General features: G+C 71.2%; 47 protein-coding genes (1 of these 47 running past the window's edge). 16 read left to right on the top strand and 31 right to left on the bottom strand.

Features of this window, described 5'->3' with window-relative positions; all coding sequences use genetic code 11:
• Both MBA17_RS38135 and MBA17_RS38140 read right to left on the bottom strand, forming a co-directional pair.
• A protein-coding gene (locus MBA17_RS38135; protein ID WP_238502477.1) for an aminobutyraldehyde dehydrogenase crosses the window boundary here: on the bottom strand, positions 1 to 966 show its 5' portion. Its footprint begins 441 nt before the window's first position; 966 of the gene's 1,407 nt are visible here — the first part of the coding sequence; the start codon lies at positions 964 to 966; the stop codon falls past the left edge of the window.
• Complete coding sequence (locus MBA17_RS38140) at positions 959 to 2,242, bottom strand: glycosyltransferase (protein WP_238502478.1); 1,284 nt, start codon at positions 2,240 to 2,242, stop codon at positions 959 to 961. The genes MBA17_RS38135 and MBA17_RS38140 overlap by 8 nt, the downstream gene beginning before the upstream one ends.
• A 146-nt stretch (positions 2,243 to 2,388) precedes the next feature.
• Here MBA17_RS38140 and MBA17_RS38145 point away from each other — a divergent pair, with 146 nt between their 5' ends.
• A complete protein-coding gene (locus MBA17_RS38145) occupies positions 2,389 to 2,997 on the top strand; it encodes a TetR/AcrR family transcriptional regulator (RefSeq protein WP_238502479.1) in 609 nt (202 codons plus the stop codon).
• Here MBA17_RS38145 and MBA17_RS38150 read toward each other — a convergent pair.
• From MBA17_RS38150 to MBA17_RS38165, 4 genes are read right to left on the bottom strand one after another with little or no spacing between them, the layout of a single operon-like run.
• A complete protein-coding gene (locus MBA17_RS38150) occupies positions 2,991 to 4,022 on the bottom strand; it encodes an ABC transporter ATP-binding protein (RefSeq protein ID WP_238502480.1) in 1,032 nt (343 codons plus the stop codon). The genes MBA17_RS38145 and MBA17_RS38150 overlap by 7 nt on opposite strands.
• Positions 4,019 to 4,792 carry an ABC transporter permease gene (locus MBA17_RS38155; RefSeq protein WP_238502481.1) on the bottom strand — a complete coding sequence of 258 codons (774 nt, stop codon included), beginning with the start codon at positions 4,790 to 4,792 and terminating at the stop codon, positions 4,019 to 4,021. The genes MBA17_RS38150 and MBA17_RS38155 overlap by 4 nt, the downstream gene beginning before the upstream one ends.
• Positions 4,785 to 5,657: an ABC transporter permease gene (locus MBA17_RS38160; protein WP_238502482.1), complete on the bottom strand. Its 873-nt coding sequence runs from the start codon at positions 5,655 to 5,657 to the stop codon at positions 4,785 to 4,787. Before MBA17_RS38160 ends, MBA17_RS38155 begins: the two co-directional genes overlap by 8 nt.
• Positions 5,658 to 5,667: 10 nt before the next feature.
• Complete coding sequence (locus MBA17_RS38165; protein ID WP_238502484.1) at positions 5,668 to 6,789, bottom strand: polyamine ABC transporter substrate-binding protein; 1,122 nt, start codon at positions 6,787 to 6,789, stop codon at positions 5,668 to 5,670.
• A gap of 145 nt (positions 6,790 to 6,934) precedes the next feature.
• On the opposite strand from MBA17_RS38165, the gene MBA17_RS38170 reads away from it, so the two are divergent.
• Positions 6,935 to 8,068 (top strand): hypothetical protein, encoded by a 1,134-nt coding sequence (locus MBA17_RS38170; protein WP_238502486.1) that lies wholly within the window; start codon positions 6,935 to 6,937, stop codon positions 8,066 to 8,068.
• On the top strand, positions 8,065 to 9,018 hold the full coding sequence (locus MBA17_RS38175) for an SIS domain-containing protein (protein WP_238502488.1): 954 nt from the start codon (positions 8,065 to 8,067) through the stop codon (positions 9,016 to 9,018). The genes MBA17_RS38170 and MBA17_RS38175 overlap by 4 nt, the downstream gene beginning before the upstream one ends.
• Positions 9,019 to 9,079: 61 nt before the next feature.
• On the opposite strand, the gene MBA17_RS38180 is transcribed toward MBA17_RS38175, so the two are convergent.
• Positions 9,080 to 9,631, bottom strand: a complete 552-nt coding sequence (locus MBA17_RS38180; RefSeq protein WP_238502545.1) for a GTP-binding protein — start codon at positions 9,629 to 9,631, stop codon at positions 9,080 to 9,082.
• 169 nt (positions 9,632 to 9,800) lie between these two features.
• A complete protein-coding gene (locus tag MBA17_RS38185; protein ID WP_238502490.1) occupies positions 9,801 to 12,566 on the bottom strand; it encodes a sensor histidine kinase in 2,766 nt (921 codons plus the stop codon).
• A 441-nt stretch (positions 12,567 to 13,007) separates the two neighbouring features.
• On the opposite strand from MBA17_RS38185, the gene MBA17_RS38190 reads away from it, so the two are divergent.
• Complete coding sequence (locus MBA17_RS38190; protein ID WP_238502491.1) at positions 13,008 to 13,946, top strand: ABC transporter substrate-binding protein; 939 nt, start codon at positions 13,008 to 13,010, stop codon at positions 13,944 to 13,946.
• Positions 13,947 to 14,018: 72 nt separating this feature from the next.
• Here MBA17_RS38190 and MBA17_RS38195 read toward each other — a convergent pair whose 3' ends face one another.
• From MBA17_RS38195 to MBA17_RS38205, 3 genes are read right to left on the bottom strand one after another with little or no spacing between them, the layout of a single operon-like run.
• Positions 14,019 to 14,543 (bottom strand): hypothetical protein, encoded by a 525-nt coding sequence (locus tag MBA17_RS38195; RefSeq protein ID WP_238502493.1) that lies wholly within the window; start codon positions 14,541 to 14,543, stop codon positions 14,019 to 14,021.
• 5 nt (positions 14,544 to 14,548) lie between these two features.
• Positions 14,549 to 15,124, bottom strand: coding sequence for an RNA polymerase sigma factor (locus MBA17_RS38200; protein WP_238502495.1), 576 nt, complete (start codon positions 15,122 to 15,124; stop codon positions 14,549 to 14,551).
• Between the two features lie 46 nt (positions 15,125 to 15,170).
• Positions 15,171 to 16,448 (bottom strand): S8 family peptidase, encoded by a 1,278-nt coding sequence (locus tag MBA17_RS38205; RefSeq protein WP_238502497.1) that lies wholly within the window; start codon positions 16,446 to 16,448, stop codon positions 15,171 to 15,173.
• Between the two features lie 181 nt (positions 16,449 to 16,629).
• Between MBA17_RS38205 and MBA17_RS38210 the strand changes: the two genes are divergently transcribed.
• Positions 16,630 to 19,470, top strand: coding sequence for a CHAT domain-containing protein (locus tag MBA17_RS38210; protein ID WP_238502499.1), 2,841 nt, complete (start codon positions 16,630 to 16,632; stop codon positions 19,468 to 19,470).
• Positions 19,471 to 19,492: 22 nt separating this feature from the next.
• Here MBA17_RS38210 and MBA17_RS38215 read toward each other — a convergent pair whose 3' ends face one another.
• From MBA17_RS38215 to MBA17_RS38265, 11 genes are all read right to left on the bottom strand, one after another.
• Positions 19,493 to 20,050: a GTP-binding protein gene (locus MBA17_RS38215; protein ID WP_238502546.1), complete on the bottom strand. Its 558-nt coding sequence runs from the start codon at positions 20,048 to 20,050 to the stop codon at positions 19,493 to 19,495.
• 10 nt (positions 20,051 to 20,060) lie between these two features.
• On the bottom strand, positions 20,061 to 20,423 hold the full coding sequence (locus MBA17_RS38220; protein WP_238502500.1) for a DUF742 domain-containing protein: 363 nt from the start codon (positions 20,421 to 20,423) through the stop codon (positions 20,061 to 20,063).
• Between the two features lie 21 nt (positions 20,424 to 20,444).
• Positions 20,445 to 20,867 carry a roadblock/LC7 domain-containing protein gene (locus MBA17_RS38225; protein ID WP_455432932.1) on the bottom strand — a complete coding sequence of 141 codons (423 nt, stop codon included), beginning with the start codon at positions 20,865 to 20,867 and terminating at the stop codon, positions 20,445 to 20,447.
• A gap of 55 nt (positions 20,868 to 20,922) precedes the next feature.
• Positions 20,923 to 24,321: a sensor histidine kinase gene (locus tag MBA17_RS38230; RefSeq protein ID WP_238502501.1), complete on the bottom strand. Its 3,399-nt coding sequence runs from the start codon at positions 24,319 to 24,321 to the stop codon at positions 20,923 to 20,925.
• A 130-nt stretch (positions 24,322 to 24,451) separates the two neighbouring features.
• Positions 24,452 to 26,740, bottom strand: a complete 2,289-nt coding sequence (locus tag MBA17_RS38235) for a [protein-PII] uridylyltransferase (protein ID WP_238502502.1) — start codon at positions 26,738 to 26,740, stop codon at positions 24,452 to 24,454.
• Positions 26,741 to 26,748: 8 nt separating this feature from the next.
• Entirely contained in the window at positions 26,749 to 27,087 is a 339-nt protein-coding gene (locus MBA17_RS38240) for a P-II family nitrogen regulator (protein ID WP_238502503.1), read from the bottom strand.
• Complete coding sequence (locus tag MBA17_RS38245; protein WP_238502504.1) at positions 27,084 to 28,403, bottom strand: ammonium transporter; 1,320 nt, start codon at positions 28,401 to 28,403, stop codon at positions 27,084 to 27,086. Before MBA17_RS38245 ends, MBA17_RS38240 begins: the two co-directional genes overlap by 4 nt.
• A 298-nt stretch (positions 28,404 to 28,701) precedes the next feature.
• Entirely contained in the window at positions 28,702 to 29,517 is an 816-nt protein-coding gene (locus tag MBA17_RS38250) for a carbohydrate ABC transporter permease (RefSeq protein ID WP_238502505.1), read from the bottom strand.
• Entirely contained in the window at positions 29,514 to 30,446 is a 933-nt protein-coding gene (locus MBA17_RS38255) for a carbohydrate ABC transporter permease (protein WP_238502506.1), read from the bottom strand. The genes MBA17_RS38250 and MBA17_RS38255 overlap by 4 nt, the downstream gene beginning before the upstream one ends.
• 28 nt (positions 30,447 to 30,474) lie before the next feature.
• A complete protein-coding gene (locus MBA17_RS38260; RefSeq protein ID WP_238502507.1) occupies positions 30,475 to 31,728 on the bottom strand; it encodes an ABC transporter substrate-binding protein in 1,254 nt (417 codons plus the stop codon).
• Positions 31,725 to 32,984, bottom strand: a complete 1,260-nt coding sequence (locus MBA17_RS38265) for a Gfo/Idh/MocA family protein (protein ID WP_238502508.1) — start codon at positions 32,982 to 32,984, stop codon at positions 31,725 to 31,727. The genes MBA17_RS38260 and MBA17_RS38265 overlap by 4 nt, the downstream gene beginning before the upstream one ends.
• Before the next feature lie 113 nt (positions 32,985 to 33,097).
• Between MBA17_RS38265 and MBA17_RS38270 the strand changes: the two genes are divergently transcribed.
• Positions 33,098 to 34,162: an ROK family transcriptional regulator gene (locus MBA17_RS38270; RefSeq protein ID WP_238502509.1), complete on the top strand. Its 1,065-nt coding sequence runs from the start codon at positions 33,098 to 33,100 to the stop codon at positions 34,160 to 34,162.
• 171 nt (positions 34,163 to 34,333) lie between these two features.
• On the opposite strand, the gene MBA17_RS38275 is transcribed toward MBA17_RS38270, so the two are convergent.
• The 4 genes from MBA17_RS38275 to MBA17_RS38290 form a co-directional block, all read right to left on the bottom strand.
• Positions 34,334 to 35,272, bottom strand: coding sequence for a sigma-70 family RNA polymerase sigma factor (locus MBA17_RS38275; RefSeq protein WP_238502510.1), 939 nt, complete (start codon positions 35,270 to 35,272; stop codon positions 34,334 to 34,336).
• Positions 35,273 to 35,421: 149 nt separating this feature from the next.
• On the bottom strand, positions 35,422 to 36,570 hold the full coding sequence (gene hutI, locus MBA17_RS38280) for an imidazolonepropionase (RefSeq protein WP_238502512.1): 1,149 nt from the start codon (positions 36,568 to 36,570) through the stop codon (positions 35,422 to 35,424).
• Entirely contained in the window at positions 36,567 to 37,910 is a 1,344-nt protein-coding gene (locus MBA17_RS38285) for a formimidoylglutamate deiminase (RefSeq protein WP_238502514.1), read from the bottom strand. Before MBA17_RS38285 ends, hutI begins: the two co-directional genes overlap by 4 nt.
• Positions 37,901 to 39,199, bottom strand: coding sequence for an allantoate amidohydrolase (locus MBA17_RS38290; protein WP_238502515.1), 1,299 nt, complete (start codon positions 39,197 to 39,199; stop codon positions 37,901 to 37,903). Before MBA17_RS38290 ends, MBA17_RS38285 begins: the two co-directional genes overlap by 10 nt.
• Positions 39,200 to 39,244: 45 nt before the next feature.
• Here MBA17_RS38290 and MBA17_RS38295 point away from each other — a divergent pair, with 45 nt between their 5' ends.
• The 5 genes from MBA17_RS38295 to MBA17_RS38315 all read left to right on the top strand — a co-directional run bounded on the left by MBA17_RS38295 (position 39,245) and on the right by MBA17_RS38315 (position 42,149).
• Complete coding sequence (locus MBA17_RS38295) at positions 39,245 to 39,523, top strand: type II toxin-antitoxin system Phd/YefM family antitoxin (protein ID WP_238502516.1); 279 nt, start codon at positions 39,245 to 39,247, stop codon at positions 39,521 to 39,523.
• Positions 39,520 to 39,795 (top strand): type II toxin-antitoxin system RelE family toxin, encoded by a 276-nt coding sequence (locus MBA17_RS38300; RefSeq protein WP_238502517.1) that lies wholly within the window; start codon positions 39,520 to 39,522, stop codon positions 39,793 to 39,795. The genes MBA17_RS38295 and MBA17_RS38300 overlap by 4 nt, the downstream gene beginning before the upstream one ends.
• 73 nt (positions 39,796 to 39,868) lie before the next feature.
• Positions 39,869 to 40,384, top strand: a complete 516-nt coding sequence (locus tag MBA17_RS38305) for a PadR family transcriptional regulator (protein WP_238502518.1) — start codon at positions 39,869 to 39,871, stop codon at positions 40,382 to 40,384.
• A 32-nt stretch (positions 40,385 to 40,416) separates the two neighbouring features.
• Positions 40,417 to 41,376: an ATP-binding cassette domain-containing protein gene (locus MBA17_RS38310; protein ID WP_238502519.1), complete on the top strand. Its 960-nt coding sequence runs from the start codon at positions 40,417 to 40,419 to the stop codon at positions 41,374 to 41,376.
• A gap of 23 nt (positions 41,377 to 41,399) precedes the next feature.
• Positions 41,400 to 42,149: an ABC transporter permease gene (locus tag MBA17_RS38315; RefSeq protein ID WP_238502520.1), complete on the top strand. Its 750-nt coding sequence runs from the start codon at positions 41,400 to 41,402 to the stop codon at positions 42,147 to 42,149.
• On the opposite strand, the gene MBA17_RS38320 is transcribed toward MBA17_RS38315, so the two are convergent.
• Both MBA17_RS38320 and hutU read right to left on the bottom strand, forming a co-directional pair.
• Complete coding sequence (locus tag MBA17_RS38320; RefSeq protein ID WP_238502521.1) at positions 42,146 to 43,033, bottom strand: MurR/RpiR family transcriptional regulator; 888 nt, start codon at positions 43,031 to 43,033, stop codon at positions 42,146 to 42,148. The genes MBA17_RS38315 and MBA17_RS38320 overlap by 4 nt on opposite strands.
• A 21-nt stretch (positions 43,034 to 43,054) precedes the next feature.
• Positions 43,055 to 44,710, bottom strand: coding sequence for a urocanate hydratase (hutU, locus tag MBA17_RS38325; RefSeq protein ID WP_238502522.1), 1,656 nt, complete (start codon positions 44,708 to 44,710; stop codon positions 43,055 to 43,057).
• A 370-nt stretch (positions 44,711 to 45,080) separates the two neighbouring features.
• On the opposite strand from hutU, the gene MBA17_RS38330 reads away from it, so the two are divergent.
• Complete coding sequence (locus MBA17_RS38330; protein ID WP_274386618.1) at positions 45,081 to 46,784, top strand: ABC transporter ATP-binding protein; 1,704 nt, start codon at positions 45,081 to 45,083, stop codon at positions 46,782 to 46,784.
• A 4-nt stretch (positions 46,785 to 46,788) separates the two neighbouring features.
• Here the strand turns inward: MBA17_RS38330 and MBA17_RS38335 are convergent, their stop codons facing one another.
• A complete protein-coding gene (locus MBA17_RS38335) occupies positions 46,789 to 46,974 on the bottom strand; it encodes a CsbD family protein (RefSeq protein ID WP_238502524.1) in 186 nt (61 codons plus the stop codon).
• Positions 46,975 to 47,104: 130 nt separating this feature from the next.
• On the opposite strand from MBA17_RS38335, the gene MBA17_RS38340 reads away from it, so the two are divergent.
• The 3 genes from MBA17_RS38340 to MBA17_RS38350 are packed head-to-tail and all read left to right on the top strand — an operon-like array spanning position 47,105 to position 50,275.
• The gene (locus MBA17_RS38340; RefSeq protein ID WP_238502525.1) at positions 47,105 to 48,250 is read left to right on the top strand and encodes a Gfo/Idh/MocA family protein; all 1,146 of its coding nucleotides are present in this window, start codon (positions 47,105 to 47,107) and stop codon (positions 48,248 to 48,250) included.
• The gene (locus MBA17_RS38345) at positions 48,247 to 49,392 is read left to right on the top strand and encodes a dihydrodipicolinate synthase family protein (protein WP_238502526.1); all 1,146 of its coding nucleotides are present in this window, start codon (positions 48,247 to 48,249) and stop codon (positions 49,390 to 49,392) included. The genes MBA17_RS38340 and MBA17_RS38345 overlap by 4 nt, the downstream gene beginning before the upstream one ends.
• 55 nt (positions 49,393 to 49,447) lie before the next feature.
• Positions 49,448 to 50,275 carry a sugar phosphate isomerase/epimerase family protein gene (locus MBA17_RS38350; protein ID WP_238502528.1) on the top strand — a complete coding sequence of 276 codons (828 nt, stop codon included), beginning with the start codon at positions 49,448 to 49,450 and terminating at the stop codon, positions 50,273 to 50,275.
• Positions 50,276 to 50,380: 105 nt separating this feature from the next.
• On the opposite strand, the gene MBA17_RS38355 is transcribed toward MBA17_RS38350, so the two are convergent.
• Positions 50,381 to 51,229 carry an ABC transporter permease gene (locus MBA17_RS38355; RefSeq protein ID WP_238502530.1) on the bottom strand — a complete coding sequence of 283 codons (849 nt, stop codon included), beginning with the start codon at positions 51,227 to 51,229 and terminating at the stop codon, positions 50,381 to 50,383.
• Positions 51,226 to 52,179, bottom strand: coding sequence for an ABC transporter ATP-binding protein (locus MBA17_RS38360; protein ID WP_238502532.1), 954 nt, complete (start codon positions 52,177 to 52,179; stop codon positions 51,226 to 51,228). The genes MBA17_RS38355 and MBA17_RS38360 overlap by 4 nt, the downstream gene beginning before the upstream one ends.
• A gap of 119 nt (positions 52,180 to 52,298) precedes the next feature.
• Between MBA17_RS38360 and MBA17_RS38365 the strand changes: the two genes are divergently transcribed.
• Positions 52,299 to 53,208 (top strand): RNA-guided endonuclease InsQ/TnpB family protein (locus tag MBA17_RS38365; RefSeq protein WP_238502534.1); only part of this gene is annotated, 910 nt, incomplete at its 3' end.

Consider the following 53,208-nt stretch of genomic DNA (forward strand, 5'->3'; position numbering starts at 1 on the left):
CACGGCGCGCTCGACGAAGCCGTGGACCCGGTCGCGGTGCGCGGCCGAGATCAGCGGCCCGATGTCGGTGGCGGGGTCGTGGGGGTCGCCCGCCGTGATCCCCGCGAGGGTGGCGCGGAGGGCTTCGACCGCCTCGCCGTAGATCGCGCGTTCGATGTAGACGCGGGTCGCGGCGGTGCAGTCCTGCCCGGTGTTGTACGTCGCGCCCATCGCCACGCCGTGCGCCATCTCGGCGAGGTCGGCGTCGCCGAAGACCAGCGCGGGGGCCTTGCCGCCGAGTTCCAGATGGACCCGCTTGAGCGAGCCCGCCGCCCCCGCCATCACCGACCGGCCGGTCTCGGTGGAGCCAGTGACGCTGACCATGTCCACACCCGGGTCGGTGACCAGCGCGTGGCCCACCTCCGCGTCGCCGGTGACGACCTGGACGAGCCCCTCGGGGGCGCCCGCCTCGGCGATCAGCTCGGCCAGGCGGAGCGTGCCGCGCGGGGTCTGCGGCGCGGGCTTGATCACCACCGCGTTGCCGGCGGCCAGGGCGGGCCCGAGCTTCCAGACGGCCATCACGAACGGGAAGTTCCACGGCGCGATCGAGCCGACGACGCCAACCGGCCGGCGCAGCAGCACCGAGGTGTAGCCGGCGCTGAACACGCCCGCCCCCGTGCCGTCGAGCGAGCGCGCCGCCCCGGCGAAGAAGCGCAGGTTGTCGGCGGCGAAGGGCAGTTCCCCTTCGCGGAACACCGGCACCGGCTTGCCCGTCTCCTCGACCTCCAGCCGGGTCAGCTCCGCCGCGTCGGCCTCCACCAGGTCGGCCAGGCGGAGCAGCACCCTGGCCCGCTCGCCCGGCGTGGCCCCCGCCCACTCCTCGAAGGCGGCCCTGGCCGCCCGTACGGCGGAGCCGACCTCCGCGGCGGGCGTGTCGGGAACCTCCGCGACCGGGCGGCCGGTGGCGGGGTCGATCAGCTCACGCATGCGGTGTCTCGGCGCGGGCGGCCCGCTCGATCAGGTCGGCACTCTTGCGCAGCCCGTCGCGACCGCGGATCTCGGCGCCGGCGTCCGCGAGCCGGGCACGCAGGCCGGTGTCCCCGATCAGGGTCGCGAGGGCGCCGGTGAGCTCCTCGTCGGTGAAGGTGTAGGTGGGCAGTCGCACGCCGAAGCCCAGCTCGTGCATCCGCTGGGCGTTGTCGTACTGGTCCCAGAAGAGCGGCAGCAGGATCATCGGCTTGCCGAAGTGCAGGGCTTCGGTGGTGGTGTTGTTGCCGCCGTGCGTGATCACCAGGTCGACCTGCGGGATGACCTTCGTCTGCGGGACGAACTCGGCGCCCCACATGTTGGCGGCGAGGGTGATCTCCTTGTGCAGCGGGCCCATCGAGACGATGTAGCGGTGCGGGGTGGTGCCCAGCACGTCGATCACCCGCTGCATGAGCGCCACGTCGGCGGAGCCGAGCGAACCGAGCGAGAAGTAGACGAGCGCGCCCTCCCCCGCCAGGGAGCCGGGGATCTCGAACTCCTCGTCGGTCTCGCGCACCGAGGAGTCGAGGCGGTGCCAGGAGGGGCCGAGCGGCCGGGCCTCGGTGTAGTCGGCGATCTCCGGGTAGACGTAGAGGTTCACGTCGCCCTCGTGGATGAAGTCGAGGTCGGGCAGCGGCGGGGCGCCCTGCTCGCGTGACCAGGCGTCGAAGGCGGCCCAGAGCTCGCGGTGGGTGCGGTCGTACTCGGCGCGGAACGCGGCCCAGCCGGTCCCGTCGGCGGGCAGGCCGGAGAAGACCGGCGCCACGCCCTCGCCGCGCGCCTCCAGCGGGTTGCAGGACACGATGCGGACGAACGGCTTGCCCGCGGTGAGCAGGGCGGGGAAGGTGATGACGTTGTCCTCGACGATGACGTCCGGCCGTACCCGCTCGATGATCTCCTTGAGCTGCGGCTCGCAGTACTTCACGCCGTCGATCAGCGCGTCCCAGATGGGCTTGGTGACCGTTTCGAGCTGCTCCGCGGTGGTCTTGCGGTACTCCGGGGCGGTGTCGCGGATGAAGTCCTTCCAGAACTGGCCGGCGTCCTGCTCCTCCTCGGCGGGCGGGGCGAGGTCCACCAGGTCCTCCTCGAAGCCGAGGGCCGTGAGCTTGCCCTGCCACGACGATTCGGCCGCGAACACGACCCGGTGGCCGCGCCGGCGCAGGATGTCGCCGATGCCGACGCAGTTGTTCGTGGGCCCGTAGGCGCTTTCCGGCACGAAGAGGATCGTGAGGGACATCAGACCTCCAGATTCTTTGAAGATGAGTTCAGTTCATGAGCTGGCGAAAACGCGGACGCCGCGCCAGTATGTAGTTCTGGACAGACGGGGGTCTCCAGGTGAATCTCCATCACCATGCAGATGACCGATCGGGGAGGCGAGCCGGGGTGACGCGCAAGAGCCGGGTCGAGCGCCGTCAGGATCTCATCGCGGCGGCCGGGCGGGCGATCGTCAGGCACGGCCTCGGCGGCGTGCACCTCAACCATGTCGCCGCGGAGGCCGGGCTGACCTCCGGCGCGGTCCTCTACCACTACCCCGATCTCTCCGACCTGCTGGTGGAGGCCCACCACGCCGGCATGGAGCGTTTCTACGAGGTGCGCAGGAAGCGCCTCGAAGGACTGAGTGACCCGGTGGACAAACTGGTCGTAACAGTACGCTCCGGACTGCCGCACGGGCCCGACGACCCCGACGTGCTGCTGCTCAACGAGCTGGGCGGCGCCGCGGCCCGCAACCGGATGTACGCGCTGCTGCTCACCACGCTCTACGACCGCCAGGTGTCGATGTACCAGAGCATCCTCGACACCGGCCAGGCCATCGGCGCCTTCACCCTCGCCGGCGACTCCCTGACGATCGCCCGCAACCTGGTCGCCCTCGAAGACGCGTACGGCTACCGCATCACCGCCAGGCACCCGGTGATCGGACCACAGGAGGCGGCGGAGCTCATACTGGCCTACGCCAGGACCGCGACGGGCAACCCGCTGAAGAGTGTTCACTGAGCGATCAGCACCGCGTCGCCGGCCGCCCAGCCGAGCGAGACCGGCGAGCCCGAGGTCACCCTGGTGGCCCCCTGCGTCGCCACCAGCACCGGGCCGGACCGTCCTTCGACACCGACCGAGACGTGCGACACCCCGCCGTAGAAGCTGACGTCCACCACCACCCCGGACAGCCTCCCGCCCTCGCCGATCCGCACCTTCTCCGGCCGTACGGCGAGCAGCACCGGAGTGCCCGGGGCCACGTCCGCGTCGCAGGGCAGCAGGCCGATCCCGGGCACGTCCACGCCGCCCTCGCCCGCCGTGCCCGTGAAGAGGTTGTTGGCCCCGACGAAGTCGGCGACGAAGGGCGTGCCCGGCCGCTCGTAAAGGGTGACGGGCGCGTCGATCTGCTCCACCCTGCCCTCCTTGAAGACCGCGATCCGGTCGGCGAGCGACATCGCCTCCTCCTGGTCGTGGGTGACCACGACGAAGGTGATGCCGACCTCGTTCTGCAGCCGCTTGAGCTCCAGCTGCATCTCCGCGCGCACCTTCTTGTCCAGGGCGGACAGCGGCTCGTCGAGCAGCAGCACGCGGGGCCGCTTGACGATGGCCCTGGCCAGTGCCACCCGCTGGCGCTGACCGCCGGACAACCGGTGCGGCCGGCGCCCGGCCTCGGCCGTCAGCCCGACGGTCTCCAGCACGTCGTGCACCCGTCTCCGGACCTCCGCACGGCCGAGCCTCTCGCGTTCCAGGCCGTAGGCGACGTTCTTGGCCACGGTCATGTGCGGGAACAGCGCGTACGACTGGAACATCAGGTTGACCGGCCTGCGGTGCGGCGGCAGGGCGAGCAGGTCGGCTCCGTCGAGCGTGACCCGGCCCCCGTCGGGCGACTCGAAGCCGGCCAGGATGCGCAGCAGCGTGGTCTTGCCGCAGCCGCTCGGCCCGAGCAGCGCGAAGAACTCGCCCTGCCGGATCTCCAGCGAGACGCCGGCCAGCGCCGTGACGTCGCCGAAGCTACGGCTGACGTCCTGGATGTGGAGCGATGTCACGAGAACGACTCCGTAAGTCGGGTCATCCGCTGAGCGACGATCACCACGGTGAAGCTCACCGCGAGCAACAGCGTCGCCAGGGCGTTGATCTCGGGGGTGACCCCGAAACGGACCATCGAGTAGATGACGATGGGCAGGGTCGGCTCGGTCGGCGCGGCCGTGAAGAACGCGATCACGAACTCGTCCACCGACAGGGTGAACGCCAGCAGCGCGCCGGCCGCGATGCCCGGGGCGAGCTGCGGCAGGGTGATCCGTGCGAAGGTGGTCAGCGGCCCCGCGCCGAGGTCGCGGGACGCCTCCTCCAGCGAGGTGTCGGCGTGCGCCAGCCTGGTCCGCACCACCGCGGCGACGAAGGCCATCCCGAAGACGGTGTGCGCCAGCAGCACCGAGTGCAGGCCGAGAGTGATCTTGATCGCGCTGTAGAACACCAACAGCCCGATCGCCAGCACCAGGTCGGGCAGCACCGCCGGGAGCAGGCCCACCGCGTCGAGCAGCCGGGAGCGGGTGTGCCTGGCCAGCCCGACCGCGAGCAGGGTGCCGAGCACGGTGGAGAGAACCGTCGAGCCCGCCGCCACGACCAGCGTGTTGACCAGCCCCGTGCGGATGTCCGCGTTGCCGGCCAGCTCGCCGTACCACCGGAAGGTGAACCCCTCGAAGGAGAACGGCGAATCGCCCGCGTTGAACGAGTAGACGACGAGCACCACGATCGGTGCGTAGAGGAAGACGAAGGTGGCCCAGAAGGGCACGTGCAGCAGCCGGGACTCACGCACGGCCGTACCTCCTGGCCGTCCACGCCTGCGCGAACAACAGCACGAGGAGTACGGCGAGCAGCGCCAGCGCCAGGGTCGCGCCGAACGGCCAGTCCCGCGCCTTGAGGAACTGGTCCCTGATCAGGTTGCCCACCATGATCGACCGGCCGCCGCCGAGCAGTTCGGGGATGATGAAGTTGCCGAAGCTGGGCACGAAGACGAACAGGCAGCCGGTGAGCACGCCCGGCATGGTGAGCGGCAGCGTCACCGACACGAAGGTCCTCATCGGGCGCGCGCCCAGGTTGGCCGACGCCTCGCGGAGCTGCGGGTCGAGTCTCTCGATCGCCGCGTAGAGCGGGAGCACCATGAGCGGCAGGTAGGAGTAGAGCAGCCCGGTGACGATCGTGCCCTGGTTGTAGAGGAGTTCCAGCGGCTCGTCGATCAGGCCCAGGTCCAGGAGCGTGCTGTTGACCAGGCCGGGTCCGCTGAGCAGGACGATCCAGGCGTAGACGCGGACCAGGAAGTTCGTCCAGAACGGCAGCACGATCGCCACCAGCGCGATCGTCTTCCACGGCTGCGGCAGCCTGGCGATCAGGTAGGCCGTCGGGTAGCCGAGCAGGAGGGCGAGCAGCGTGGTGATGACGGCGATCCGGACCGAGCCCAGGACCACGTCGAGGTAGAGCGGGTCGAACAGGCGGGTGAAGTTCTCCGCGGTCGCCTCGTAGACCACCCCGCCGAAGCGGCCCCTGCGGAAGACCGTGTAGCTGAGCACCAGGGCCAACGGGATCAGCAGGAAACCGGCCAGGTAGGCCAGGCCGGGGCCGAGCAGGACCAGGCGCGCCGCGATCGGCGCCCGGCCCCGTCTCGTTGGGGAGTCGACGGTCAACGCTGGTCGCTCATTGCTGTGCCGCGACCTCGGTGGCCAGGCGGGTGTACTTGGTCGAGTCCTCGCCCAGGTCCCGCAGCGACTCGCCCTGGAGGAGGTCGGCCGGGGTCATCTGGAGCGCGGGGGTGGACGACTTCAGCTTGGGGTCGACCTGGTCCATCGCGGCCTTGTTCGGCACGTTGTAGAGGATGTTCGCCGCGGCCCAGCCGTGGATCTCGGGGTCGAGGATGTAGTTGATCAGGGCGTGGGCCGCCTCCTTGTTCTTGGAGGACTTCAGGATGACCATCGTGTCCACCCAGAGGTCGCTGCCCTCCTTCGGCACCACGAACTTGATGTTCTTCTCCGCGGTGGGGCACCAGCCGTCCCACGCCTCGACCATCACGGCCTGCCCGTCGGTCAGCTTCTTGCCGAAGGTGGTGTCGTCGTAGGCGAGCAGGTTCTGCTTCGCCTTGAGCAGCAGCTCGCGGGCCTTGCCGATCTCCTCGTCGTTCACGGTGTTGACCGAGTAGCCGAGGGACTTGAGCGCGGGCAGCGCCAGCCAGCGCTCGGTGGTCATCATGGTGACCTTCTTCTTCGCCTCGGCGGGCGGGTCGAGCAGGTCGTTCCAGCTCGTCGGCGGCTTCTTGACGAGGTCGGACCGGTAGCAGATCCCGGTGGTCCCCCAGGTGTAGGGCACGGAGTACTTGTTGCCCTTGTCGTAGGAGAGCTGCTTCGCCTCGGGGTAGAGGTTGGCCAGGTTGGGGATCAGCTCGGGGTGGATCGGTTCGAGCAGGCCGGCGCCGTTCAGGGCCTGGGCGTACTGCCCGGAGACGAAGGCGACGTCGAGGCCGCTGTCGGCGCCCGCGGTCAGCTTGGCCATGATCTCTTCGTTGGTCGCGTGCAGGGTGCGCGTCATCTCGGTGCCGAGCTTGGCCTTGACCTTCTGGGGGAGGTCCTCGGGGCTGTAGTCCTCCCAGATCGAGATGGTGAGCTTCTGCTTGGCGAGATCGGCGTTCGGGTCGAGCTGCGCGGCGGTGGCGGTCGCCGCCTGTCCGCCGTCGGCGGCTTCGCCGCCACATGCCGCGACGGCGAGCGCGAGCCCGGTGGCCATGAGGGCGGCCGGAAGACGACGGTGGTACCGGGCACGGGACACGGGCCGCTACTCCTTCAGATTCAGCTGTGCGGAAGGCCGCGGGCGACCGAATCGGGCAACGCAGACCAAAACAGGAGTGTTGCAGTCAAGTTCAACATGAGCAAGAGTTGTGTCCACATTGCGACCTGGGAGTTTGATCGCCGAGTTGAATCCACGTTCAATATTTGAACGGCTCGTTTCCCTGGCCGGGCAGCACCCCTGGACCGCCCCTCGGCCGGGCGACGGCGTCTCGGCCGGGCTCCTGGCGGCGCTCGCCCGGGGCGACGACCTGCCTCCACCATTTCAGGTCATGCACTTCGTGGCGATACCGCCCCTCCTAAACTACGGCGAGCGGGGGTTCGAAGTGGACCAGACGAACCGGTCGGTGGTGGTGGACGAGCAGATCGTGGTCAAGTGGCTGACGCCACCGGCCGCGTCGCCCCATCCGGCGCCCGAACTCCTCGGCCATCTCACGCGGGTCGGCTTCACCGCGACCGCACCGCCGTACGCCGCGCTGACCATGCGCGCGCCGGACGGCGGCGAGCTCCTGCTCGCCCTGGTCACGGGTTACCTCCCGGGCGCGCGGGACGGCTGGACCTGGTGCGTCGACGACGCCGCCGGCGGGCGCACCGCGTTCGCCGCGCCGCTCGGCGGCCTCGCCGCCGACCTGCACCTCGCCCTCGCCACCCCCTCCCCCGCGACCGCGGGCACCCGCCCGGCGGCCGACGGCCCGGCCTGGCTGAGGAGGGCGGAGGACGCGCTCGCCGAGGCGCTGGACCTGACGGACGGGACCGACGGCGACTGGCTGGCCGCCCGGGCGCGGACGCTGCGCGACGGGCTGGCGGGACTGGCGGCCGAGCGGGCGACACCGCTGATCAGGATCCACGGGGACCTGCACGTCGGGCAGATCCTGCGATGGCGCGACGGGTACGCGGTGATCGACTTCGACGGCAACCCGACCGTCGCGGAGGCCACGCCGTACCAACCGGCCGCGCGCGACCTCGCACAACTCGCCACCAGCCTGGAACACGCCGGGCAGGTGGCGATCAGGCGCCTCGACGCGGACCCCTCGGCCGTCGCCCGATGGACGCGGCGCGCCCGCGCGGAACTGCTGGACGCCTACCGCGCGCGCCTGGCCGAGCACGGCAGGGCCGAACTCCTCGACGAGTCGCTGCTCGGGCCGTTCGAGATCGAGCAGGAGTGCCGGGAACTGATCTACGCCGCCCGGCACCTGCCCCGCTGGCGGTACGCGCCGATGGGCGTCCTGCGCACCCGTTACCCCGGACAGGAGACCTCGTGAACCCCGAGCTGTACCTCGCCGACCTGGAGCGCAAGCCTGAGGCGCTGACGGCCCTGGCCGAGGCGCTGGCCGCCGGCGACCCCTTCGACGGGCTGCCCGGCGGACTTCGGCGGGTGGTGTTCCTGGGCATGGGCAGCTCGCGGTACGCCGCCGGGACGGCCGCCCTGCGACTCCGCGCGGCGGGCATCGACGCCGTCGCGGAGTACGGCTCGGCGAGCCGGTCCCATCCGCCGGGCCGGGACACCCTCGTGGTGCCGATCTCGGCCACCGGCGGAAGCGGGGAGACGCTCGACGCGCTGGCCCGCTACACGGGCGGGGCGTTCGTCGCGGCGATCACCAACGTCCCCGGATCCGCGGTCACCGAAGGCGCCGACCTGGTGGTGCCGATGCTCGCGGGCGAGGAACGGGGCGGGGTCGCCTGCCGTACGTTCCAGCACACCCTCGCCCTGCTGTTCGCGCTGGAGGCACGTCTCACCGGGGCGGGCGGCGACCTGCCGGGAACGCTCGGGCGTGCCGCGGAGGCGACCGCCGACCTGCTCGACCGGCGCGGCGAGTGGCTGGAAAGCGCGGCGAACCTGCTCGACGGTCCGGACGGGGTCTACACGATCGCCCCCGCCGAACGGCTCTCCTCGGCGGAGCAGTCGGCGCTGATGTTCCGGGAGGGCCCGCGCCGGGCCGCGGACGCCTGCGAGACCGGCGACTGGTCGCACGTGGACGTCTACCTCACCAAGACCCTCGACTACCGCGCCATCCTCTACCCCGGCTCCCGCTACGACGAGCAGGCCATGGACTGGGTACGGCGACGCGGCTCCACGGTGCTGTCGGTGGGCGGCGAGACGCCGGGGGCGAAGGGCACGATCCGCTACCGGGGCGACGACGACCCGATGGTCGCCCTGCTGACCGAGACGCTGGTCGCGGAATTGGTCGCGGCCTCCTGGTGGCGGCGCTGAGGACCATCGCCGAACGGACGGGGCGCGATGACCGCCGCCGGACCACCGGCTCCCGGGGTCGTCAGAGACCGTACGCGGCGCGCATGGCCAGGGCGTGCTCGACCAGGGTGATCAGCGTGACCTTGACGGAGGGCCTGGCCCGGGCGTCCGTGCGCACGATCGGGATGTGCGGGGCGAGCGTCAGGGCGTCCCTGACCTCGTCCTCGCCGTGCGGGTACAGGCCGTTGAAACCGTTGAGGCCGACCACGAACGGCAGGCGGGCCTCCTCGAAGTAGTCGATCGCGGGGAAGCTGTCGGCCAGCCGGCGGCTGTCGACCAGCACCACCGCGCCGATGGCCCCCCGCACCAGGTCGTCCCACATGAACCAGAACCGGTGCTGACCCGGCGTGCCGAACAGATAGAGGATCAGATCACGGTCGAGCGACACGCGGCCGAAGTCCATCGCCACGGTGGTCGTCGTCTTGTTCGGCGTCATCCCGAGATCGTCGATGCCGACGCTGGCGTCGGTCATCACCGCCTCGGTCGTCAACGGCAGGATCTCGGAGACCGCCCCCACGAAGGTGGTCTTGCCGACGCCGAACCCACCGGCCACGACGATCTTCGTCGACGTCAACCCGCCGTCACGACTGGAGCCCGCGAAATCCACTGAGTACCCTTTCCGGCAACCCGACCGCCGACCTCTCGGCTGCCGGCACAGCTCGCAGATGGCACGCTACCCCGCGGTGTATGACAATAAGAGGTACATAGAGGTCACGGATGAGACCGACGAGAACACCATCCATTCACCGCACCTCCCCCGCGGAGTCGCCTCCGCGCCAGTCCTCGATCTCCGCCCGGCCCCTGCGCACGCCGTTCTGCAGGGCGGCGAACCGGCCGCGCACCTGATCCGCCGAGGGCAGCCGCCGCGGCGCGTCCGGCGGCGGCGGGTAACGCGGGCCGGCCGCACCCGCCCAGTTCTCCGGCATGGCGACGGGCATGGCCACCGAACCCGGCACGGAACCGGGCACGAGGTTCGCCCTGGGCTGCCGCTTGGGCAGCCCGGCGGCCGTCGTCCCGCCGAGGGCGGGCTCGGCCGCGGCCTCGGCGGCCCGCCAGCCGGTGTCCGCCGGGGACGTCCACGGGTCGGTCTCCGGCATCTGCGGCGCGTGCTTCATGAACCAGGCCGACTCGGTGGCGGCGTAGACCGGCAGGAAGTCGCCCTCGGCGGACGACTGCTCGGCCACGGGCTCCGCGTCGGGCCACCGCGGCACCCGCATGTCGGCCTCCCGCCACGGGGGCGCCTGCGGGTCCGTCCACTGCGGCGACGCGGGATCCTCCGCCGTGTCCGGCCACGGCGACGACGCCGTCTCGGGGTCCGGCCAGTGCGGGTCCTGCGTGTCGGGCCACGGCGACCGGGTCTCGGAGCCGGGCCGCGGCGCTCCCGGCGTCTCCGGCTCCAGCCAGTCGGGGGTCTGAGTGTCGGGCCACGGCGACCGCGTCTCGAAGCCGGGCCGCGGCGCTCCCGGCGTCTCCGGCGCCGGCCAGTCGGGGGCCGCCAGCGGGAGCGCGACCGCGGCGGCGGAGGCCGGGACCACCAGCGCCTCGGGAAGGAGCACCATGGCGGTCAGCCCGCCCAGGTCGTGCCTGCGCAGCCGTACCTTGATGTCGTGCCTGAGCGCCAGCCGGCCGACGACGAACAACCCCATCCGCCGTGAGACCGACACGTCGACCAGCGGCGGGTCCATCAGCCGCCGGTTCGCCTCGTCGAGGTCCTCGGGCGACATCCCGATCCCGCCGTCGGTCACGGACAGCATCACGCCGCCGTAGTCGCTCCGGCTGCCCGACAGGGTCACCTTGGCGTCGCGCGGGGAGAAGCCGAGGGCGTTCTCCACCAGTTCGGCCAGCAGGTGGACCACGTCGCTGACCGCCTCGCCCGCGACGGCCACCTCCGAGCGCACCTGGTTCGTCACCCGGTCGTAGCCCTCGACCTCCGACAGAGCCGCGCGGGCCACGTCCATCAGGTCCAGCGGCTTGTTCCACCGCCGCGCCGCCTCGTGCCCGGCCAGCACCAGCAGGTTCTCGCTGTAGCGCCGCATCCGGGTGGCCAGGTGGTCGAGGGCGAACAGGTCGGCCAGCCGCGTCTCGTCGCTCTCGCCCAGCTCCAGACGTTCCACCAGCGACAACTGGCGTTCGACGAGGGTCTGGCTGCGACGCGAGAGGTTGACGAACATCGCGTTGACGCTGCCCCGCAGCCTGGCCTCGTTTCCCGCCAGCCGTACCGCCTCCCGATGCACCTCGTCGAACGCGCGGGCCACCTCCCCCACCTCGTCGCGCGAGTAGACCTGGATCGCCGGGACCTCGTCGGGGTCCCGGCCGCTGTCGGACTCGCGGAGCCGCTGCACGACGGCGGGCAGCCGGTTCTCCGCGATCTCCAGGGCCTCGGTCCGCAGGTGCCGCAGCGGACGCACCAGCGAGCGGGCCACCCCCGTGGTGATGGCGAGTACGGCGAGCAGCAGGGTGGCCACCGCGATGGCGACCAGCACGGCACGTCTGAGCTCAGCGTCGTTGAGCTGGCGGCTCCTGGCGGCGATGGACTGACCGTGGCGGCGCTCCACCTCGCGGATCCGGTCGACGGTGACGGTCATCGCCTCGAACCACGCGGCGGCGTCGTCGTCGCGGGCCTGGTCGAGCCCAGTCAGCGGCTGCCCGGCGCTCGCCCTGGTGAGGACGAGTTCGCGGAGGAACAGCGCGCGGTCGGCGGAGCGGCCGTTGACGCTCTCGTCGAACAGGCGGCGCACCCCGGCGTTCGCCTCGCCGGCGAAGGCCCTGCGCTGGGACTGCTCGCTCGACAGCACGCCGAGGAACTTCTCCATCCGCTCCTGCTCGAACCGGCCGGTGGCCAGCACGACGGTGATCAGGCCGCGCTGCCGCGAGGCGCTCTCCTTGATCCGGGCCAGCGCGTCCAGCGTCAGCGCCTGGCCGAACAGCACGTCGTCGCGGGTCCCCTTGCCCAGTTCGTCGTTCAGTGAGAGCAGGTCGTCGAGCACCAGGGTGTAGAGGTCGATGGCCGCGTCGGGGAGCAGCCGCCTGGACAGGGCCTGTTCACGGAGCGGCACCAGGTCGCCGAGCCGGGCGAGCACGGTGCCGACCTCGTCCGCCGCCCGCCCGGTCAGCGCTCCCTGCAGGAGGCTCGCCGCGTCGCGGACCCGCCCCGCCGTCCCGTCGACCCGCTGCATCTGCTCGCGCACGTCCTCCTCACGATCCGCGCGGGCGTCGTCGTCGGTCACGGCGAGGAACCAGGCCATCAGGTCCCGCTCGGCGGCGACCTCGTGGGTCATCGCGGAGATCCGGCCGGAGAGCTCGGCCAGCTCGTTCGCACGCTCGTAGTCGTCGGCCGCGGTGGTGGAGGCGAACACCTGGACGCCGCCGAGCAGCACCGCGGCTGCGGTCGGCACGAGGATGAGCGCGATCAGTCGGGAACGCACGCGCCAGTTGCGCACCCGCAGGCCGTTGCCGGCCCCTTCCTCGGCGGCGGGCACCGCCCGCGCCGTCACCTCCCGGTCAAACATCTGTACTCACCGAACGCACCTCTCGCCGAACCTCGGCGTGCCTGCACGAGCGCGTGGACCCGCTGGAGAGCCGGCGACCACCGGCGAATCCAGGTAATCCGGGGCCAATTGCAACACATCTGGGGCTGATGGAACATAGCTAGGGCGAATGTGATGGATGGGGCCGGCGGGAAACGAGCTCGGAGCCGCTGATCGGGAGGTCAATGACGTGGGACTTCGACGGGTATTCGGCCGGATGCGGCGATGGGCCGGCGGGAAGGGTACATCGTTCCAGGTCTTGATCGTTTAAAACGGACGTCATACACCTGGATTTCCGGACATATCACAATGTCGTGATTCCGGATATTCACCGCATGTCATGACCACCCCCTTACCCTCGACCTCGAGCCGACGGGACCGCCCCCAGGACGCCCCGAGGCGAGCACACCTTTCGGAGGGACGATGAGAGACCCGCACCCCATCCGGACGATCTTGCTGGTGGCGGTTCTGCTGCTCTCCGGTTGCACCAGCCCCGCGCCGCAGGCCGTACAGCCGCCCGCGAAAGTGCGGATCGCGCTGAATCCCTGGGTCGGCTACGAGTCCGCCGCGGCCGTTCTCGCCTATTTACTGGAACACGAACTCGGCTACGAGGTCGAGCGGACCGAGATGACCGAGGCCGAGGCGTGGAAGGGATTCGAGAGCGGCACGGTCGACGTGATCGTCGAGAACTGGGGGCGGGAGGCGGAGAAGCGGGAGTACATCGAGGAGAAGAAGGTCGCGGTGTCAGCCGGGACGAACGGCAACAAGGGGACCATCGGCTGGTACGTCCCTCAGTGGATGGTCCGGAAATATCCCGATATAACAGACTGGCGGAACCTAAATAAATACGCCCATCTTTTTAGAACGGATAAATCCGGCGACAAGGGCCAGGTCCTTGACGGCGACAAATCCTACGTGACCAACGACGAGGCCCTGATCGACAACCTCGACCTGAACTACAAGGTCGTCTACGCCGGCGGCGAGGACGCGCTCATCGACGCGGCGCGGAACGCGACGGAGCGCAAGGAGCCCCTGCTGATGTACTTCTACCAGCCGCAGTGGCTGTTCACCCAGGTCGAGCTCGCCAAGGTCAACCTCCCGCCCTACGTCATCGGCTGCGACGCCGACCCGGCGAAGGTGGCCTGCGACTACCCTCCCTACCTGCTCGACAAGATCGTGAGCACCTCGTTCACCCGCACCGGCGGCCGGGCGTACGAGCTGGTGCGCAACTTCGTCTGGACCAACGACCACCAGAACGCGGTCGCCACCGACATCGGCAACGGCGGGATGAGCGCCGACCAGGCCGCCCGGAAGTGGGTCGAGGACAACACCGTCGTCTGGAAGGACTGGATCCCCCGCTGACCTGCATCCCCGCTGACCTGGATCCCGCTGACCTGGATCCCGCTGACCTGGATCCCCCGCTGACGAGACCGGTCAGAGCGTCACCCACGAGGTGCGTACGGCGACGCCGTCCAGGGTGCGCCAGCCGAGCCGGAACGGCCCGGACGGGATCGGCGCGATGACGAAGTAGCCGAGGGCGTCCACGGCGAACGCGGCGACCTCACCGGTGGGGGTGTGCAGCTCGACATGCCCGGGGGCGGCCGGCATGAGCTGGCCGCGCAACGCCTCGTGGACGACCTCCAGATCGACGCTCTGCTCGGCCGACTCGAAGGTCATCGCCCGCAGGACCGCATGCTGCTCGCGGGTCGCGAACTCATGGGACACGAACTCGCCGGACAGGAACTCACCGGTCACCGGCCCGCCGGTGACCGGCTCGTGGTCGACGGCCGCCCGCTCCGCCTGGGAGTCGTAGGTGAGGGCCGCGAGCTCGGCGTCGAGATCGTGCCAGGCGAAGGCGGCCTTGCCCGCCTCCACGAAGTCGGCGGGGACGGCACGGGCCTCGCTCAGCGCCTCCCCGAGAGAGGCGAGGAGCCACTCGTCGTCCCGGTCGTCTGCCACTTCTCTCACCTCTCCGCCCCGATCAGCCCGGCCAGCTCGGGCGCGCGCCGCAGGGCCGCGAGGCACCGGGCGCGGTTCGGCCCGATGCTGCCGACCGGCATCTCCAGCTCGGCGCTGATCCGCGAGTACGGCACGGGCGGGTCCTGGAGGAGCAGGCCGAGCAGCCGCCGGCACTGCGGCGGGAGCCGGGCGAAGGCGGCGCGGAGCGCGAGACGGCGCTCGGCGGCGAGCAGGTCGCCGTCCACGTCCGCCGCTCCGCCGTCCACCAGCGTCTCCAGGTCGGCGCCATCTTCGTACCCCTCCCTGGTCTCCTTCAGGCGCAGCACCCGCAGGCACTCGCGCCGGGTGGTGGTCGCCAGCCAGCCGGGCAGCGCGGCCGGGATGCGCAGCCTCGGCAACTGCTCGACCAGCCGGAGCCACACGCCCTGACCGACGTCGTCGGCGTCGTGACGGCTGAGCCGATGCCTGCGGCAGACCCCCCACACCAGCGGGGAGTAACGCTCGACGATCTCGTCCCAGGCGTCCTTGTCGCCCTGTCCGGCCCGACCGACCAGTGCGGCGACCGATTCCTCAGCAACCATCGAGGGGCCCCTCTCGCCCGTGAACAGCGCCCCGAGCCCCCACACTCTAGGGTCCGGGCGGCCCGCTGTCACGAGCGGTGGCCGGGAACTCGAACGGCCTGACGCCACGATCGGCGGCCGCGCCCTTGAGCACCTGGTCGAGCGCCTCCTCCGCGGTCACCTGGCCGGGTCTGATCCGGGACGCGATCTCCCCCGAGACGACGGCGGCGGCGAAGGAGGTCCCGCTCCAGGTGGCGTAGCCGGCGAACGCGGCCGTGCCGGGGCCTTCGTCACGGGCGACGTCGCCGACGAGATAGGTGCTGGTCACACGGTGACCGGGGGCGGTGAGATCGACCCACGGCACCTCGGGGCTGAACCACTCCTGCGGGTAGCCCGGCGGCTCGGGCACGCCCACCGTGATCACGTCGTCGAGCGCTCCCGGCCAGATCGCGATGTTCTCGCCGCGACCGGGAGCGCCGGTGTTCCCCGCGCACGCCACCACGGCCATCTTGGCGCTGAGCCGGCGGATCGCGCGCTCCAGCACCAGCGGCGGCCTGCCGTCGCCCGTCGAGCAGCCGAACGACAGGTTCAGCACGTCCACGTCCTCGGTCAGGAACTCGGCCATCCGCTTGGCGACCTCCCACGACGACACGGCCCTGCCGGCGTCGTCGAGCACCCTGCGGGCGACGAGCACGGCGTCGGGCGCCTGTTTCGCGATCAGCCCCGCCACGAAGGTGGCATGACCGGCGGCCTTGTGCATCCCCGCACCCGCCTCGTGTTCCGCCTCGCGCGGGTCGAGGATCGAGTCGGGCCGCGCGACCAGCCGATCGGCCAGCTGACGGTGCGGGAAGATCCCCGTGTCGAGGATGCCGACCCGCACCGGTTCCCCGCCCCCGCGGGGAGCCGCGACGGGAGCCCACTCCTGCTCCGGCGCGACGTCCGGATAGGTCGGAACGGCGCCCTTGCGATAGGGGAAGGCGTGGATCAGGTCCAGCAGCCGGTTGGTGTCCATCGAGGGCACCCACCTGGAGTACAGCTCCGCGAACCGCCTGCGCAGCTCCCACACCACCAGCGCCAGATCCGACCACCGGGCCATCTCGGCCGCCTCGTCCGGTCGGACGCCGTGCACCGCCGCCCACCCGGGATCGCGGAACGGCACCGCGGCGGCCCGTACCTCGGCCTTGTCGAATCGGAGCATGACGAGATCGAGTTCCTCCGACGTCTCGACCCGGCTCGTGGTGACATGGAGCCGCGCGAGCCCGTGCTGGACGAGACGACGATGCGACTGGGCGACGACGAGCTCGTCCTCTTGGTACTGCTCCCCGTTGCGTCCGACGACAGCCATCCCTGTTCCTCCTCCGGCGCTGTGGAAGACGCCCTCACTCAGTCAGAGGGCGGGCCGGAGCCCCGTGATACACGAGGAATCCGGTTGACAGCGGACCGCCGTGCACCCGCTGGGGATGATGACGCCGGCACCCCGGGAATCCGGTTGACAGCACGGACCGCCGTGCACTCCGCTGAGGACCATGACGCTGGCACACGAGGCAGAGGAGGCGCTCCGCCTCGCCGAGGGCGAGCCACGCCGCGCCGTACCCCTCGCGACCGACGTGGTACGGCGGGCGACGGCCGGCGGCGATCTCCCGGCGGCCTCGATCGGTGAGCGCGCGCTGGGGCTGGCCGCGCTCCACCTCCAGGACCCGGACGCGGCGATCCGGCACCTGCGGGCGGCGGTCGGCCTCGGGCGGCGGGCCGGTTCGGCCGTTCTCGCGGCGGAGGCGCACCTGCGGCTGGCCTTCGTGCTGACCGTCAAGGGGCGGCTGCGCCAGGCCCTGCGTGAGATCGACACCGTGCTCGCCGGGCTCGCCGGAGCCCGGGACGCCGAGCGGGCGCACGCCCGGGCGCGGGCCCAGCGCGGAGTGATCCTCTACGAGCTGGGCCGGTCGGACGAGGCGCTCGCCGAGTACCGCACCGCGCTGCCCTCCTTGCTCAAGGCGGGCGACCTGGTGTGGGTGAAGAAAGTGCTCTCCAACCGCGGCATCCTGTACGGCGAGCGGCACGAGTTCGCCGCCGCCGAGGCCGACCTCAGGGAGGCCGAGCGGCTCAACCGGGAGCTCGGCCTCGACCTGACGCTCGCCTACGTCCAGCAGAACCTCGGCTGGGTCAACGCCATGCGCGGCGAGATCCCCGCCGCGCTGTCCTATCTCGACCTGGCCGAGCGGCGGCTGCGCGCACTGGGGGCGCAGCTCGGGTGGGTGCTGCGCGACCGCGCGGAACTGCTGCTCTCGGTGGGGCTGTCCGCCGAGGCCAGGGAGGCGGCCGAGGAGGCCATCGCGTCCTTCGAACGGGAGCGCCGCCGGATGGCGCTGCCCGAGACCCGGCTGCTGCTGGCCCGCGCGGCCACCCTGGAGGGTGACACGGCCCTCGCGCTCCAGCAGGCCGGGCGCGCCGCGGCCGAGTTCTCCCGGCAGCAGCGGCCGGCGAGCGCGGCCCTCGCCAGGTTCGCGGCGATGTCGTCGCGGCTCCTCTCCGGCGAGCGGTCCCGGGTCTCGCTCGCCGCGCTGGAACGGGTCGCCGACGCGCTGGCCGCCGCCCGGCTGCCCGCCGCCGCCCTCGACGCCCGCCTGTCCGCCGGCCGGGTCGCGCTCGAACGGGGCCGTACGGAGCGCGCCCTGGCCCCGCTGCGCGCCGCCGCCCGCGCCCGGCACCGCGGTCCCGCCTCGATGCGGGCCAGGGCCTGGCAGGCCGAGGCCCTCCTGCGAGCGGCGACCGGCGACCGCCGGGGCGTCGCGAGCGCGGCCAGGGCCGGCCTGCGGATCCTCGACGACCACCGGGCCACCCTCGGCGCCACCGACCTGCGCGCCCACGCCGCCGAACGCGGTGTGGAACTGGCCGAACTCGGGCTGCGGACCGCCCTGGACGGCGGCGTCCCCGGCCGGATCCTCGCCTGGGCCGAGCGCGGCCGGGCGGGCCACCTGCTGCTGCGCCCGGTCCGGCCGCCCGACGATCCCGCGCTCGCCCGCGATCTGGCCGAGCTGCGGGCCGTCGTCACCGAGCTGGACAGGGCCCCCAGCGCGAAGCTGGCGCAGCGCCAGGTCACGCTCGAACGCGGGATCCGCGACCGTTCCCGCCGCCTGCCCGGCCGCCACGGGATGCGGGCGCGCGCCTGGCGGCCGGTCTCGGTCACCGCTCTCGGCGAGGCGCTGGGCGAGGCCGCGCTCGTGGAGTTCGCCTGCCTCGACGGGGCGCTGCACGCCGTGACGGTCGCGGGCGGCCGGGCCCGCACGCACGCGCTCGGCCCGCTGGCGCCGGTGCGCGACCTCGCCGACAGGTTGCCGTTCGCACTCCGCCGCCTGGCCAGGCAGCGGGCTCGGGCGGCCAGCCGTACGGCGGCGCTGGCGCTGTTGCGGCACGCGGCGGCGGGCCTGGACGAGTTGCTGCTGCGCCCGCTGGCGGGCGTGATCGGGGACCGGCCGCTGGTCCTGATCCCGACCGGCCCGCTGCAGGCCATGCCGTGGTCGGTGCTCCCGTCGTGCGCGGGCCGGCCGGTCACCGTCTCCCCGTCCGCCACGCTGTGGCACGCGGGCTCATCTGACACGTTCAGACAGCCCGCGAACCCACCGGACGCGGCCGACCGGCCCGACGGCTCACCGGACGCGGCCGATCAGCACGCGGACCCACCGGGAACGACCAACCGGCACCACAGCTCACCGGACACCATCGGACGGCACGCGGGCCCACCGGGCACGGTCGGCCGGTACGGCGGGGCGACCGACGGCGCCGGACGGGGCGGGGCGACGGGGACGGCGGCAGTCGCGGCGGGGCCGGGGTTGCCCGGGGCCAGCGCGGAGGCGGCGGAGGTGGCGGAGATCCACGGCACCGTGCCGCTGACCGGGGACGCGGCGACGGTGGCGAAGGTGGTGGCCTCGATGAACGGGGCGCGGCTGGTGCACCTGGCGGCGCACGGCAGGGTGCACGCGCGTAACCCGCTGTTCTCCTCGCTGCGGCTCGCCGACGGCCCGCTGACCGTCTACGACCTGGAGCGGCTGGAGCTGGCGCCGCGCACCGTCGTGCTGGCGGCGTGCGACAGCGGGCGGCCCGTCGTCCGCGCGGGGGACGAGCTGCTGGGCCTCAGCGCGACGTTCCTCGCGCTGGGCACCCGGCAGATCATCGCCTCGGTGGTGCCGGTGCCCGACGCGGAGACCCGGCCGTTGATGGTCGCCTTCCACCGGCTGCTGTCCGCCGGGCGTCCGGCGGCCGAGGCGCTCGCCGAGGCCCAGCGCCGGGTGGCGGGCGGGGCCGGCGAGGAGGACGCCGCGGCGACGGTCGCCGCCGCGGGGTTCGTCTGCCTGGGAGCCGATCCGGCGTGAGTGACCCTGTCGGGCCGAGATCTCACACCTGGGCGCCGTGGTTCGCCCTGACCTGGACGACGTGCTCGACCAGCGTGATGAGCGTCGACTTGACCGACTCGCGGGAACGCGCGTCGCAGCGGACGATCGGGATGTGCGGCGCGAGCGCCAGCGCCTCCCGCACCTCGTCCTCCACGTGCAGGAACTCGCCGTCCCAGCCGTTCACGCCGACCACGAAGGGGAGGTTGGCCTCCTCGAAGTAGTCGATGGCGGGGAAACCGTCGGCGAGGCGGCGGGTGTCGATGAGCACGATGGCGCCGATCGCGCCGCGTACCAGGTCGTCCCACATGAACCAGAACCGGTGCTGGCCGGGCGTGCCGAACAGGTAGAGGATCAGGTCCCTGTCGAGGGTCACCCTGCCGAAGTCCATCGCCACGGTCGTGGTCGACTTGGTCGGGGTCAACGACAGGTCGTCGACACCCGCGCTCGCGTCGGTCATCACGGCTTCGGTGGTCAGCGGGAGGATCTCCGACACCGCGCCCACGAAGGTGGTCTTGCCGACGCCGAACCCGCCCGCGACGACAATCTTCGTCGACGTCAGACCGCCGTGGCTAGAGCCTGCGTAGTCCACTGAGCACCCTTTCCAGCATGTGCAGATCCGGCTGACCCTCGTTGAGTCGCGGCTGGTGGAGGCGGAGCAGGCCCTCATCGGCCATGTCCGCCACCAGTACACGCGCCACGCCCAGCGGGACCCGCAGCAACGCCGAGATCTCGGCCACCGATCGTACCGATCGGCAGAGCACCACGATGCTCTCCTGCTCGGGGGTGAGCAGGGCCATGTCGTTGTCCGGGATGGAGTACGAAGAGATCAGCGTCTCCATGGCCAGGTGATAGCGAGGCTCGACGCGACCTCCCGTCATGGCGTACGGACGGAAGAGAGGCTCGTCGTCCCCGTGTCCGTCAGCGCCGCGCACGGACCTCTCCATTCATCGTCATCACCGCGTTCTGGATATCTGCAGCTCGGCACGGAGTGCCGGGGTCAGCACCTGTCCAGCCCGATCGACAAGGAGGGTCATCTGGTAGGCGACCAGACCCATGTCGCACTCGGGAGAGGCGAGCACGGCGAGTACGGAACCGTCGCTGATGGCCATCACCAGCAGCAGACCACGCTCCATCTCCACCACGGTCTGAGTGACCGCGCCCCCCTCGAAGACACGGGAGGCCCCCACGGTCAGGCTGAGCAGTCCCGCCGCCACGGCGGCGAGCTGGTCGGCTCTGTCCTCGGGAAAGCCCTCCGAGTTCGCCAGGCACAGCCCATCGGCCGAGACCACCACCGCGTGCGCGACACCGGGTGTGCCGCGGACGAATTCGGTGATCAGCCAGTCGAACCTACGAGCGTCATGGCTCAGCGTGGTCACGCCTCCTCCTTCGTCGGCCGCGTGGTCGGGGCGCCGCGTCCTGCGCTTCTCCCGCTCACTGGCCCTCTTCCTGGTCCGCCCCATTCGGAGCGGAGTCGTCGCGTACTTCCGCACGCCCTCGCCGGACGCCCTGCTGGAGGCTCGCCATCCGGTTGCGGACCCGTTCGGCGGAGACCGGGGGCATCGGGGGGGCCGCGGAGGGCGCCGGCGTCGCGGCGGCCCTTCCCGGCACGAGGTTGGCCTTGGGCGTGCGCTTGGGCAGTCCCGCCGAGGTGACCCCGCCGAGCGACGGCTCCGCGGCGGCCGCGGCGGCGCGCCAGCCCTCGTCCGCGGCGTTGCGCCAGGCGTCTCCGGAGGATGTCTGCGGAGCCTCGCGAGGCGTGTCGACCACCGCGCGGGCGGACTCCCACTCCTCCAGCCGCTCGCTCTCCTCCTTCAGCGCCCGCTCCACGCGCTCCGCCTCGATGCGTGCCGAGTCGTCAGGCTGCGGTGGGGCGTCGGGCTTGCGGAACCAGGCGGACTCCACCGATGCGAAGATCGGCAGGAACTCCTCCTCCGATTCCAGCGAAGACACCTCGACTGCGGGCATCGACGCGGTGACCGGGTCGTCGTCCTGCGCGTTCCACGCCGAGAAGGTGGGTGGCGCCTCGCGGGGATCGAGATCCCTGCGGCGGAACTCGCCGGTGTCCTGCGACGCGGCGGAACGGCTGTCCTGCGGCGCCGGGGGACGTCCGAAGGCGCCGGTGTCGAACGCGGTGCTGTCGAAGGCGTTGGTGTCGGCGGGCGACACGGACCTGCCGAAGACGCTGGGCTCCTGGCGCGGCGGCTCGGGCCTGCCGAAGACGCTGGGCTCCTGCCGCGGCGGTTCGGGCCTGGCGAATCCGCCGCTGTCGCCGGCGCCGCCGGTGCCGCGGGTAAACGCGCCGCTGTCGTGCGCGCCGCGGGCGAAGGGGTCGCTCTGGGGCGCGCCGGTGGGGAACCCGCCGCTGTCGGAGACTCCCCGGGCGAAGGGATCGCTCCCGGGTACGTTGGTGGGGAACCCGCCGCTGTCGTGCGCGCCGCGGGCGAAGAGATCGTTCTCCGGCTGCTGCGTGCCGTACCCGCGTTCGGGGGCCGGCTGGGGCGGTGCCGGGAACCGGGGCTCGGCGGGCGGCGGCGTGCCGAAGCTCCAGTCCGTGCCTCCCGTGGTGTTCCCCACGGGCCGCGCCGGTGACCCGAAGCCCCGGTCGGCGGGCGGCTGCTGCTGGCCGTATCCCGGCTCGGCGCCGCCGGGTGCCGGCGGCCGGCCGTAGTCGCTCGTCATGGGCGAGGGAGCGCCTGCGCCCTCGCGCCTGGCCACCGTGTCCGCGCCGAACAGCGAACCGGTGGGCGCGTTCGCCCCCGACGGCTGGAAGGGACCGAACCCCTGGGTCGTGCCTCCGCCATTGGCGGCGGTCGCGGTGGTGGAAGGCCAGTCGGGCGTCTGCTGCTGCACGGTCTCGACGATCAGCGCCGGCGGGATGAGCACCATGGCGATCAGGCCGTTGCCCTCGGCGAGGCGGAGCTGGGCGCGGATGCCGTGGCGCAGGGCCAGCCGGCCGACCACGAACAGGCCCATGCGCCGGGAGACGGAGACGTCGACGACGGGCGGCTCGGCGAGTCGCCGGTTCGCCTCGGTGATCTCCTCCTCGGTCATGCCGATGCCGGAGTCGCTCACCGACAGCAGCGCGCCGCCGCCCTCGATGAGACTGCTGGAGACCATCACCTGGGTGTTCCTGGGCGAGAACTGGATGGCGTTCTCGACCAGCTCGGCGATCAGGTGGACGAGGTCGTTGGCGGCGCTGCCGACCACGGAGGTGGTGCGGTGCACCTTGACCTGGACCCGCTCGTAGTCTTCGACCTCCGACAGCGAGGCGCGGACGACGTCGACGAGCTTGGCCGGCTGGCTGCGCCTGCGGGTGGGCTCGTGACCGGCGAGGACCAGGAGGTTCTCACTGTTGCGGCGCATGCGGGTGGCGAGGTGGTCGAGCTTGAACAGGTCGCCGAGGCGCTTGCCGTCCTCTTCGCCCTTCTCCAGACCGTCGATCAGCGAGATCTGCCGTTCGACCAGCGTCTGGGTGCGGCGCGAGAGGTTGACGAACATGGAGCTGATGTTGCCGCGCAGGTCGGCCTCTTCGGCCGCGAGCCGTACGGCCTGGCGGTGGACCTCGTCGAAGGCCTGGGCGACTTCCCCGATCTCGTCCCTGGAGTCGACGGAGATCGGCTGGACCTCCGGCGGGTTGGCGTCGCCGGTGATCCGCATGTCGCGGACCACGTTCGGCAGCCGGAACCCGGCGACCTCCAGGGCCTCGGTGCGCAGGCGGCGCAGCGGCGAGACCATCGACCGGGCGATGAACACGGTCAGGGCCAGGACCAGGAGCAGCAGGGCCAGGATGGAGGCGCCGGCGATGGCGGCGGCGCGCTGTTCGGCGTCGGCCAGCTCGCGGTTGCGGGTGACGACGTCGTCGGCGACCTTCTTCTCGATCTTCTTGATCGAGTCGATCGACACCGTGTTGTCCTCGAACCACTCGCCGCGGTCGGAGGCCGCGAGCAGCGCGCTCTCCAGCTGGTTGGCGCCGGTGCTCACGATGGTGATGGCGCGCGACTTGGTCAGCTCCGCGCGGTAGCGCCGGGGGTCGGTCAGCGTCCGGTAGAGGAGCTGCACGTTCTCGGCGCCCGCCTCGGCGCCGAACTCGGCGATCCGCTCACCCTGGCGGGCGCGGGAGGCGATGAAGTCCTCCATCTCCTGCGCGCTGATCAGCCGGCGGTCGAAGGATCCGAGCAGCAGACGGTCTCGCTGCTTGGACGCCTCCTCCTTGGCGTGCGCGAGGGCGCTGAGGCCGCGGAAGTTACCGATGGTCGTGGAGTCGTCGCTGACCTGGCCGAGCTCGTCGTGCACCCGGAGCAGCGCGGTGACCAGCGAGGTGTAGGGCGCCGACTGGTGTTCCTTGCGGAGGTCCTTCAGCGTGTCGAGCTGGATCAGCGACTGCTGGACCGCCTCGACCACACGCGGGCCGTACACCAAGTCGATCTTCGCGAAGTCGGCGCGGACTCCGCTCACCAGTCCGTCGACCGTCTTCTGCCGGTCCTCGTACTCGGTCTGCAGCGTCACGGCGCGGCCCTGGAAGCGGGCCCGCTTCTGACGACTGGCCCAGGTGCCCATGTCGCGCTCCTGGCCGACGGCCTCCGTCAGGTCCCTGATGCGGGAGGCGTAGTCGGCGGCCAGGCCGGTGCGCTCGTGTTCGGCGATGCTCTCGATGGAGGTCACCACCCGGGCGCCGGAGAGCATGACGCCCACCGCGGTCGGGACCAGGATCAGCGCGGTGAGTCGTGTGCGCACTCGCCAGTTGCGCAGGGCGAACACGCGTTTCGCGATAGAGGGCCGCCCACGATCACGCCTGGCGGTACGGCCGCTCTCGGTAGTACCCGTCGCCACGCTCTCGCTACCCCCAACCGTCGCAACCAAACCAGGCCTATCAGACCACAAGGTCGCGAGACATTCTGGATAGACCGGTCAAGCCGGTTTAATCGTTACCAAAGGTGACAGAATGCTGAGCACTGCCGCATTACCGTAGCGCAGCGAGCACTTGGTTGCGAACCTGTTCGCGCTGATCTTCATCCACAAGAAGGCGACCCGCGCGGTCCACTACGTAGAAGACATCCACAGCTTCCGCGCCGAGAGTCTCCACGCGCGCGGCCCGGACGTCAAGTCCGCATTCACCAAAAGCCCGGCCAATGCGCCATAGAAGCCCCGGGCGGTCATGAGCCCGGACTTCTACCACGCTCGCCGTGGCCGACGCGTCCTCCAGCAATGTGACGCGCGGAGGTGCCACGGGGACCCGCGCGGGACGCACGGAACGGGTACGGCGGGCAAGGCGCTGCTCGATGTCGAGGCGGCCGGCCAGCACCAGTCGCAGGTCGGCTTCCAGGGTCGCCGGATCGGGCGGCGAGCCGTATTCCGGCACCACGGAGAACTCGATCATGGCAGTGGAGCCGGCGGACGCGGCGGAGGCCGAGCGGACGACCATGCGGTGCGCCGCGAGGACCCCAGCGGCCCGCCAGAGCAGCCCGGGACGGTCGGGCGCGACGACGGTCACCGCGCCCCCGTTGACGCGGATGGCGCCCCCTCCGTGCCGTGCCAGGGACGCCTGCTGAGGAGACAGCGAAGGAGCCGGCCGGAGCGGCGTGCCCGACAGCACGGACCTGACCCGCCGTACGAGATCGGCGACCAGCCCGGCCTTCCAGGAGTTCCAGGCCGCGGGGCCGGTGGCGTGCCCGTCGGCCACCGCGAGCGCCGCCAGCAGGTCGAGCACCTCGCGGGTGCCCACCGCGTCGGCGACCCGGGAGATCGTCACCGGGTCGTCGAGGTCTCTGCGGGTCGCGGTCTCGGGGAGCAGCAGATGGTGGCGCACCACGACGGCCAGCGTGTCGACGTCGGCGGGCGACAACCCGATGTGCGCGCCGATGTCCCGGGCGACCACCTCGCCGGTGGTCGAATGGTCACCGGGCCAGCCCTTGCCGATGTCGTGCAGCAGGGCGGAGATGAGCAGCAGGTCGGGGCGGGACACGTCACGGGTGTACGCCGCGGCTCCGGCCGCCGTCTCGATCAGGTGGCGGTCGACGGTGAAACGGTGCACGGGGTTGCGCTGCGGGCGGTGCCGTACCCGCTCCCAGTCGGGCAGCAGTCGCACCAGCACGCCCGCCTGGTCCATCTCCTCCCAGACCGGTACGGCGGCGCGACCAGCGCCCAGCAGGGCGACCAGCGCGTCACGCGCCTCGTCGGGCCAGGGCACCGGCATCGGGGGCGACTGGGTGGCCAGCGCGGTGACCGTCGCGGGCGCCAGCGGCAACCCGGCTTCGGCGGCGGCCGCGGCGGCGCGCAGGATCAGCACCGGGTCCTTGCGCGGGCTCACGCCGCGCGCGAGCACGACCTCGCCGCCGTGTTCCACCACGCCGTCGGCGAGCGGTTTGCGGCCACGGGGCATGGGTCCGGACAGCAGTCGGTCGACCGTCCGCCAGGTGCCGTCGAAAGCATGTGAGATCGTACGGCCGGCCTCGGCCAGCCGTCTCATCAACGCCTCAGCATCCAGGAGCCCGAGCGTACCCGCCACGGCGTCCTGTTCCTGGAGTACCAACCTGTCGGTGCCGCGTGCGGTGACGACGTGCAGCGCGTGCCGGATGTCGAGGAGCAACTCGTACGCCTCGCGGACCCTCGGTCCGGGGGCGGAGGCGACCCAGGCGGCGGCCACGGCCTGCATCGCCTGCACGTCACGGAGCCCACCGCGCGAGTCGCGCAGATCGGGTTCGAGCAGGAAGGCCAGCTCGCCGCTCGGCTCCGACCGCTTGTCGGCCGACTCGCGGAGGTCCATCAGCCGCCGCCGGGAGTCCGCGCGCCACTCGGCGAGCACCAGTTCCCGCGCCGACCTGGTCAGCTCGGGATCTCCGGCCACGTGCCTGGCCTGGATCAGGCCCAGCACCGCCTTGAGATCCTCGCGGGCGACCTTCGCCGCCTCCTCGACGGTGCGCACCGAGTGGTCGAGCCCGATCCCGGAGTCCCAGACCGGATACCAGATCCGGTCCGCGATCTTGGCGACGTCGTCTCTGCCGTTGTGCAGCAGGACGAGGTCCAGGTCGCTGCCGGGGGCGAGCTCGCCCCGCCCCAGGCTGCCGACCGCGACGAGCGCGACGCCCGCTGTGGCGCCGCGCTCGTCGGCGACCTGCGCCCCGCTCCTGGCCTCCCGCTCCCGCGAGTACGGCATGGCACACGCCGTACGCAGCAGGTCGGTCAGCCACCGGTCGATGTCTCCGGCCCGCTCTTTACGGGCCGGAGCGAACGAGCGAGCGTCGCCTCTCATCATTTCGGCTACAGAGCCTCCGGCCCGCGTTCACCGGTGCGGACCCTGACCACCACGTCCACCGGCACGGACCAGACCTTGCCGTCGCCGATCTTGCCGGTCTGCGCGGCCTTGACGATGACGTCGATCACGTCCTCCGCGTCCTCTTCCTCCGCGAGGACCTCCAGGCGCACCTTGGGCACCAGGTCCACCTGGTACTCGGCGCCGCGGTAGACCTCGGTGTGACCGCGCTGCCGGCCGTACCCGCTGGCTTCGCTTACCGTCATGCCCTTGACACCGAACTGCTCAAGAGCGGCTTTCACGTCATCGAGCTTGAAGGGCTTGATGACCGCGGTGATCAGTCTCATGCGTCCACCTTCTTGGCGCCTGACGGCACACCCGGGCCGTTGGCGGAGGACACGCCGGAGGCGTGGACGGTGCCGAGGTCGTAACCGGTCTCGGCGTGAGTGGTGATGTCGATGCCGGTGACCTCGTCGTCCTGGGCGAGCCGGAAGCCCATCGTCTTGTCGATGATCTTAGCGATGATCCACGAGACGACGAAGGAGTAGAGGCCGACGGCGACCGGGCCGAGCACCTGGACGCCGAGCTGCGAGATGGGCCCGCCGTAGAACAGGCCCTTGTTCTGGCCCTCGGCGAAGGGGTAGGCGGCGACGAAGCCCAGGGCCACGGCGCCGACGACCCCGCCGACCAGGTGCACGCCGACCACGTCGAGGGAGTCGTCGTAGCCGAGCCGGTACTTCAGGCCGACCGCGTAGGAGCAGATCGCACCGGCGAGCGCGCCGATCACGAACGCGGCCCACGGATCGACGAAACCACAGGCGGGGGTGATCGCCACCAGGCCGGACACGGCGCCGGAGGCGACACCGAGGGTGGTGGAGTGCCCGTCGCGGAGCTTCTCCACCAGGATCCAGGCGCCGGCCGCGACCGCGGTGGCGATCTGCGTGTTCATGAACGCCAGGCCGGTGGTGCCGTCGACGGCGAGCTCGGAGCCCGCGTTGAAGCCGAACCAGCCGAACCAGAGCAGGCCGGCGCCGAGCAGGACCAGGGTCAGGTTGTGCGGGCGCATCGGATCCTTGCGCCAGCCGACCCGCTTGCCCAGGACGAGGACGACGGCCAGGGCCGCGGCTCCCGCGTTGATGTGGACGACCGTTCCGCCGGCGAAGTCCTCGATGCCGAGCTTGCTCAGCCAGCCGCCGCCCCACACCCAGTGGGCCACCGGGAAGTACACGGTCGTCGCCCACACGAGGGCGAAGACCACCCACGCGCCGAACTTGGCCCGGTCGGCGAGCGCGCCGCTGATCAGGGCTACCGTGATGATCGCGAAGGTCATCTGGAAGGCGGAGAAGACGAGGTTCGGCATGCCGGTGCCGTCTGTCTTGGTGGCCGTTTCGACGAGACCGGCGAGCCCGATGTTGTCGAGGCCGCCGATGAACTGGTTGACGATGCCTTCGCCGTCCCCGGCAGCGTCGAAGGCGAGCGAGTGGCCGTAGAGGACCCAGGCGATCGTCACGACGATGATGCTGACCCACGACATCATCATCATGTTCAGCACGCTCTTGGCCCTGGTCATGCCCCCGTAGAAAAAGGCGAGACCTGGCGTCATCAAAAGCACGAGTGCGGTGCTCATGAGCATCCAGGCTGTGGAGCCGCTATCGATCTCCATTCGAAGCGACCCTCCTTCCAATTGGCGTTGCCGGTGGTACCCGCCGCAGTAACGCCTCCAGGACTTCATCGACCGGCTGCGCACTGACGTGACGTGTTCAGGGGGAGGTTTCGGCCCCGGCTCACGCCGCGACTTCCTCTCCCTTGCGGCACAGCGTCGTATTCAGCCGTTTCAAGCCACGACCTTGTGTGTTTCGCACTCGTGAATCTCGGCCCAGTGGTGTTTCAGCCATGTTTCGGACAGGCCAATAAATGGTGATACATCCACCCAAACAACAGCCCTCGGCGGAGGTGCTCCCCTACTTGACCGCTCCCGCGGTGAGTCCGGCCACGATCCGCCGCTGGAAGAACAGCACCAGGATCACCAACGGGATGGTGACGAGCACCCCGGCGGCCATCTGGGTGCCGAACGGCGTGGCGAACTTGGCCGCCCCGGTGAACTGGGCGATCCGGACCGTCGCGGTCTGCCGGTCCACGTCGTTGACCATCGTGACCGCGATGATGAACTCGTTCCAGGTCACGATGAAGGCGAGGATCGCCGTGGTGAACACGCCGGGCGCCGCCACCGGCAGGATCACCTTGCGGAACGCGTCGAACGCCGAGCAGCCGTCGATCATCGCGGCGTGCTCCAGCTCGCGCGGCATCTGCCGGAAGAAGGTGGTCAGGTTCCACACGGTCAGCGGCAGCGCGAACGACATGCTCGGCAGAATCATCGCCTGGTAGCTGTTGATCCAGCCGATCGAGGTGAACAGCTTCAGCAGCGGCACCACCAGCAGCGCGCCGGGGAACATCGAGACCGCGATGATCAGCGCCAGGATGACGTTCTTGCCCCGGAAGTCCAGCCTGGCCAGCGCGTACGCCGCCAGGGTGCCGATCAGCAGGGTGACCGCCGTGGTGACCACCGCCACCACCGCGCTGTTGAGCAACGCCTGCCCGAACCCCGTCCCCTCGTCGAACACCCCGGCGTAACTCTCCAGCGACCACGGCGAGGGGAGCGGCGTCTGGTGGTAGATGTCCGCCGTGCGCCGGAAGCTGGAGACGACCATCCAGTAGAACGGGATCAGGCAGTACGCCACGATCGCGGCGACCCCCAGTCCGGTCAGCACGCGCTTCACGAGGCCACCCTCCTGCGGGTCCGCACGTCGGCGAGCAGATCGGCGCCGAGCAGCTTGACGAAGACGAACGCGATCAGCGCGATGTAGAGGAAGAGCATCGTGCCGTACGCCGAGGCGGGCCCGTAGTGGACCCTGGTGGCCTCGTCCCAGATCAGCGCCGACAACGTCTCCACCGAATGCTTGCGCGGCCCGATCAGCACGTACGGCAGGTCGAAGACGCGCAGCGCGTCCATCATCCGGAACAGCACGGCCACCAGCAGGGCCGGGCGCACCAGCGGCAGGGTGATCCGCCAGAACGTCTGCCAGGCGGACGCGCCGTCGACCCGGGCCGCCTCGTAGACCTCGCCGGCGATGATCTGGAGCCCCGCCAGCACGAGCAGGCCCACGAAGGGCGCGGTCTTCCAGGTGTCGGCGACGATTACCGCGATCTTGGCCTGCACGCCCTCCGTCGTCCAGAGGATCTGCTGGCCGATGATGGTGTTGGCGACGCCGTCCGCCTGGAAGATCCATCGCCACATCAGGCCCGAGACGGCGGTGGGGACCGCCCACGGGATGAGGATGCTGGCCCGCAGGAAGCCCCTGCCGCGGAAGGCCCGGTGCATGACCAGCGCCATCAGCACGCCCAGCACCACCTCGATCGAGACGGTGGCCACCGTGAAGAGCGTGGTGTTGGCCAGCGCGTTGACGAACCGCTCGCCGAGCACGCCCGAGTAGTTGGCCAGGCCGGCGAACCGCTCGCCCTCGACCACGAAGCCGTCGGCGTCGAGCGTCTCCCCGCTGGTGTAGAAGGACTCCCGCACCGCGGAGAGGAGGGGATACAGCACGACCAGGGCCAGCACGACCAGGGTCGGGGACAGCATGAGGGCGGCGAGCCGGCTCTGCCCGGCCCGCTCGCGGGGCCCGCGCCGCCGGTTCGCCGCGCCGCTCACCGGCCACCTCCTTCCGTCATGGCCGGGCCTACTTGATCAGGTCGCCGAGGGTGCCCTGCAGGCCGGTCAGCGCCTCGTCCACCGTGCGGGTGCCGGTGATCGCGCCGTACACGGACTCCTGGACGGCCGCGGTGACGTCGCCGTACTTCACGGCCTGGGGGCGCGGCTTGGCGGCCAGGATGCCGTCCTTCAACGCGGGCAGGTAGGGATACTTCTCGATCAGCTCCGGGTCCTCGTACAACGCCGTCCTGGCGAGCGGGGAGGAGTTGCTCATGGCGAACTTCTTCTCCTGCTCGGCGCCGGTCATATAGGCGATGAAGTCCCTGGCCGTCTGCTTGTGCTTGGAGTACGACGACACCGCCATGTTGTTGCCGCCGAGCGTGCCGGAGCCGGGGCCGTCGAGTCCGGGCAGCGGGGCCACGTCGAACTTGCCCGCCACCTGGCTGGGACCGTCGGTCTTGTTGGACTGCTCGTACATATAGGCCCAGTTGCGGTAGAAGAGGAACTTGCCGCGTTCGAAGGCGTTACGGCCTTCCTCCTCCTTGTAGGTGATCGCCTCCTTGGGGATCAGCCCGTCGGCGAACCCGTCCACCAGGAAGGTCAGCGCCTCCTTGGCCTTGCCGTCGGTCAGGGACGGCTTGCCGGAACCGTCGAGCAGCGAGCCGCCGGCCGACTGCACGGCCTCCGCGAAGTTGACGGTGAGCCCTTCGTACTTGTCGTACTGGCCCGCGTAGCAGCCCATCCCCTTCTCCTTGGCGAGCGCCTTCTCGCAGGCGGCCTTCATCTCCGCCCAGGTCGTCGGGGGCTTCTCGACCAGATCCTTGCGGTAGTAGAGCAGGCCGGTGCCGGTGAGGAACGGCATCGCATACAGCTTGCCGCGGTACTTCCCCGTCTCCACGGCGGGCGGCAGGAAGGCGGGGATGTCGAGGCCGGCCTCGGGCAGCTCGTCGACCCACCGGTTGGCGGCGAACTCGGCCGTCCAGACGGCGTCCAGGACGACGACGTCCATCCCATCGGATTTGGTCTGCGCGTTCTGGATCAGCTTGCGCCGCCCCTCGTCCGCGCTCTCCGGCAGCAGCACCGAGGTGACCTTCTCCTCGGGATGCGCGGCGTTCCAGTCCGCCACCAGGATCTGGGTGGCCTCCGCGTCGAACTTGGTGGACACGAACGTGATCGGCCCGCGCCCGTCGTCGTTCTGCGCCTGCGGTCCGGGCGCTTCCGACCCGCAGGCGGCGACGAGGCCGAGCGCGGCGGTGGCCGCGACGACGGAGATGGCTCTCATGAGGTTTCCTTTCGGGGGGTCTCGCCGAGGGCGACGACGGCACCGGTGAGGCGCGACCGCTCGGCCGCCCACGCCACCGAGTGGCTGTGCAGGCTTTCCCGCGGCGCGGAGAGGATCGGCGATGGGTCGCCGCTGCGCACGGCGTCCAGGAAGGCCGTCACCAGTCCCTCGTCACCGCCGCCGTGGCCGCCGGCGGCGGAGGGCCCGCCGTCCTCCGCGATGTCGAGGACCTCGGTCTCGCCGGTCAGGAAGTCGAAGATCGACAACGTGCTGCCGTCGCCCTCGACGGAGCCGCGGGTGCCGAAGATCCGGGTCTTGCGGAAGGCCAGCTGGGTGAAGGCGGTCATGGTGAACGAGGCGGTCGTACCGCCCTCGAACTCCAGGTTGACCACCTGGTGATCGACCACGTCGTTGTCGCAGGCGTAGACGCAGCGGCCGTAGGGGCCCTCGCGCAACGCCTTGAGCACGCCCTCCTCCGTCAGGTCCGGGGTGACCACCGAGAGCGGCCAGGTCTCCCGTTCCGGATCGCCGAGGAAGGGCAGGTAGGTGCGCGGGGCGGAGTAGGCGCAGTCGGCCTCGACCGCGCAGTCGAGGCAGCGGTCGGCCGCTCCCGCCGGCCGGTTCTCCGGGCGGAAGTGCCGCAGGCCGCCGAACGAGGACGTCCGCAGCACCCTGCGGCCCACCAGGTGGTGCAGCCAGTCGAGGTCGTGACACGACTTGGCCAGCAGCATGAAGGTGGACTCGTCGGTCCGCCGCCAGTTGCCGCGCACATAGGAGTGGGCGTAGTGCCACCAGCCGACCGGCTCCAGGTGCTCGATGCTGACGATCTCGCCGATCCGCCCCGCGTCGAGGATCGCCTTGAGCGCACGGGTGTAGGGCGTGTAGCGGAGCACGTGGCACACGCCGAAGATGACGCCGGCCCGCTCGGCGGCCTCGACGATCCTGACGCAGTCGTCCTCCCGGACGGCCATCGGCTTCTCCAGCAGGATGTGGTAGCCCAGCTCGGCGAAGCGGACGGCGGGCCCGACGTGGTCGGCGTCCTGGGTGGCGATGATCACGGCGTCGGCGACGCGTGGCCGCCCGGCCAGCTCACGCCAGTCGGTGAACATCTCGGCGTCGGGGAACTCCGCCGCCGCCCGGCTCCGCCGTACGTCGTCGGGTTCCGCCATCGCCACCACGCGCGCACCACTCCGTACGGCATGGCGCGCGTAGGCACTCCCTCGCGAGCCGACACCTACGACGGCAATTGTGATCATGCGGGCGACCCTCTTTATGTAAGGCGGTTACATATATCGGTGGATGGTAGAGTGCTGACCACGGCGAGTCAATGTGGAGTGTTATGCAAAAGGGTGACGGAAACCTCCTCCGCTTGGTCAACACCCGGGCGACGCTGCGCGCCCTCCGCAGCGGCGACCAGCCGACGTTGACGCAGCTCGCGCGGGCTACCGGGCTGTCCAGGCAGACCGTGGAGGCGGTGCTCGGCGAGCTGGCGGAACAGGGGCTGGCCGAGGAGATCGCGCCGAGCGAGGGCGGGCTCGGACGGCCCGCCAGGCGCTTCAGGTTCAGAGCCGACGCCGGTTACGTGCTGGGGCTCGACGTGGGCGCGCACAAGGTGCTCGCGATGGTCGCCGACCTCGACGGCAACGTGGTCGCCACCGAGCGGGCCCCGGTGGCCGAGGACACCCCGGCGCCCGAACGGCTCGCCGCGCTGCGCCAGGTGGGAAACGACTGCGTGGCCGCGGCCGGGATCGTGCGCACCCGCCTGATGGCCGTGGCGGCGGGCACCGCAGGCATCGTCGACCGCTCGGGCAGGGTGACGTTGTCGGTGGTGCTGCCCGGCTGGACAGGGCTCGACCTCGCCGCCCAGGTCGGCCGATGGTTCGGCTGCACGGGCCTGGCCGGCAACGACGCGAACCTGGCCGCCGTGGCGGAACACTGGCGGGGCAGCGCCCGGCACGCGGACGACGTGGTCTACGTGCTCGCCGGGCACCGCCTCGGCTCCGGCATCCTCATCGGCGGTCGCCCCCACCTGGGCCGCACCGGCGCCGCCGCCGAGATCGGCACCCTGCGCCTGCTCGGCTGGGAGGACGCCGCGGTGGAGCTGACCAGGGAAGCGGCCGGCGAGACCGTCTTCGGCTCAGCCGCGCGCGGGGAGCGCGACGGGCTGCTCGCCGTCGACCGCTACGCCCGCCAGCTCGCCCAGGGCACCGCCGCCCTGGTGCTCGCCATCGACCCCGAGCTGGTGGTGGTCGGCGGCGGCTTCTCCAAGGCGGGCGACCACCTGCTCGACCCGCTCCGCGCGCACCTCGCCGCCATGTGCCTCAACGCCCCGGAGATCACCGCCTCGACCTTCGGCGACGAGAGCGTCGCCCTGGGCGCGATCCGGATGGCCCTCGACCAGGTGGAGAGCGAGATCAAACCTCTCGGCCACTAGACCGCCGTCGCCCTCTTCCCGCAAGCGGGCCACGGCAGCACGGCGCACCGCCCTCGGCCGCCGTGGCGGCTCCCGCAGACGGCCCAGACGTCACCACTCTCGGCCCATGCCGCCGACTCCCCCGGACGAGCCAGGGCGGCACGGCTCTTGTCTGCAACGGGCTCGCGGCCGTCAGGCCGCCGTCGCCATCTTCCGCAGCCGGGCCAAGGCGTCGCGCTCGATACGGCGGGCTCGGTCACGGCCGATGCCGTACTTCTCGCCCACCTCGGTCAGGGTGTGCTCGCGCCCGTCCATCAGGCCGTAACGCCAGCGGAGCATCTCGCGGACCTGCCCCTCAAGGCCGGTCAGCCAGTGGTCGAGCCGCTCACGCTCCAGCACGTCGATGGCCTGCTGCTCGGGATCGGCCCAGGTGTCGTCGGCGATCATGTCGCCCAGCTCGGTCTCGTCCTCGTCGCCCACGCCGAGCTGCAGCGAGACCGGGTCGGAGGCCCAGCGGCGCAGCTCCTTGACCCGCTCGATCGGCAGCTCCAGCACGGCGGCCAGGTCGGCGTCGGTGGGCTCCACGTCGAACTCGGCCAGCATGTCACGGCGCACCCGCATCAGCCGGGTCATCTGCTCCCCCGCGTGGGTGGGCAGCCGCACCGGGCGGGCCTGCTCGTGGATCGCGCGGCCGACCGACTGGCGGATCCACCAGGTCGCGTAGGTGGAGAACTTGTAGCCGCGCCGATAGTCGAACTTCTCCACCGCGCGGACCAGCCCCAGGTTCCCCTCCTGGACCAGGTCGATCAGCGGCATGCCCCGCCCGGAGTACTTCCGCGCGACGGCGACCACCAGCCGCAGGTTGGCCTGGATGAACTCGTCCTTCGCCCGCTGGCCCGAGATGGCCAGCCGTTCGAGCTCCTCGTCCCTGGCGTCGCCGACCCGCGGCTCCGGCAGGGCGCGGTCGAGCAGTTGCTCGGCGAAGAGGCCGGCCTCGATACGCTTGGCCAGTTCGACCTCCTCGGCCGCGGTGAGCAGTGGAACCCTGCCGATCTCAGCCAGATAGGTGCCCAGTAGGTCTCGGTCGGAGACCTGCTGGTCCTGCGTACGATTCCCCGTGGGCCTTGCCATCCCCTGGCACCTCGTTCCCGCCGCGCCCGAACGTTCCGTCCTGTCTCGACCAACGAGTGGTCCAGGGCAAAGATTCCCTCAAGGGATACGCCCACAGGACGGTTCTGGATTCCTCCTCACGGAGGATGTCCCGGCCCGCGCGGCACGCTTCACACGACCCTGACGCCCCCCTGCCACACCTGCCGCACCAGCGGAACGCCCGGCCGGTAGGCCAGGTGCGTATAGGAGGGCGCGTCCAGAACCACCAGGTCGGCGCGCGCCCCGGGACGCAGGGCCCCGACGTCGGTGCGCCGCAGCGCCCGCGCCCCGCCGACGGTCGCCGCCCTGATCGCCTCCAGCGGGGTCATCGCCATCTCCCGTACGGCGAGCGCGACGCAGAACGGCATGGACGAGGTGAACGAGGACCCCGGGTTGCAGTCGGTGGCGAGCGCGACGGTGACCCCCGCGTCGATGAGGCGACGCGCGTCGGGGTACGGCGAGCGAGTGGAGAACTCGGCGCCGGGCAGCAGGGTCGCGACGACCCCCGAGCCGGCCAGCGCCTCGACGTCGGCGGCGCTCAGGTGTGTGCAGTGGTCGGCGGAGGCCGCGCCCAGCTCGCACGCGATCGACACGCCGGGACCCTCGCCGAGCTGCCCCGCGTGCACCCGCGCCCCGAGCCCCGCCGCGATCCCCGCGGCCAGGATCTCCCTGGTCTGGTCGCCGTCGAACGCCCCCCGCTCGCAGAACACGTCGATCCACCTGGCGTACGGCGCGCAGGCGTCGAGCATCGGCCCGGTCACCTCGCGCACGTAGTCGTCGGCGGAGAGCCCGGGCGGCACCACGTGGGCGCCGAGATAGGTGGTCTCGCCGGTGAAGGCGGCGGCGATCTCCAGCGAGCGCCGCTCGTCCTCGATGGTCAGCCCGTAGCCGCTCTTGATCTCCACGGTGGTGGTCCCCTGGTCGAGCATCTCCGCGACCAGCGACGCCGTCCTGCCCGCGAGTTCCCCGCCGGTCGCCTGCCGGGTGGCGGCGACCGTCGTGCGGATGCCCCCTGCGGAGTAGGGCACGCCGGACATCCGGGCGGTGAACTCCTCGGTCCGGTCACCGGCGAAGACCAGGTGCGCGTGGCTGTCGACGAACCCGGGGATCACGCAGCCGCCCTCGACGTCGACCCGCTCGTCGGCGTCGGGCGCCCGGTCGGACGGGCCGGTCCACAGCACCTCGCCGTCCGCCACGACGAGCGCGGCGTCCCGCAGCTCCTCGGCGGCGGGGTCGCCGGTATAGAGGAGACCGATCCCCTCGAACAGCACCGAGGTCATGAGATCTCCTTGATCGCCGCGCCCAGCAGGGCTCCCACGTCGCCGAGCACATGACGGCCCTCGGCGACGATCCGGTGGCCGCCCGACACCACGGAGTGCACGTCGCCGCTCGTCGCGGCGAAGACGACCGCCTCGGCCGCCGTCGCCGGGGTGGCGCCCGCCGTACGGACGGAGTCGAGGCGCACCGACACCAGGTCGGCCCAGGCGCCCGGCACCAGCATGCCCGCGTCGGGGAAACCGAGTGAGGCGTGGCCCGCGACCGTGGCGGCCTGGAGCAGTTCGGGGGCGCTCCAGTGGCCGCGGAGTTCGGTTTCGAGGCGTTCGTTCAGTTCCACGGCGCGTGCCTCCTCGAAGAGGTCGATGACCGCGTGGCTGTCCGAGCCGAGTGTGATCGGCGAGCCCTCGTCGTGCATCGCCCGGGCCGGGCCGATCCCGTCGGCGAGGTCGCGTTCGGTAGTGGGGCACATGCACACGTGGGTGCCCGACCGGCCGAGCAGGGTGCGGTCGACGTCCGACACGTGGGTCGCGTGCACGGCGGTGGAGCGGGGGCCGAGCGCGCCGCGTTCGTGCAGCACCTGGACCGGGCTCGCCGCGTACATCTCCACGCACGCGGCGTTCTCCGCCCGCTGCTCGGAGACGTGCGCGTGCAGCGGCACCGCGTGCAGGTGCGAGAACTCGGCGACGACCTGCATCTGCTCGGGCGGCACCGCGCGCACCGAGTGGATCGCGGCGCCGACCTGCACGTCGTCCTCCCCCGCGTACCCTCCGGTCAGCGCCTCGGCCCTGACCGCCCACCGCTCCGCGTCCCCGTCGCCGAAACGCCGCTGCGGACCGTTCAGCGGGGTGCCCATCCCGCCCGCCAGATAACAGGTGTCGAGCAGCGAGATCCGCAGCCCCGCCTCCCGCGCGGCCCGCACCAGCGCGTGCCCCATCGCGTTCGGCTCGTCGTACGGCACGCCGCCGGGCCCGTGGTGCAGATAGTGGAACTCACCTACGCAGGTGACGCCCGCCAGGGCCATCTCGGCGTAGGTCGCCCTCGCCAGCGCCAGATAGCGGTCCGGGTCGAGCGCCTCCGCCGCGCCGTACATCTGTTCGCGCCAGGTCCAGAAGCTGCCCTTCGCCGTCTGCGTCGTGCCGCGCAGGGCCCGGTGGAAGGCGTGCGAGTGCGCGTTGGCGAGCCCTGGCAGGGTCAGGCCCGCCAGCCGTACGGCTCCCGCGGGCGGTTCGCCCGTCCCCGGCAGCACCTCGGCGATCCTGCGCCCGTCCACCTTGACCAGCACCCCCTGGACGACCTGCCCCGGCGGCAACCAGGCGAGTTCACACCAGAACGTCACGTGCACAGCTCCTCCAGGACGTCGGCGAGTGCGGCGACGCCGGCGTGGCAGTCGGCAGGCTCGGCGTGTTCCTCCGGCGAGTGGGAGATTCCCGTCGGATTGCGAACGAACACCATCGCCGCGGGCACCCCCGCCGCCGCCAGCACTCCCGCGTCATGCCCCGCCCCCGTCCCCAGCACCGGCACCTCCGCGCCGTGCGCCACCGGCACCCCGGCACCGTGCCCCGTTCCCGGCACCGGCACTCCCGCACCATGCGCCGCCGTCCCCGGCAGCGCCGGGCCCGCTCCACTCGTCGGCGTCGGCGACGCCGCGCCGCGCCCGGCCGCACGGGCGACGCGGGCCAGCAGGGCGGGGTCGAAGTCGACGGCCGGGGTCCACGACTCGCAGGAGACCCGAGCCCCCGCCGTCACCTCCCCGACCAGTTCCCGGACGGCCTCCTCGGTACGCCCCCGCGCGTCGAGCCAGGCGGAGACGAGCCCGGGGATCGCGTTGGCGCTGCCCGGCGAGACCCGGACCTTCCCCACGGTGGCCACGACTCCGAGCCGCTCGGCGGCCTCCCGCGCGGCGAGCACGGTCCTGGCCAGTGCGAGCATCGGGTCGTCGCGGTCCGCCAGCGCCGTGGTGCCCGCGTGGTCGGCCCGTCCGTGGAAGTCGAGCCGCCAGCGGCCGTGCGGCCAGATCGTGCTGCCCACCCCCACCGGCGCGTCCAGGTGCACCAGCGCCCGCCCCTGCTCGACATGGAGTTCGACGAACACCCCTATCTGCCGCAGCGTCTCCTCGTCACGCCCCAGCGAGCCGGGCTCCCGGCCCGCCCGGGTGAGCGCATCGGCCAGTGTGCCCCCGTCGTCGTCGGTGAGCCCTCTGGCCCGGTCCGGATCGAGCACGCCGGTCAGCAGCCGGGACCCGACGCACGGCACGCCGAACCTGGCCCCCTCCTCGTCGGTGAAGCACACGACCCCGACCGGGCGCGCGGGCCGTACCTCTCGTTCGCGGAGCAGGTCGAGGGCGGCGAACGCCGACACGACGCCGAGCGGTCCGTCGTACGCCCCGCCCTGCCGCACGGAGTCGAGATGGCTTCCGGTGACCACGCCCGGTTCCCGCGACGGATCACCCCACCACGCCCACAGGTTCCCGTTGCGGTCGGCCCGCAGGTCGAGGCCCCGCCGTACGGCCTCCTGCGCGAACCACTCCCGCATGTCGAGATCGGCCCCGGACCAGGCGTCCCGCGCGTACCCGCCGCGTGGATCACGCCCGACCGAGGAGATCGCCGCCCACATCCCATCGAACGCACTCATCCCCCCACCCTACTGAATGGTTCCATTCAGGCTAGAATTATGTACATGACAGTGCTTCCCGTGGCCGAGGCCCGGCAGAACCTCTCCAAGTTGATCGACTCCGCCGTCGGCACGCACGAACGGTTCGAGATCACGCGCAACGGCGTTCCCGCCGCCGTCCTGTTGTCGGCCGACGACTACGAGGCGATGCGGGAGACGATCGAGATCCTCGCCGACTCGGAACTCCTGACGGCGATCCGCGAAGGGCTGGCCGACCTCGAATCCGGGAACACCTTCTCCCAGGACCAGGTCGCGAAGGCCATGCGCCAGGCAGGCAGGCTGTGAGCGAGCGCCACACCTTGACCCTCACCGCCCGCGCCAAACGCGACCTCTGTGAGCGCCTGCCGGAGAAGGTGGCGGCGGCCGCCTGGGAGTTCATCACCGGGGCGTTGCTGGACAACCCCCGCCGCGTCGGCAAACCGCTCGATGCGCCACTCGCCCCGCAGTGGAGCGCCCGGCGGGGCGACTACCGGGTCCTGTACCTGATCGACGACGGCACGGTCATCGTCAAGGTGATCACGGTCCAGCACCGGGCGGACGTCTACCGGTCCCACTGAACGCCGTCTTCCTCGCACCGAGTTGACATGCCATGCAAATTTGAATACAAATTTGTATATGTCATCAACGCGCATGCTGATTCTCGGCGTTCTCCTCGACGGCCCCCTGCACGGCTACGAGGTACGGCGGCGGCTGGAGCTGTGGGGAGCCGACAGCTGGGCGAACGTGGCCTACGGGTCGATCTACCACGGGCTGGCCAAGATGGCCGACGAGGGCCTGCTGGTCGTCGTCGAAGGCGGCAAGGGCGGGAAGACGGTCTACGAGATCACCGAGGACGGGCGGTTCGAGTTCCACCGCCAGCTGATGCAGGCGTGGTACGAAGTCCGGCCGATCGTCGACCCGTTCCAGGTCGCGATGACCTTCATGGACCGGATCAACCGCCCCGACCTGCTGAACGCGATGCGCGGCAGGGCCGAACAACTCCAGGTGACGCTGTCGATGATGGAGCGCGCGATCGGCGGCAAGCAGGGCTTCGGCGCGCCCCGGCACATCGACGAGAACCTCAAACTGACCACCACGCAGCTCGCCGCCCAGCTCGCCTGGCTCCAGGACGCCATCCCCAAGGTCGAGCGGGAAGACCTGCCGTGACCAGCCCCAGCACCCCCCGAGACGGAGACCAAGTGATCATTGAAGCCCATGGGCTGAAGAAGACGTTCACCAGCAGGAGCCGGAAGGGCCCCAAGACCGTGGAGGCGGTCAAGGGCGTCGATCTGTCCGTCGAGAGCGGCGAGATCTTCGGCGTGCTCGGGCCCAACGGCGCGGGCAAGACGACCACCGTCAGGATGCTCGCCACCCTCATCCCGCCGACCGCCGGCACCGCCCTGATCGCCGGGTACGACGTGACCGGGCAGCCGGCCAAGGTCAGGGAGAACATCGGCTACGTCGGCCAGGCCGGCGGGGTGGACGAGAACGCCCCGGGCCGCGAGGGCCTGGTCCTGGCCGCCAGGATCGGCGGCATGTCACGCAGGCAGGCGCAGGCCAGGAGTGAGGAGCTGATGGCCGCCTTCAGCCTGACCGACCTCGCCGACCGCCCGATCAGGACCCTCTCCGGCGGCCAGAAACGCCGGTTCGCGCTGGCCGTCGGCCTGGTCAACCGGCCCCCGCTGTTCTTCCTCGACGAGCCGACCACCGGGCTGGACCCGCAGAACCGGGCCAACCTGTGGGACGAGGTGCGCGACCTTCGCCGGCAGGGCACCAGCATCCTGCTGACCACCCACTACCTGGAGGAGGCCGACGCGCTGTGCGACCGGCTGGTCATCATCGACCACGGCCTGGTCGTCACCGAGGGCAGCCCCGGCGAACTCAAGAAGGAGGTCGCCGGCGACGTCGTCACCCTCAGACTCGGCGACGACGCGCGGATCGGGCAGGAACTGCTCGCCGCCCAGCCGTACATCAAGGAGGTCCAGCCGGAGGAGGACACGTTGCGCGCGTACCTCGACGACGGCGAGCACAACCTCCCGCTCCTGCTGCGCGCCCTCACGGAGCGCGGCCTCTCCCTCAAGTCGATCTCCCTGGACCGGGCCACGCTCGACGACGTCTTCCTCCGCCACACCGGCCGCTCCCTCCGCGACGCGGCGTGACCGACTGACCCTAAGGACCCCCCATGCTCCGTCAGACGACGCTGTTCCTCGGCTACGAGCTCAGGAACACCCTGCGCAACCCGATCTGGCCGCTGTTCGGCCTCCTGCAACCGGTGCTCTACCTGCTGCTGTTCGCCCCGCTGGTCGCCAACACCGCCGCCGGCGGCAGCCAGGCCGACACGCTGCTGCAGTTCACGCCCGGCGTGATGATGATGATCGCCCTCTTCGGCTCGCTGTTCGTCGGCTTCGGCATGATCAGCGAGATCCGCAACGGCTACCTCGAACGGCTCGCCGTCAGCCAGACCTGGCGCCCGGCCATCGTGCTGGGCCGTACCCTCCGCGACATGATCGTGCTGGTCGTCCAGGCACTGCTGCTGGTCGCCCTGGCCTGGGCGATGGGCCTGCGGGCGAGCGTTCCCGGGCTCGCGCTGATGCTGCTGCTGATGGCCGCGACCGGCCTGCTGGCCTCCGGCCTGTCGTACGGCATGGCCCTCGCGCTGCGGGACGAGAACGGTATGTCGCAGATCATGCAGTTCTTCGCGCTGCCGCTGATCCTGCTCACCGGAATCATGCTGCCGATGTCGCTCGCCCCCGACTGGATGCAGGCGATCGCCCAGTTCAACCCGCTCTACCACGCGGTCGAGGCGGGACGCGCGCTGTTCGCCGGCGACTTCTCCAACGGCTCGATCCCGCTGGCGTTCGCCCTCACCCTGGCCCTGGGCGCGCTCACCATGGCCTGGTCGGTCTCCTCGATGCGAAAACTGGCCGGCTAACCGTCGTAGAAGACGCCGACCTCGTCGGCCATCCGCTCGTGCTCCTCCAGCCTGGCCTGGGTCCGCAGCGGCGCCGCGTCGGCCATCGCCTCCACCAGCACCATGGCGAGGGCGAGCGGCGCGGCGTGGGAGTCGAAGACGAGCCGGTCGCCGACCGGGGCGTCGAGCACCACCTCGGCGGGGAACGGCACGCCGGGCCTGTCGGTGATCGTCGCGATCCGCAGGCCCAGCTTGTCGGCGTACTCCAGGGCGTGCACGATCTCCGCCGGATAACGCGGCAGCGCCACGGCGAGCAGCCACTCGGCGCCCGCCCGCCGCGCGGCGTGCAGCCCGTCGGCCAGCTCGGACCCGCCGTGGACGAACAGCCGGACGTCGGGGTGGATCCGCCTGGCGTAGTAGGCGAAGGTCGTGGCCAGCCCGGCGGAGACCCGGAGGCCGAGCACCGGCAGCGGCTCCGAGGCGGCGAGCGCACCGCCCAGCTCCTCGACCTCGGCCGTGAGCCCGGTCTCCGAACCACGGCCGAGCAGGCGGTCACGCACTCCGGCGAGGTTGCGCAGTTCCGCGTCCACCGCCTCGCCCAGCCGGCCTTCGGCGGGCGCCCCCGGCTCCCCCTGCGCGGCCCCGCCGAGCACCATCGGGCGCAGGGCGTGCCGCAGATCGGGATACCCGGCGAAGCCGAGCACCATCGCGAACCTGGTCACCGACGGCTGGCTGACCCCCGCGCGCTCGGCCAGCTCCACGCTGGACAGGAAGATCGCCTCAGCCAGGTGCTCGCCGAGGTACTGGGCGATCCGCCGCTGCACGGGCGACAACCGCCTGCCGTCCAGTAGTCCCTTGAGTCCCTTGAGTCCCTCGGCCACATCCTGCTCCAACGCCTCCGGCACCGACGGGCATTCCGCCGCCTGTCACGACTCCCGCATCGGCACCCGCACACCACGCTCCGCCGCCACCTCGGAGGCCTCCTCGTAACCGGCGTCGACGTGCCGGATGACGCCCATCCCCGGATCGTTCGTCAAAACCCGGGCCAGCTTCTCGCCGGCCAGCCTGGTCCCGTCGGCGACGGTCACCTGGCCCGCGTGGATCGAACGCCCGATGCCCACTCCCCCGCCGTGGTGGATCGAGACCCACGACGCGCCGGAGGCCACGTTGACCATCGCGTTGAGCAGCGGCCAGTCGGCGATCGCGTCGGACCCGTCGGCCATCCCCTCGGTCTCCCGGTACGGCGAGGCCACCGAACCGCAGTCGAGGTGGTCGCGGCCGATGACGATCGGGGCCTGCAACTCGCCCGAGGCCACCATGTCGTTGAACCGCTCACCGGCCAGGTGCCGCTCGCCGTACCCGAGCCAGCAGATGCGCGCGGGCAGTCCCTGGAAGTGGACCTTCTCCTGCGCCAGGCGGATCCACCTGTTCAGCGGCTCGTTGCGGGGGAACAGGTCGAGGATGGCGCGGTCGGTGGCGGCGATGTCCTCGGCGGCGCCGGACAGCGCGGCCCACCGGAACGGGCCCCTTCCCTCGCAGAACAGCGGGCGGATGTAGGCGGGCACGAAGCCGGGGAAGTCGAAGGCGCGGGTGTAGCCGGCGAGTTGGGCCTCGCCCCTGATGGAGTTGCCGTAGTCGAAGACCTCGGCCCCCGCGTCCTGGAAGCCGACCATCGCCTCGACGTGCCGGGCCATCGACTCGCGGGCCCGGGTGGTGAAGCCGGCCGGGTCCTTCTCCCGCTCGGCGGCCATGTCCGCGAAGGCGACGCCGAGGGGGAGGTACATCAGCGGGTCGTGCGCGCTGGTCTGGTCGGTGACGATGTCGATCTCGGCCCCGGCGGCCAGCAGTTCGGGCAGCACCTGGGCCGCGTTGCCCTCGACCCCGATCGACAGCGGACGGCGGGCGTCCCGCGCCTCCCGCGCCAGCCGGAGCGCCTCGCTGAGGGATCCGGCCCGCACGTCGAGGTAGCCGTGCTCGATCCGCCGCTCGATCGAACGCGGGTCGCAGTCGACGCAGATCGCCACGCCGCCGTTCATCGTCACGGCCAGCGGCTGCGCGCCGCCCATGCCGCCGAGCCCGGCGGTCAGGGTGATGGTGCCGGCCAGATCGCCGTCGTACCGCTTGGCGGCGACGGCGGCGAAGGTCTCGTACGTGCCCTGCAGGATGCCCTGGGTGCCGATGTAGATCCACGAACCGGCGGTCATCTGGCCGTACATGGTGAGCCCGGCGGACTCCAGACGGCGGAACTCCTCCCAGTTCGCCCAGTCGGGCACCAGGTTGGAGTTGGCGATCAGCACCCGGGGCGCCCACTCGTGGGTGCGCATCACGCCGACGGGCCGCCCCGACTGCACCAGCAGCGTCTCGTCGCCCTCCAGACTGGTCAGCGAGCGGACGATCGCGTCGAAGGACGGCCAGTCGCGGGCGGCCTTGCCGGATCCGCCGTAGACGACGAGTTGCTCGGGGTGCTCGGCCACCTCGGGATCCAGGTTGTTCTGGATCATCCGGAGCGCGGCCTCCTGCGGCCAGCCCTTGGCGGTGAGCGTGGTTCCCCGTGGCGCGCGCACGGTCCGGCTGCTGGGCATGATCGACGACCTCCCCATCGCTGAATGGATGTATTCATTGAACCGTACCTCGGGAGGAGGCATCTCCGATGGGCCCCCATCGGAGATGCCCCTCACGGCCGTCGGCCCCGGGCGCACGCCCCGGAACACGGCCCCCCTTTTCACGGTGCGAAGGAGAGGCTTCGCAACCCGGCACGTTCCCGGTTTACCGCACAGCCAACCACCCGCTCTTCCTCATACTTTGTGCTGAGGAGCCCCCTACTTAGCAACGAAATCTCAAGCCGGTGGAACGCGATCTACCTCGGGAGTCGTTGGAGAGACCGTGGACACCCCTACACCGCCGAAGACTCCCTGGCGACTCCTGTTAACGCACATCAAGCCGCAGAAGTGGATGCTGGTCGCCGGTGGCCTGCTCGGTTTCACCGGTGGCATGGCGGGCCTGGCCGAGCCGCTCGTCGCCAAGTCGGTGATCGACGCCTTCGGCACCGGCGCGTCGCTGACCGGGCCCATCGTGACCCTCACCATCCTGGTGCTGGCGGGCGCCACGATCTCGGCCGCGGGGATGTACGTCCTTGAGCGGACCGCCGAGAGCATCGTGCTCAGCGCACGGCTCAGGCTGGTGGGCAGGATGCTGCGGCTGCGCGTCCCCGACGTGGACCGGCTCAAGCCCGGCGACCTGATCTCCCGGGTGACCGCCGACACGACCCTGCTCCGCGCGGTCTGCACCAGCGGCGTCACCAACGCGATCTCCGCGGCGTTCATGCTGATCGGCTGCATCGTGCTGATGGCGGTGATGGACCCGGTGCTGCTCGGCGTGACGCTCGGCGTGCTCGTCATGATCGGCCTGATCACCATGTTCGTGATGCCGCGCATCGGCAGGGCCACCGCGCAGGCCCAGGAGGCGCTGGGCGAGATGGGCGCCACCCTCGACCGCTCGCTGCAGGCGTTCCGCACGGTCAAGGCCGCCGGTGCCGAGGCCCGTGAGACGGCCGCGGTGCGGACGGCCGCCGAGCGCGCGTGGCGGCGTGGCGTCACGGCCGCCGGCTGGAGCTCCATCGCCGGGACCTCCACCTGGCTGGGCGTCCAGCTCTCCTTCCTCGCCGTGCTCGGGGTGGGCGGCGTGCGGGTGGCCTCCGGCGCTCTCGAGGTCTCCTCGCTGATCGCCTTCCTGCTCTACCTCTTCTATCTGACCGGCCCGATCGCGATGCTGGTCGAGGGCGCCACCCAGCTCCAGACGGGCCTGGCCGCCGTCAAGCGGATGCGCGAGGTCGAGGACCTCGACGTCGAGCCGTCGGCCCCGGCCGAGGGCGTCGCCGCCGGCGATACGGCGCCGGCCGGGATCGTGTTCGACGATGTGCGCTTCGCCTACGACGAGGACCGCGCCCCCGCGCTGAACGGCGTCTCCTTCGAGGTCTCCGCCGGCGGCATGACCGCCCTGGTCGGCCCGTCGGGCGCGGGCAAGTCCACGATCTTCGCGCTGCTCGAGCGTTTCTACGAGCCGTCGTCGGGGGCCATCCGGCTAGACGGCGCCGATCTGCGCGACCTGCCGATGACGGAGCTGCGCGGCGCGTTCGGCTACGTGGAGCAGGACTCCCCCGTGCTCGCGGGGACCCTGCGGGAGAACCTCACCTTCGGCGCGCCCCACGCCACCGAGGAGGAGATCATCGAGGTGCTCGGCCGTACGCAGCTCAGTGATCTGGTCGCGCGGCTGCCCGAGGGCCTGGACACGCAGGTGGGGCATCGCGGCCAGATGCTGTCCGGCGGTGAGCGGCAGCGGGTGGCGATCGCCAGGGCGTTGCTGCGCCGTCCGCGCCTGCTGCTGCTCGACGAGGCGACCTCACAGCTCGACGCGGTGAACGAGCTGCGCCTGCGCGACGTGATCACGGAGGTGGCCGGCATCACGACCGTGCTGGTGATCGCGCACCGGCTGTCCACCGTGACCAGCGCGGAGCGCATCGTGGTCCTGGAGGCGGGCCGGGTCAGGGCGGCCGGCACACACGCCGAGCTGGTGGCCGACGACGACCTCTACCGCGAGCTGGCCACCACCCAGTTCGTGACGGGAACGGCGGCGATGGGGGCGGCGGCCGCGGGCTGACCGGTCAGCGGCGTCCCCGGCGGAAGTCCCTGGCCATGTCGGTGATCCTGGCCTTGGTCCTGAGCAGGCGGGCCTCGGCCTCGTCGGTCCGGCCCTCGGCGGCCAGCCTGCGGTCTCCGGTGCGCCTGCCCAGTCCCTGCTTGATCCGGGCCTTCAGCTCGCGAAGCCGTAGCCTCTCCACAACGCCCATGATGTTCTCCTCTCACCTTGAGGCACTTAAGCTCCCCGGCAAATCGGACAGGAAACGCGCCAGTTGACGGGGGGTGGGTGGGGAGCCTAACGTTTAGACCATCGGAAAGCGCTTTCCACTAGGGGTGAGAATGACGACACGGACCCTGGGCGTCGTGCTGAACGGCGTCACCGGGCGAATGGGATATCGCCAGCACCTTGTGCGGTCGGTATTGGCGATCAACGAGCAGGGCGGCGTGACCCTGGGGAGCGGGGAGCGGGTCCTGATCGACCCGGTTCTCGTCGGCAGGAACGAGGGCAGACTCGCCGACATCGCCACCCGGCACGGGCTCACCAAGTGGACCACCGACCTCGACGCCGCGCTGTCCGATCCGGGCTGCGAGATCTACTTCGACTCCCAGGTCACCTCCGCGCGGGTGCCCGCCGTACTGGCGGCCATCGCCGCGGGCAAGCACATCTACACCGAGAAGCCCACCGCGGAGACACTGGCCGACGCCCTGATGCTCGCGGAGAAGGCCACGGCGGCGGGCGTGAAGCACGGCGTGGTGCAGGACAAGCTGTTCCTGCCGGGGTTGCGGAAGCTGAAGCGGCTGATCGACGGCGGGTTCTTCGGCAGGATCCTGTCGGTGCGCGGGGAGTTCGGCTACTGGGTGTTCGAGGGAGACTGGCAGCCCGCCCAGCGCCCGTCGTGGAACTACCGGAGCGAGGACGGCGGCGGGATCGTGCTCGACATGTTCCCGCACTGGACCTATGTCATGGAGAACCTGTTCGGCCCGGTCGAGGCCGTCACCGCCAGGGCCGTCACCCACCTGCCCCAGCGCTGGGACGAGAACGGCCAGGAGTACAAGGCGACCGCCGACGACGCCGCCTACGGGATCTTCGAGCTGGCCGACGGGATCATCGCGCAGATCAACTCCTCCTGGGACGTCAGGGTCAACCGGGACGAGCTGGTGGAGTTCCAGGTCGACGGCACCGAGGGAAGCGCCGTCGCGGGGCTGCGCCGATGCCGGATCCAGCACCGGTCGGCCACCCCCAAGCCCGTCTGGAACCCCGATCTCCCGGCCACCGAGAGCTTCCGGGACCAGTGGCAGGAGGTGCCCGACAACGAGGAGTTCGACAACGGCTTCAAGGTGCAGTGGGAGCTGTTCGTCCGCCACGTGCTGGAGGACGGGCCGTTCCCCCACGACCTCGCCTCCGGAGCGCGCGGCGTGCAGGTCGCCGAACTCGGTCTGCGCTCCTCCGCCGAGGGCCGCCGCCTCGAGGTGCCGCCGCTGTGATCCTCCTTCCCACCATCGACGGGCGGCTGGAGCCGTACACCCAGCGTGAACCGGTGGCCTGGCGCAGGCCGAACCTGGCGCTGCGCGGCCGGATCGCCTACGCGGCCGCGCACGTCGTCGCGGACCCGCTCGGCGACAACACCCCCGGGCGGCCCGCCGTGGTCGACTGGGAGACCACGATGCGGTTCAGACGGCACCTGTGGTCGTACGGCCTGCGGGTCGCCGACGCGATGGACACCGCGCAGCGGAACATGGGTCTCGACTGGGCGGCCACCGGCGAGCTGATCAGGCGCAGCGCCGCCGAGGCCAAGGACTTCGGCGACCCGGCCGAGCTGCTCGCCTGCGGCGCGGGCACCGACCACGCCCCCGGCGCGGCGACCCTCGCGGCGGTGACCGCCGCCTACGAGGAACAGGCCGAGCTGGTCGAGGACACGGGCGCGGGAGTCATCCTGATGGCCAGCCGCCAGCTCGCCGCCATCGCACGCGGCCCCGACGACTACCACCAGGTGTACGGCAGGCTCCTCGAACAGGCGCGCCGCCCGGTGATCCTGCACTGGCTGGGCGAGATGTTCGATCCCCAGCTGGCCGGCTACTGGGGCTCCGCGGACGTGGCTGAGGCGACGGACGCCTTCCTCACCCTGATCCGTGCGCACGCGGACAAGATCGACGGGGTGAAGGTCTCGCTGCTGGACGCCGCGCACGAGGTCGGGCTGCGCGCCGCGCTGCCGGACGGCGTCAAGCTCTACACGGGCGACGACTTCAACTATCCCGAGCTGATCAGAAGCGGCAGCCACGCGCTGCTCGGCATCTTCGACGCGATCGCGCCCGCCGCCTCCGCCGCGCTCACCGCGCTGGACGACGGCGACCTGGGGGGCTACGAGGCGGCGTTCGGCCCGACGGTGCCGCTGTCCCGGCACATCTTTCAGACACCGACCTACCACTACAAGACGGGCATCGTGTTCCTCGCCTGGCTGGCCGGGCACCAGGACGCGTTCATCATGGTCAACGGGGCGCAGAACGCGCGTTCCGTCCCGCACCTGGCCGAGACCTTCCGCCTGGCCGACATCGCCGGGCTGCTCCCCGACCCCGAACTGGCCGCCGCCCGGATGACCGCGCTGCTCACCACCGCGGGAGTGACATGAACCGGATCGGCCCGCACGTGAACCGGACGGACACACCCACCACGGAGGTGACTCGGTGAACCGGCTGTCGCTGAACCAGTGGACGACCAGGCGGTGGAGCCTGGCGGACGCGGTCGAGGGGTGCGTGCGGCACGAGATCCCGGCGATCGGCGTCTGGCGGCAGCAGCTCCACGAGTGCGGCCTCGACCGCGCGGTGAAGCTCGTCGCCGACAGCGGCCTGCGGGTCTCCTCGTTGTGCAGGGGCGGCTTCCTGACCGAGGGCACCGCGCTCGACGACAACCGGCGCGCAATCGACGAGGCGGCGGAACTGGGCGCGCCCTGCCTGGTCATGGTGGTGGGCGGGCTCCCGGGCGTGCCGGCGGGAGAGACCCCCGCAGCGGGCTTCTCCCGCGACCTGCCGGCCGCCCGCGAGCGGGTCGCCGAGGCGCTCGCCGTACTGGCCCCGTACGCGGGTGAGCGTGGCGTGCGGCTGGCGCTGGAACCCCTGCACCCGATGTACTGCGCGGACCGGGCCGTGATCTCCACGCTCGGTCAGGCGGTCGACCTGGCCGAGGCGTTCCCCGTTGAGCAGGTGGGCGTGGTCGTGGACACCTTCCATGTCTGGTGGGATCCCCAGGTCTTCGAGCAGATCGCCCGCGCGGGCCGGCGGATCGCGTCCTACCAGGTGTGCGACTGGCTCCAGCCGCTTCCCGCCGACGTGCTGCTCGGTCGCGGCATGATGGGCGACGGCGTGATCGACTTCGGACCGCTGACCGCCGCCGTCGAGGCCGCGGGCTACCGGGGCGACATCGAGGTCGAGATCTTCAACGCCGACATCTGGGCCGCCGACCCCGACGAGGTCCTCACCACGATGAAGGACCGTTACCGCACCTTGGTCCGCTAGCTCCTCGCAGGGAGTGGCACGACCCGCGATCGGCGTCCCACCGGCAGGACCGTCACCCCCGGAACGCGGGGTCGTCCTCGCTGGACGGGTGGGACGCCGTTCGCCTCACCCGATCCGCTGCAGCGCCTTCTCGCGGCGCTCGGCCACGCTGGAACCCGACTCCCGGCGGGCCATCCGGCGCAGCACGATCGGCGCCATGATCAGGCCGAGCACGGCCCAGGCGCCCAGTACCCCGACGGTCTCCAGGTGCCGCCAGGATTCGCCGATCTCGACGGCGACCGCACCGTCGGGCAGCAGAGCTGAACGCATGCCGAGGCCGAGCCAGTAGATCGGGAACACCTGGGCGATCCATTGCACCCACTCCGGCAGCACCGTGATCGGGTAGAAGATCCCGGAGATCGCGATCATCCCGAGCATCGGCAGCGTGAGCAGTCCCTGGCTGCGCACGCTGACGAACACCGATCCCAGCACCGCGCCGATCGGCAGGGTCGCCACCAGCCCCAGCAGCAGCACCCAGATCAGGGTCAGCCAGGAGCCCGGATCGCCGATCGCGAGGCCGGAGATGATGAGCATGCCGGGGACCAGAAAGATCGCGAGGTCGACGATCAGGCCGCCGGACACCGAGATGATCTTGCCGAGCAGGTAGCCCGTCATTCCGTTCGGTGTCGCCTTCGCCCGCAGCAGGGTCCCGTCCTCACGGTCGGCGGTGAGCTGCTGGCTCATGGCGACCATGGACATCGCGGCGTTCATGCCGAGGATGCTCGGCAGGACCAGGGTGCCGAGCGCGAATCCGCTCTGCCCGAAGGACGCGTCGCGCATGAGGAACACGGTGATCAGCATCAGCACGGGCCAGAAGAAGTGGTTGAACAGATCCCCGCCGTTGGTGAGGGACTGCCGCAGCTCGATCACGCCGCGGGACCAGCCCGCGCGCCACGCCATCGTGGTCGGATTCATCGGGCCACCTCTTCCCTGCTCGCTTCCGCCGCCAGGTCTTCCCCGCTCGCTTCCGCCGCCGTGTTCGCGCCGGTTTCGGCCCGGTGGACCAGGGAGAGGTAGGTGTCCTCCAGCGAGGCCCGGCGGACCTCCAGGTTCTCGATCGCCTCGCCGTACCGCTGGAACAGCTCGCGGACGAACCGGGTCGACTCGGTGGTCGACACCCGGAAGAGCTGCCCGTCTCGGCTCCAGCGCACCTCGTCCCCGCCGGCGATCTGCCGGGCGAGCTCGGCCGCCGTGCCGTCCGCGATGATCCGTCCCCCGTCGAGGACCATGATGCGGTCGGCGAGCTTCTCGGCTTCGGTCAGATCGTGGGTGGTGAGCAGGATCGTGGTGTCGCCCTCGTCGGCGAGGCCCTGGACGAGTTCGTGGAAGCCACGCCGGGCCACCGGGTCGAGCCCGGCGGTGGGCTCGTCGAGGAACACCAGTTCGGGACGGCCCACGAGGCCGATCGCCACGTCCAACCGGCGCCGCTGCCCGCCGGAGAGCATCCTGACCTTCTTGTCCGTCTGCTCGGTCAGGCCGACCGCGGCGACGAGGTGATCCGCGTCCCACGGCCGTTTGATCGACTCGGTGGAGTAGGCGGCGTAGTACCGGCCGAGGTGCTCCAGCAGCTCGCGGACCCGCCATTTGCCATGGTCACGCCAGGACTGCAGGACGATCCCGACCTTCGCCCGCCACTGCTCGTCGCCGTGGGCCGGGTCGGTGCCGAGCACCTCGACCCGGCCCGCCGAGCGCATCCGGAAACCCTCCATGATCTCGATCGTGGTGGTCTTTCCCGCGCCGTTCGGCCCGAGCAGGCACAGCACTTCTCCCTGGTGCGCCCGAAAGCTCACATCGTGCAGGACATCGGTCGTGCCGTAGCGCATGCGCAGGCCGCCGACATCGACCACGACTTCGCTCGTCGTCATCGTTTCTCCTTGAGCGTGGATACCCCCGCCTTCAGGCGGGGGAGGAAACGCGGCACAGAGCCGCGGCGGATACGAACAAACAAGCGACTCCCAGGTGATCGTCTCGGTAGGGTCGGGGTGTGGCGCAGCTGGTGAAGCGGGCCTACCGGTACCGCTTCTATCCGACCCCCGAGCAGGCTTCGCAGCTGGTGCGGACGTTCGGCTGTGTCCGCCTGGTGTACAACAAGGCGTTGGAGGAGCGGACCCGCGCCCACGCCGAGGAGGGCAGGGGGGTCTCCTACGCGGAGTCTTCGGCCGCGTTGACCGGCTGGAAGCGGAGCGAGGAGTTCGGTTTCCTGCGGGAGGTGTCGTGTGTCCCGTTGCAGCAGGCGTTGCGGCACTTGCAGACGGCGTTCGGCAACTTCTTCGCGAAACGGGCCAAATACCCGGTGTTCAAGTCGCGTCGCCGGTCGCGGTCCTCGGCGGAGTACACCCGCTCGGCGTTCACCTACCGCGACGGGCAGCTCACCCTGGCGAAGATGGACGCGCCGCTGAACGTCGTGTGGTCGCGGCCGTTGCCGGCGGGGGCGGAGCCGTCCACGGTGACGGTGTCGAGGGACGCGGCCGGTCGCTGGTTCGTGTCCCTCCTGGTCCAGGAGGCCATCGCGCCGCTGCCCCCGGCGCAGGGCGAGGTGGGGGTGGATGCCGGGATCAGCGCGCTGGTCACGTTGTCCACCGGGGAGGTGGTCCCCAACCCGGGGTTCGAGCGTGCCGATCGGCGCAGGCTGGCCCGGGCGCAGCGGGCGCTGGCCCGTAAGGCGAAAGGGTCGGCGAACCGGGGGAAGGCCAGGCTGGTGGTGGCCCGGGTGCATGCGCGGATCACCGACCGCCGTCGGGATCATCTGCACAAGGTGAGTACTCGGCTCGTCCGTGAGAACCAAACGGTCGTGATCGAGGATCTGGCGGTGCGGAACATGGTGAAGAACCACCAGCTGGCTCGCGCGATCTCGGATGCGGGCTGGCGGGAGTTGCGGTCGATGCTGGAGTACA

The organism is Dolomitihabitans soli, assembly GCF_022213955.1.
GTDB classification, from domain to species: domain Bacteria; phylum Actinomycetota; class Actinomycetes; order Streptosporangiales; family Streptosporangiaceae; genus Streptosporangium_A; species Streptosporangium_A soli.

Coding starts and splice junctions, on each gene's coding strand:
- MBA17_RS38140 (WP_238502478.1), bottom strand. CDS start 2,242: ATGTCCCTCACGATCCTCTTCGTGCCGGAAAGCGCCTACGGGCCCACG.
- MBA17_RS38185 (WP_238502490.1), bottom strand. CDS start 12,566: ATGTTTGACCGGGAGGTGACGGCGCGGGCGGTGCCCGCCGCCGAGGAA.
- MBA17_RS38190 (WP_238502491.1), top strand. CDS start 13,008: ATGAGAGACCCGCACCCCATCCGGACGATCTTGCTGGTGGCGGTTCTG.
- MBA17_RS38200 (WP_238502495.1), bottom strand. CDS start 15,124: ATGGTTGCTGAGGAATCGGTCGCCGCACTGGTCGGTCGGGCCGGACAG.
- MBA17_RS38205 (WP_238502497.1), bottom strand. CDS start 16,448: ATGGCTGTCGTCGGACGCAACGGGGAGCAGTACCAAGAGGACGAGCTC.
- MBA17_RS38210 (WP_238502499.1), top strand. CDS start 16,630: ATGACGCTGGCACACGAGGCAGAGGAGGCGCTCCGCCTCGCCGAGGGC.
- MBA17_RS38235 (WP_238502502.1), bottom strand. CDS start 26,740: ATGAGAGGCGACGCTCGCTCGTTCGCTCCGGCCCGTAAAGAGCGGGCC.
- MBA17_RS38240 (WP_238502503.1), bottom strand. CDS start 27,087: ATGAGACTGATCACCGCGGTCATCAAGCCCTTCAAGCTCGATGACGTG.
- MBA17_RS38245 (WP_238502504.1), bottom strand. CDS start 28,403: ATGGAGATCGATAGCGGCTCCACAGCCTGGATGCTCATGAGCACCGCA.
- MBA17_RS38260 (WP_238502507.1), bottom strand. CDS start 31,728: ATGAGAGCCATCTCCGTCGTCGCGGCCACCGCCGCGCTCGGCCTCGTC.
- MBA17_RS38265 (WP_238502508.1), bottom strand. CDS start 32,984: ATGATCACAATTGCCGTCGTAGGTGTCGGCTCGCGAGGGAGTGCCTAC.
- MBA17_RS38275 (WP_238502510.1), bottom strand. CDS start 35,272: ATGGCAAGGCCCACGGGGAATCGTACGCAGGACCAGCAGGTCTCCGAC.
- hutI (WP_238502512.1), bottom strand. CDS start 36,570: ATGACCTCGGTGCTGTTCGAGGGGATCGGTCTCCTCTATACCGGCGAC.
- MBA17_RS38290 (WP_238502515.1), bottom strand. CDS start 39,199: ATGAGTGCGTTCGATGGGATGTGGGCGGCGATCTCCTCGGTCGGGCGT.
- MBA17_RS38295 (WP_238502516.1), top strand. CDS start 39,245: ATGACAGTGCTTCCCGTGGCCGAGGCCCGGCAGAACCTCTCCAAGTTG.
- MBA17_RS38305 (WP_238502518.1), top strand. CDS start 39,869: ATGCTGATTCTCGGCGTTCTCCTCGACGGCCCCCTGCACGGCTACGAG.
- MBA17_RS38315 (WP_238502520.1), top strand. CDS start 41,400: ATGCTCCGTCAGACGACGCTGTTCCTCGGCTACGAGCTCAGGAACACC.
- hutU (WP_238502522.1), bottom strand. CDS start 44,710: ATGCCCAGCAGCCGGACCGTGCGCGCGCCACGGGGAACCACGCTCACC.
- MBA17_RS38330 (WP_274386618.1), top strand. CDS start 45,081: ATGCTGGTCGCCGGTGGCCTGCTCGGTTTCACCGGTGGCATGGCGGGC.
- MBA17_RS38335 (WP_238502524.1), bottom strand. CDS start 46,974: ATGGGCGTTGTGGAGAGGCTACGGCTTCGCGAGCTGAAGGCCCGGATC.
- MBA17_RS38340 (WP_238502525.1), top strand. CDS start 47,105: ATGACGACACGGACCCTGGGCGTCGTGCTGAACGGCGTCACCGGGCGA.
- MBA17_RS38355 (WP_238502530.1), bottom strand. CDS start 51,229: ATGAATCCGACCACGATGGCGTGGCGCGCGGGCTGGTCCCGCGGCGTG.
- MBA17_RS38360 (WP_238502532.1), bottom strand. CDS start 52,179: ATGACGACGAGCGAAGTCGTGGTCGATGTCGGCGGCCTGCGCATGCGC.